This window comes from Citrobacter sp. RHB36-C18 (assembly GCF_013814485.1).
GTDB lineage: Bacteria > Pseudomonadota > Gammaproteobacteria > Enterobacterales > Enterobacteriaceae > Citrobacter > Citrobacter braakii.
The window spans coordinates 4,261,316-4,318,044 of sequence record NZ_CP057125.1 but is presented as its reverse complement, the minus strand read 5'-3'; the positions used below and the strand labels follow the sequence as shown (position 1 = coordinate 4,318,044).

At 53.1% G+C, this 56,729-nt stretch carries 56 protein-coding genes (2 of these 56 running past the window's edge); 38 read left to right on the top strand and 18 right to left on the bottom strand.

Annotated features, from left to right (window positions below):
• Positions 1-518, top strand: partial view of an L-ribulose-5-phosphate 4-epimerase gene (locus HVZ52_RS20480; RefSeq protein ID WP_047358892.1) — the 3' portion only. 169 nt of this gene lie to the left of the window's left edge; 518 of the gene's 687 nt are visible here — the last part of the coding sequence; the start codon falls outside the window, past its left edge; it ends in the stop codon at positions 516-518.
• Between the two features lie 130 nt (positions 519-648).
• On the opposite strand, the gene yjfY is transcribed toward HVZ52_RS20480, so the two are convergent.
• Positions 649-924: a DUF1471 family protein YjfY gene (gene yjfY / locus HVZ52_RS20475; protein ID WP_016155520.1), complete on the bottom strand. Its 276-nt coding sequence runs from the start codon at positions 922-924 to the stop codon at positions 649-651.
• Between the two features lie 298 nt (positions 925-1,222).
• Between yjfY and HVZ52_RS20470 the strand changes: the two genes are divergently transcribed.
• The 6 genes from HVZ52_RS20470 to HVZ52_RS20445 all read left to right on the top strand — a co-directional run bounded on the left by HVZ52_RS20470 (position 1,223) and on the right by HVZ52_RS20445 (position 4,644).
• Positions 1,223-1,987, top strand: a complete 765-nt coding sequence (locus HVZ52_RS20470) for a TSUP family transporter (protein WP_016151432.1) — start codon at positions 1,223-1,225, stop codon at positions 1,985-1,987.
• A 159-nt stretch (positions 1,988-2,146) separates the two neighbouring features.
• A complete protein-coding gene (gene rpsF / locus HVZ52_RS20465; RefSeq protein ID WP_016151433.1) occupies positions 2,147-2,542 on the top strand; it encodes a 30S ribosomal protein S6 in 396 nt (131 codons plus the stop codon).
• A gap of 6 nt (positions 2,543-2,548) precedes the next feature.
• Positions 2,549-2,863 carry a primosomal replication protein N gene (gene priB, locus HVZ52_RS20460; RefSeq protein ID WP_003025674.1) on the top strand — a complete coding sequence of 105 codons (315 nt, stop codon included), beginning with the start codon at positions 2,549-2,551 and terminating at the stop codon, positions 2,861-2,863.
• A 4-nt stretch (positions 2,864-2,867) separates the two neighbouring features.
• Positions 2,868-3,095: a 30S ribosomal protein S18 gene (gene rpsR / locus HVZ52_RS20455; protein ID WP_000135199.1), complete on the top strand. Its 228-nt coding sequence runs from the start codon at positions 2,868-2,870 to the stop codon at positions 3,093-3,095.
• 41 nt (positions 3,096-3,136) lie between these two features.
• Positions 3,137-3,586 carry a 50S ribosomal protein L9 gene (gene rplI, locus HVZ52_RS20450; RefSeq protein WP_003025676.1) on the top strand — a complete coding sequence of 150 codons (450 nt, stop codon included), beginning with the start codon at positions 3,137-3,139 and terminating at the stop codon, positions 3,584-3,586.
• Positions 3,587-3,729: 143 nt separating this feature from the next.
• Positions 3,730-4,644, top strand: coding sequence for a DMT family transporter (locus HVZ52_RS20445; RefSeq protein ID WP_181598641.1), 915 nt, complete (start codon positions 3,730-3,732; stop codon positions 4,642-4,644).
• 54 nt (positions 4,645-4,698) lie between these two features.
• On the opposite strand, the gene HVZ52_RS20440 is transcribed toward HVZ52_RS20445, so the two are convergent.
• The gene (locus tag HVZ52_RS20440) at positions 4,699-5,349 is read right to left on the bottom strand and encodes an OapA family protein (RefSeq protein WP_019078213.1); all 651 of its coding nucleotides are present in this window, start codon (positions 5,347-5,349) and stop codon (positions 4,699-4,701) included.
• A gap of 219 nt (positions 5,350-5,568) precedes the next feature.
• Between HVZ52_RS20440 and fklB the strand changes: the two genes are divergently transcribed.
• Positions 5,569-6,189 carry an FKBP-type peptidyl-prolyl cis-trans isomerase gene (fklB, locus tag HVZ52_RS20435; protein ID WP_003025685.1) on the top strand — a complete coding sequence of 207 codons (621 nt, stop codon included), beginning with the start codon at positions 5,569-5,571 and terminating at the stop codon, positions 6,187-6,189.
• Between the two features lie 309 nt (positions 6,190-6,498).
• Positions 6,499-7,908, top strand: coding sequence for a D-serine/D-alanine/glycine transporter (cycA, locus tag HVZ52_RS20430; protein ID WP_016151437.1), 1,410 nt, complete (start codon positions 6,499-6,501; stop codon positions 7,906-7,908).
• Positions 7,909-7,988: 80 nt separating this feature from the next.
• On the opposite strand, the gene ytfE is transcribed toward cycA, so the two are convergent.
• Positions 7,989-8,651 carry an iron-sulfur cluster repair protein YtfE gene (gene ytfE / locus HVZ52_RS20425; protein ID WP_003025690.1) on the bottom strand — a complete coding sequence of 221 codons (663 nt, stop codon included), beginning with the start codon at positions 8,649-8,651 and terminating at the stop codon, positions 7,989-7,991.
• A 244-nt stretch (positions 8,652-8,895) separates the two neighbouring features.
• Here ytfE and HVZ52_RS20420 point away from each other — a divergent pair, with 244 nt between their 5' ends.
• Positions 8,896-10,449 (top strand): methyl-accepting chemotaxis protein, encoded by a 1,554-nt coding sequence (locus HVZ52_RS20420; protein WP_181598640.1) that lies wholly within the window; start codon positions 8,896-8,898, stop codon positions 10,447-10,449.
• A gap of 63 nt (positions 10,450-10,512) precedes the next feature.
• Here the strand turns inward: HVZ52_RS20420 and HVZ52_RS20415 are convergent, their stop codons facing one another.
• The 3 genes from HVZ52_RS20415 to HVZ52_RS20405 all read right to left on the bottom strand — a co-directional run bounded on the left by HVZ52_RS20415 (position 10,513) and on the right by HVZ52_RS20405 (position 13,309).
• A complete protein-coding gene (locus tag HVZ52_RS20415) occupies positions 10,513-11,478 on the bottom strand; it encodes a DMT family transporter (RefSeq protein ID WP_016151440.1) in 966 nt (321 codons plus the stop codon).
• Positions 11,479-11,554: 76 nt separating this feature from the next.
• A complete protein-coding gene (locus HVZ52_RS20410) occupies positions 11,555-12,379 on the bottom strand; it encodes an AraC family transcriptional regulator (protein ID WP_181598639.1) in 825 nt (274 codons plus the stop codon).
• Positions 12,380-12,460: 81 nt separating this feature from the next.
• Positions 12,461-13,309 (bottom strand): SDR family oxidoreductase, encoded by an 849-nt coding sequence (locus tag HVZ52_RS20405; RefSeq protein ID WP_046275833.1) that lies wholly within the window; start codon positions 13,307-13,309, stop codon positions 12,461-12,463.
• Positions 13,310-13,394: 85 nt separating this feature from the next.
• On the opposite strand from HVZ52_RS20405, the gene HVZ52_RS20400 reads away from it, so the two are divergent.
• Complete coding sequence (locus HVZ52_RS20400; RefSeq protein ID WP_016151443.1) at positions 13,395-13,799, top strand: helix-turn-helix domain-containing protein; 405 nt, start codon at positions 13,395-13,397, stop codon at positions 13,797-13,799.
• 48 nt (positions 13,800-13,847) lie between these two features.
• Here HVZ52_RS20400 and cpdB read toward each other — a convergent pair whose 3' ends face one another.
• Positions 13,848-15,791, bottom strand: coding sequence for a 2',3'-cyclic-nucleotide 2'-phosphodiesterase (cpdB, locus tag HVZ52_RS20395; RefSeq protein WP_016155525.1), 1,944 nt, complete (start codon positions 15,789-15,791; stop codon positions 13,848-13,850).
• Positions 15,792-15,978: 187 nt separating this feature from the next.
• Here cpdB and cysQ point away from each other — a divergent pair, with 187 nt between their 5' ends.
• Complete coding sequence (cysQ, locus tag HVZ52_RS20390) at positions 15,979-16,719, top strand: 3'(2'),5'-bisphosphate nucleotidase CysQ (RefSeq protein ID WP_016151445.1); 741 nt, start codon at positions 15,979-15,981, stop codon at positions 16,717-16,719.
• Here the strand turns inward: cysQ and HVZ52_RS20385 are convergent.
• On the bottom strand, positions 16,709-17,266 hold the full coding sequence (locus HVZ52_RS20385) for a YtfJ family protein (protein WP_016155526.1): 558 nt from the start codon (positions 17,264-17,266) through the stop codon (positions 16,709-16,711). The two genes, cysQ and HVZ52_RS20385, sit on opposite strands and share 11 nt — an antisense overlap.
• Positions 17,267-17,593: 327 nt before the next feature.
• On the opposite strand from HVZ52_RS20385, the gene HVZ52_RS20380 reads away from it, so the two are divergent.
• Positions 17,594-17,800, top strand: a complete 207-nt coding sequence (locus HVZ52_RS20380; RefSeq protein ID WP_003025710.1) for a DUF1107 domain-containing protein — start codon at positions 17,594-17,596, stop codon at positions 17,798-17,800.
• 67 nt (positions 17,801-17,867) lie between these two features.
• On the opposite strand, the gene HVZ52_RS20375 is transcribed toward HVZ52_RS20380, so the two are convergent.
• Together HVZ52_RS20375 and msrA are read right to left on the bottom strand one after the other, a co-directional pair.
• A complete protein-coding gene (locus HVZ52_RS20375; protein ID WP_003830418.1) occupies positions 17,868-19,208 on the bottom strand; it encodes a hemolysin family protein in 1,341 nt (446 codons plus the stop codon).
• Positions 19,209-19,360: 152 nt separating this feature from the next.
• Positions 19,361-19,999 (bottom strand): peptide-methionine (S)-S-oxide reductase MsrA, encoded by a 639-nt coding sequence (gene msrA, locus HVZ52_RS20370; protein WP_016155527.1) that lies wholly within the window; start codon positions 19,997-19,999, stop codon positions 19,361-19,363.
• A gap of 212 nt (positions 20,000-20,211) precedes the next feature.
• Between msrA and tamA the strand changes: the two genes are divergently transcribed.
• Genes tamA through HVZ52_RS20355 form a run of 3 tightly spaced genes read left to right on the top strand, consistent with a single transcriptional unit; the run spans position 20,212 to position 26,065 of the window.
• On the top strand, positions 20,212-21,945 hold the full coding sequence (tamA, locus tag HVZ52_RS20365) for an autotransporter assembly complex protein TamA (RefSeq protein ID WP_016155528.1): 1,734 nt from the start codon (positions 20,212-20,214) through the stop codon (positions 21,943-21,945).
• Positions 21,942-25,718, top strand: a complete 3,777-nt coding sequence (gene tamB / locus HVZ52_RS20360) for an autotransporter assembly complex protein TamB (protein WP_103928857.1) — start codon at positions 21,942-21,944, stop codon at positions 25,716-25,718. The genes tamA and tamB overlap by 4 nt, the downstream gene beginning before the upstream one ends.
• A gap of 2 nt (positions 25,719-25,720) precedes the next feature.
• Positions 25,721-26,065, top strand: a complete 345-nt coding sequence (locus HVZ52_RS20355) for a gamma-glutamylcyclotransferase (RefSeq protein WP_016151451.1) — start codon at positions 25,721-25,723, stop codon at positions 26,063-26,065.
• 42 nt (positions 26,066-26,107) lie between these two features.
• Here HVZ52_RS20355 and HVZ52_RS20350 read toward each other — a convergent pair whose 3' ends face one another.
• The 3 genes from HVZ52_RS20350 to ppa form a co-directional block, all read right to left on the bottom strand.
• Entirely contained in the window at positions 26,108-28,117 is a 2,010-nt protein-coding gene (locus HVZ52_RS20350; RefSeq protein ID WP_016155530.1) for a TonB-dependent receptor, read from the bottom strand.
• A gap of 83 nt (positions 28,118-28,200) precedes the next feature.
• Positions 28,201-29,271: a YncE family protein gene (locus HVZ52_RS20345; protein WP_181598638.1), complete on the bottom strand. Its 1,071-nt coding sequence runs from the start codon at positions 29,269-29,271 to the stop codon at positions 28,201-28,203.
• A 199-nt stretch (positions 29,272-29,470) separates the two neighbouring features.
• The gene (gene ppa / locus HVZ52_RS20340; protein WP_003025726.1) at positions 29,471-29,998 is read right to left on the bottom strand and encodes an inorganic diphosphatase; all 528 of its coding nucleotides are present in this window, start codon (positions 29,996-29,998) and stop codon (positions 29,471-29,473) included.
• A gap of 309 nt (positions 29,999-30,307) precedes the next feature.
• Here ppa and ytfQ point away from each other — a divergent pair, with 309 nt between their 5' ends.
• From ytfQ to HVZ52_RS20315, 5 genes are all read left to right on the top strand, one after another.
• Positions 30,308-31,264: a galactofuranose ABC transporter substrate-binding protein YtfQ gene (ytfQ, locus tag HVZ52_RS20335; protein ID WP_016151454.1), complete on the top strand. Its 957-nt coding sequence runs from the start codon at positions 30,308-30,310 to the stop codon at positions 31,262-31,264.
• A gap of 85 nt (positions 31,265-31,349) precedes the next feature.
• On the top strand, positions 31,350-32,852 hold the full coding sequence (gene ytfR, locus HVZ52_RS20330; RefSeq protein ID WP_155574764.1) for a galactofuranose ABC transporter, ATP-binding protein YtfR: 1,503 nt from the start codon (positions 31,350-31,352) through the stop codon (positions 32,850-32,852).
• A gap of 13 nt (positions 32,853-32,865) precedes the next feature.
• Positions 32,866-33,888: a galactofuranose ABC transporter, ATP-binding protein YtfT gene (ytfT, locus tag HVZ52_RS20325; protein WP_016155534.1), complete on the top strand. Its 1,023-nt coding sequence runs from the start codon at positions 32,866-32,868 to the stop codon at positions 33,886-33,888.
• Complete coding sequence (gene yjfF / locus HVZ52_RS20320; protein ID WP_016151457.1) at positions 33,875-34,876, top strand: galactofuranose ABC transporter, permease protein YjfF; 1,002 nt, start codon at positions 33,875-33,877, stop codon at positions 34,874-34,876. Before ytfT ends, yjfF begins: the two co-directional genes overlap by 14 nt.
• Positions 34,877-34,979: 103 nt before the next feature.
• A complete protein-coding gene (locus HVZ52_RS20315) occupies positions 34,980-36,092 on the top strand; it encodes a methyl-accepting chemotaxis protein (protein ID WP_016155535.1) in 1,113 nt (370 codons plus the stop codon).
• Between the two features lie 52 nt (positions 36,093-36,144).
• On the opposite strand, the gene fbp is transcribed toward HVZ52_RS20315, so the two are convergent.
• Positions 36,145-37,143 (bottom strand): class 1 fructose-bisphosphatase, encoded by a 999-nt coding sequence (gene fbp, locus HVZ52_RS20310; protein WP_016155536.1) that lies wholly within the window; start codon positions 37,141-37,143, stop codon positions 36,145-36,147.
• 175 nt (positions 37,144-37,318) lie between these two features.
• Between fbp and mpl the strand changes: the two genes are divergently transcribed.
• The 6 genes from mpl (at position 37,319) to HVZ52_RS20285 (ending at position 43,009) form a co-directional block, all read left to right on the top strand.
• Entirely contained in the window at positions 37,319-38,695 is a 1,377-nt protein-coding gene (gene mpl, locus HVZ52_RS20305) for a UDP-N-acetylmuramate:L-alanyl-gamma-D-glutamyl-meso-diaminopimelate ligase (protein ID WP_047414759.1), read from the top strand.
• A gap of 286 nt (positions 38,696-38,981) precedes the next feature.
• Complete coding sequence (locus HVZ52_RS20300; RefSeq protein WP_181598637.1) at positions 38,982-39,734, top strand: MurR/RpiR family transcriptional regulator; 753 nt, start codon at positions 38,982-38,984, stop codon at positions 39,732-39,734.
• Positions 39,734-41,056 carry a 6-phospho-beta-glucosidase gene (locus HVZ52_RS20295; RefSeq protein WP_181598636.1) on the top strand — a complete coding sequence of 441 codons (1,323 nt, stop codon included), beginning with the start codon at positions 39,734-39,736 and terminating at the stop codon, positions 41,054-41,056. The genes HVZ52_RS20300 and HVZ52_RS20295 overlap by 1 nt, the downstream gene beginning before the upstream one ends.
• A 16-nt stretch (positions 41,057-41,072) precedes the next feature.
• Positions 41,073-41,216, top strand: a complete 144-nt coding sequence (locus HVZ52_RS23100; protein ID WP_249417946.1) for a hypothetical protein — start codon at positions 41,073-41,075, stop codon at positions 41,214-41,216.
• A 2-nt stretch (positions 41,217-41,218) separates the two neighbouring features.
• Positions 41,219-41,686, top strand: coding sequence for a 6-phosphogluconolactonase (locus tag HVZ52_RS20290; protein WP_249417945.1), 468 nt, complete (start codon positions 41,219-41,221; stop codon positions 41,684-41,686).
• 6 nt (positions 41,687-41,692) lie between these two features.
• A complete protein-coding gene (locus tag HVZ52_RS20285; protein ID WP_049270638.1) occupies positions 41,693-43,009 on the top strand; it encodes a PTS transporter subunit EIIC in 1,317 nt (438 codons plus the stop codon).
• A gap of 63 nt (positions 43,010-43,072) precedes the next feature.
• On the opposite strand, the gene yjgA is transcribed toward HVZ52_RS20285, so the two are convergent.
• The gene (gene yjgA, locus HVZ52_RS20280; RefSeq protein WP_016151465.1) at positions 43,073-43,624 is read right to left on the bottom strand and encodes a ribosome biogenesis factor YjgA; all 552 of its coding nucleotides are present in this window, start codon (positions 43,622-43,624) and stop codon (positions 43,073-43,075) included.
• A 95-nt stretch (positions 43,625-43,719) separates the two neighbouring features.
• Between yjgA and pmbA the strand changes: the two genes are divergently transcribed.
• The 11 genes from pmbA (at position 43,720) to HVZ52_RS20225 (ending at position 53,241) form a co-directional block, all read left to right on the top strand.
• Complete coding sequence (gene pmbA / locus HVZ52_RS20275; RefSeq protein ID WP_047358563.1) at positions 43,720-45,072, top strand: metalloprotease PmbA; 1,353 nt, start codon at positions 43,720-43,722, stop codon at positions 45,070-45,072.
• A gap of 47 nt (positions 45,073-45,119) precedes the next feature.
• Positions 45,120-45,506 (top strand): cytochrome b562, encoded by a 387-nt coding sequence (gene cybC / locus HVZ52_RS20270; RefSeq protein ID WP_016155540.1) that lies wholly within the window; start codon positions 45,120-45,122, stop codon positions 45,504-45,506.
• Positions 45,507-45,836: 330 nt separating this feature from the next.
• Positions 45,837-46,145, top strand: coding sequence for a PRD domain-containing protein (locus tag HVZ52_RS20265; RefSeq protein WP_016151467.1), 309 nt, complete (start codon positions 45,837-45,839; stop codon positions 46,143-46,145).
• 10 nt (positions 46,146-46,155) lie between these two features.
• Positions 46,156-46,518: an SFCGS family glycine-rich protein gene (locus HVZ52_RS20260; protein ID WP_003830384.1), complete on the top strand. Its 363-nt coding sequence runs from the start codon at positions 46,156-46,158 to the stop codon at positions 46,516-46,518.
• A 2-nt stretch (positions 46,519-46,520) separates the two neighbouring features.
• Positions 46,521-46,820 carry a DUF4312 family protein gene (locus HVZ52_RS20255; protein WP_016151468.1) on the top strand — a complete coding sequence of 100 codons (300 nt, stop codon included), beginning with the start codon at positions 46,521-46,523 and terminating at the stop codon, positions 46,818-46,820.
• Positions 46,821-46,842: 22 nt separating this feature from the next.
• Positions 46,843-47,619, top strand: coding sequence for a DUF4311 domain-containing protein (locus tag HVZ52_RS20250; RefSeq protein WP_005134210.1), 777 nt, complete (start codon positions 46,843-46,845; stop codon positions 47,617-47,619).
• An 11-nt stretch (positions 47,620-47,630) separates the two neighbouring features.
• Positions 47,631-48,275 (top strand): DUF4310 family protein, encoded by a 645-nt coding sequence (locus HVZ52_RS20245; protein WP_003830379.1) that lies wholly within the window; start codon positions 47,631-47,633, stop codon positions 48,273-48,275.
• A 58-nt stretch (positions 48,276-48,333) separates the two neighbouring features.
• Entirely contained in the window at positions 48,334-49,467 is a 1,134-nt protein-coding gene (locus HVZ52_RS20240; protein WP_016151469.1) for an amidohydrolase/deacetylase family metallohydrolase, read from the top strand.
• Positions 49,451-50,569: a DgaE family pyridoxal phosphate-dependent ammonia lyase gene (locus tag HVZ52_RS20235; RefSeq protein ID WP_053389029.1), complete on the top strand. Its 1,119-nt coding sequence runs from the start codon at positions 49,451-49,453 to the stop codon at positions 50,567-50,569. Before HVZ52_RS20240 ends, HVZ52_RS20235 begins: the two co-directional genes overlap by 17 nt.
• Entirely contained in the window at positions 50,566-51,306 is a 741-nt protein-coding gene (locus tag HVZ52_RS20230; RefSeq protein ID WP_016151471.1) for a KDGP aldolase family protein, read from the top strand. The genes HVZ52_RS20235 and HVZ52_RS20230 overlap by 4 nt, the downstream gene beginning before the upstream one ends.
• A gap of 21 nt (positions 51,307-51,327) precedes the next feature.
• Positions 51,328-53,241: a PRD domain-containing protein gene (locus HVZ52_RS20225; protein ID WP_181598635.1), complete on the top strand. Its 1,914-nt coding sequence runs from the start codon at positions 51,328-51,330 to the stop codon at positions 53,239-53,241.
• A gap of 32 nt (positions 53,242-53,273) precedes the next feature.
• Here the strand turns inward: HVZ52_RS20225 and nrdG are convergent, their stop codons facing one another.
• From nrdG to treC, 3 genes are all read right to left on the bottom strand, one after another.
• The gene (nrdG, locus tag HVZ52_RS20220; protein WP_016155562.1) at positions 53,274-53,738 is read right to left on the bottom strand and encodes an anaerobic ribonucleoside-triphosphate reductase-activating protein; all 465 of its coding nucleotides are present in this window, start codon (positions 53,736-53,738) and stop codon (positions 53,274-53,276) included.
• Positions 53,739-53,913: 175 nt separating this feature from the next.
• Positions 53,914-56,052 carry an anaerobic ribonucleoside-triphosphate reductase gene (nrdD, locus tag HVZ52_RS20215; RefSeq protein ID WP_016151477.1) on the bottom strand — a complete coding sequence of 713 codons (2,139 nt, stop codon included), beginning with the start codon at positions 56,050-56,052 and terminating at the stop codon, positions 53,914-53,916.
• 409 nt (positions 56,053-56,461) lie between these two features.
• On the bottom strand, positions 56,462-56,729 hold the final stretch of the coding sequence (treC, locus tag HVZ52_RS20210) for an alpha,alpha-phosphotrehalase (RefSeq protein ID WP_049043269.1). The gene runs 1,385 nt beyond the window's last position; 268 of the gene's 1,653 nt are visible here — the last part of the coding sequence; the start codon falls outside the window, past its right edge; its stop codon occupies positions 56,462-56,464.

The following is a 56,729-nucleotide window of genomic DNA, read 5'->3' as shown; positions in this document are numbered from 1 at the left end:
TTGTGGATCTGGCCGGCAACGTAGTGGAAGGACGCTATCGTCCTTCTTCTGATACCGCCACCCATCTGGTGCTGTATCGCCGCTATTCTTCTCTCGGCGGCGTGGTGCACACCCACTCAACCCACGCGACGGCATGGGCGCAGGCGGGTCTGGCAATTCCCTCGTTCGGCACGACGCATGCGGATTACTTCTTTGGCGATATTCCCTGCACCAGGGCGTTAACTGAAGCTGAAGTTCAGGGCGAGTATGAGCTAAATACCGGTAAGGTGATTGTCGAAACGCTGGGGGAGGTGGAACCTTTGCATACGCCTGGCGTAGTGGTGTACCAGCATGGCCCGTTTGCCTGGGGCAAGGATGCTCACGATGCGGTACATAACGCCGTGGTGATGGAGGAAGTGGCAAAAATGGCATGGATTGCGCGTGGCATTAATCCGGCGCTTAGCCCCATCGACAGTTATCTGATGAATAAGCATTTCATGCGTAAGCACGGTCCAAACGCCTATTACGGACAGAAGTAACGACTAAGTCCTGGAGCCCAATCATTCAGGGGATGTTATCGATCTGGTTTCGGGACTTTTTTGCAAAAAAAGCCCCCTGTGAAGGGGGCAAATTAAACTGTGGCAATGTTCTCGTTGGTTATTTCTGGTGCTAGCGGTAAATATCTGCACTGGCGTGCATATTTCCGTTACTACCGGGTTCCCTGGTGAGGATCACGTGGTAGTAGGTTGCGCCTTGCGCATCGGTCTCTTCATTCAGGGCCTGAGTGGCTTCACTTTCAGTGGCGAAGTTATGATTTATGTAAATGACGCCTAAGCTCTGCACATCATCCATATTCCTGGCCTGATGATTGTCAATTTTGATGGCTGCCGTTGCATTTGCACTAAGCAAAAGCATAGCCAGAAGGGTCAAAACACGGGCTCGCATATGTACCTCCTCGACTGCGGTCTCTGGTTGCCTCTCTCCTGTGAGTGATTAGCTTCTGATGTAATTTTAACCGTTACCGGCGCAGTCGATAGCGACCATTTCTGATGCAGTTGTTCAAAAAATTACCGCATAGCCATCTTTTCTTTTATTAACAGGCCGCTGGTGTGTACCGCTGCGGTGAAAAATACCTGTCTTTCGCGCATAAGCACTTACCAAATAGTCAATTTAATCGGGTGAGTACGCCGTTTATAGTGAGCCGGATAATTAATATAACTTTATGATAATAAGGCAAAAACTTATGGATACTTCATTCATGGATTTCAGCTACTTTGTGATTATGTTTATGGTCGCGCTGGTGGCAGGCTTTATTAACGTGGTGTCGGGCGGCGGTGGTTTTCTCTCGATTGGCGCACTGTTAATTTCTGGTTTACCCCCGGCGAATGCGCTGGCAACCAATAAGATTCAGGCACTGGGCAGCTCGCTGACCTCCGGGATTTATTTTTTACGCCGGGGGCATATCAACGTGCAGGAGCACAAGTATGTGTTTTTATCTGCCTTTATCGGTTCTGCGATGGGAACGACGCTTATCCAGTTCATTGAACCGGAGCTGCTGAAGAAACTGCTCCCGATCCTGATTATCGCGGTCGCTATCTACTTTATTTTTGCGCCAAATCTCAGCGAACCGAAAAGAAAGCAGCAGGTATCCCTGTTTCTCTTCTCGTTGATTGGCGGGGGATGCATTGGTTTTTATGACGGCTTTCTCGGTGCCGGGGCTGGCTCCTTTTATACCCTCAGCTATATCCTACTGTGGGGATACAGCATCGATAAGGCGCAAATTCACTCGAATTTTATTAACCTGGCGTCCAACATCGCCTCGATTTTGTTCTTCATTTTTGGCGGTAAAATGATCTGGTCACTGGGGCTGGTGATGTTTGCCGGGCAGTCCCTCGGCGCACGTCTTGGCGCGACGGTCGTACTAACGCGCGGCAAGAAAGTTATCCGACCCATGATTGTCATTGTCTCCATTTGCATCAGCGTCAAAATGCTGCTGGATATGTATTAATGGCGACATGATAAATAATCGTACAATTACCTTGAGTTTAGTGGCAGGCGCCAGTATTATGACGCGTCAATTTTTCAGCCGACCTTTAACACGTTCCTTGCCTCCCCGGGCCTCGGCTGACCCAGACAGGAGGCTGAATAATCCGTAAGGAGCAATTCGATGCGTCATTACGAAATCGTTTTTATGGTCCATCCTGACCAGAGCGAACAGGTTCCGGGTATGATCGAACGCTACACTGCTGCCATCACTGGTGCAGAAGGCACGATCCACCGTCTGGAAGACTGGGGCCGCCGTCAGCTGGCTTACCCGATCAACAAACTGCACAAAGCTCACTACGTTCTGCTGAACGTTGAAGCGCCGCAGGAAGTGATCGATGAGCTGGAAACTACCTTCCGCTTCAACGATGCCGTTATCCGCAGCATGGTTATGCGTACTAAACACGCTGTTACCGAAGCATCTCCGATGGTTAAAGCGAAAGACGAGCGTCGTGAACGTCGCGATGATTTCGCTAACGAAACCGCAGATGATGCTGAAGCTGGGGATTCTGAAGAGTAATTTCTGATGACCAACCGTCTGGCGTTGTCCGGCACCGTGTGCAGGGCTCCCCTTCGAAAGGTCAGTCCATCAGGAATTCCTCATTGCCAGTTCGTGCTTGAGCATCGTTCTGTGCAGGAGGAAGCCGGGTTTCACCGGCAGGCGTGGTGCCAAATGCCCGTTATTATTAGCGGACACGAAAACCAGGCCATTACTCACAGTATAACGGTCGGTAGCGCAGTGACCGTTCAGGGGTTCATCTCTTGCCACAAGGCAAAGAACGGCCTGAGCAAAATGGTTCTGCATGCCGAGCAGATTGAATTGATAGATTCTGGAGACTAGCCATATGGCACGTTATTTCCGTCGTCGCAAGTTCTGCCGTTTCACCGCGGAAGGCGTTCAAGAGATCGACTATAAAGATATCGCTACGCTGAAAAACTACATCACCGAAAGCGGTAAGATTGTCCCAAGCCGTATCACCGGTACCCGTGCAAAATACCAGCGTCAGCTGGCTCGCGCTATCAAACGCGCTCGCTACCTGTCCCTGCTGCCGTACACTGATCGTCATCAGTAATCGGTCACGGTCCATTAATACGACTTTGAGAGGATAAGGTAATGCAAGTTATTCTGCTTGATAAAGTAGCAAACCTGGGTAGCCTGGGTGATCAGGTTAACGTTAAAGCGGGCTATGCTCGTAACTTCCTGGTACCACAGGGTAAAGCTGTTCCTGCTACCAAGAAAAACGTTGAATTTTTCGAAGCGCGTCGCGCTGAGCTGGAAGCTAAACTGGCTGACGTTCTGTCCGCTGCTGAAGCTCGTGCTGAGAAAATCAACGCACTGGAAACCGTAACCATCGCGTCTAAAGCTGGCGACGAAGGTAAACTGTTCGGTTCCATCGGTACTCGCGACATCGCTGACGCTGTAACTGCAGCTGGCGTTGAAGTAGCTAAGAGCGAAGTTCGTCTGCCGAACGGCGTTCTGCGTACCACTGGTGAGCACGAAGTGAGCTTCCAGGTTCACAGCGAAGTGTTTGCTAAGCTGACTGTAAACGTAGTTGCAGAATAAGTTTTTATTCTGATTACCGCGTAAAAGCGCCGGCCTTGTGTCGGCGTTTTGCTTTTCTGTTCCCTCCGCTTTTCGCTCTGGCTATTCTTTATCCTTTTCGGGATAATCATAAAAATAAAACATTATTTCAAAGTGGTGATGGAATGGAACCAACGCACCAACCTCTGTTTGCGCGTAAAAATGTTGTCTACCTGAGCGCAGCGTTCTGCTGTCTGCTGTGGGGGAGCGCCTATCCGGCGATCAAAAGCGGATATGAGATCTTCCAGATTGCCACGGATGACATTCCTTCAAAAATTGTCTTTGCCGGCTATCGCTTCCTGTTTGCTGGATTATTGCTGGCGGTGGCGCAGCGTAAACCGATTGGCCGGTTAAGCCCGCGTCAGTACGGTCAGCTCACGCTGTTGGGACTGACGCAAACCTCGCTGCAATACATCTTCTTCTATATTGGCCTGGCGTTCACGACGGGGGTGAAGGGGTCGATCATGAACGCGACCGGCACCTTCTTCAGCGTGCTGCTGGCCCATTTTATCTATCAGAACGACAAGCTGAGCTACAACAAAGTGCTGGGCTGTATCCTGGGCTTTACCGGTGTAATGGTGGTGAACTTTAGCAGCGGACTGGATTTTAACTTCAGCCTGTTAGGGGACGGTTCAGTGGTGATGGCGGCCTTTATTCTTTCTGCCGCCACGTTATACGGTAAACGCATTTCTCAGACGGTAGACCCGACGGTAATGACAGGATATCAGTTGGGCGGCGGCGGTCTGGCGCTGGTTATCGGCGGCTACGCTTTTGGTGGCACGCTAACCGTACACGGCGCGTCTTCAGTGGCGATTCTGGGCTACCTGACGTTACTCTCTTCGGTCGCTTTTGCGTTATGGAGTATTCTGCTCAAGCATAACCGCGTGGGGATGATTGCGCCGTTTAACTTCCTGATCCCGGTTTCGGGGGCGGTTCTGTCGGCGATATTCCTCGGCGAAAACATTCTCGAATGGAAATATGCACTGGCGCTGGTGCTGGTCTGTTCCGGGATCTGGTGGGTGAACAAGGTGAAGCGCTGACGCTTCACCTTGATGTCTGATGCGCTGTGTTTATCAGGTCTACAGGTGTGCCGGTTAACGGGCGCGAATAAAACTGCCGTTAGGTTGTCGAGTAAACAGTACCTGCTGACCATTACCGGTATCAATGGTTAATCCCGTTACCACGCCGTTGGCATTCTGCCTGATTTGTATCATCTGGCCGTCTTTCAGGTTGCTCAGCGGTTTTCCGGCACCTTCAACCTGCGCCATTGCGTATACATCGGTTGGCGGGAGGTTATGGTCACGGAATACCTGCGCCAGCGTTTTGCCCGAGTCTACGCGATAGGAGCGCCACTGCTGCTCAATTCCACTATCCTGTTGGAAAGGTTGCGTCTGCGGCTGAGATTGCTGAGCCTGCGGCTGCGCGTCTGGTTCTCCTTCCTGGATTGGCTCTGGGGCAAGCGGAGCGACCTGGCCCGGATCGTTTTGCGGGGCGACCAACTGTGCCTGCAGTTGAGCTTCGGTCGGTGGCTGCGACTGTGACTGTAAATCCAGCTGGGCAGTACGCGTAACCACAGGGGCATCGCTGGTGTCACTGGAGGGCAGCAGGAAGCCTATCACCAGCACGATAGCAGCAATTATAATGCCGCGTCGGTGCATAGGCGGTAGCGGATCCATAATGCGAAAATTGTCCGGTGCATGCCAGATTTTCGCCAGGGTTGGTTTTAATTCAAAGCGCCCGGGCATGGCTTTCCTCCTGCTCCGCGTCTCGTTCCTCGATCATAGAGTATAGATGGCTAATGCTATGATGTTCGTCATATTACCCGCTTTCGTGACGTCAACGCGGGGTATTCCTATTGTTTATGTTTCCTCGCGATTTGTCATCTGTTCCCGAGACAAAGTTTTACCGGATGCGGCATGGCTGATATGCTGCCCGCTACTTTACATCCGATGAAAGGAAATATGATGGCTAACCCGACTTTTGACACTATCGAAGCGCAAGCAAGCTACGGCATTGGTTTGCAGGTAGGACAACAGCTGAGTGAATCCGGACTGGAAGGACTGTTGCCTGAAGCGCTGGTAGCGGGTATCGCTGACGCGCTGGAAGGTAAGCACCCGGCAGTGCCGGTTGATGTTGTGCATCGCGCACTGCGTGAAATCCACGAACGCGCTGATGCAGTTCGTCGCGAGCGTTTCCAGGCTATGGCGGCTGATGGCGTCAAATATCTGGAAGAAAACCGTGAGAAAGAGGGTGTGAACAGCACTGAATCCGGTTTGCAGTTCCGTGTTCTGACTCAGGGCGAAGGTGCTATTCCAGCGCGTACTGACCGCGTTCGCGTGCACTACACCGGTAAACTGATCGACGGTACCGTGTTTGACAGCTCTGTCGCACGCGGCGAACCGGCTGAATTCCCGGTTAACGGCGTGATCCCTGGCTGGATTGAAGCGCTGACCCTGATGCCGGTAGGTTCCAAATGGGAACTGACTATTCCTCAGGAACTGGCTTACGGCGAGCGTGGCGCTGGCGCGTCCATTCCTCCGTTCAGCACGCTGGTGTTCGACGTTGAGCTGCTTGAGATCCTGTAAGCAGTGACTTCTGTTCCCTCCGAGGCCGGGGGGAACAAAAAAATAGCGTGAAAAGCTATAGTTACGTGGTTGTCGATATTTTATTTTGCAAATGCCTCGTTAGCGTGTATTTTTGTGAGCTGATTCGCGCTATCAGAGTGATATGACACTCACTTTAAACATTAAATTAACATTATATCTAAATCTTAGTATTCATCCCGCCAATTCTTACCTAATATCGATGAGTCCTGATAATCAGGAACGTCGTATCATAGACACACTAAAGGCCGTAGAGCCTGAACAACACAGACAGGTACAGGAAGAAAAAACATGGTAGATCAGGTAAAAGTCGACGCCGCTGAAGAGGCTTCGTCTGAACAGTCGCTACGGCGCAATCTCACAAACCGTCATATTCAACTTATTGCTATTGGTGGTGCTATTGGTACCGGCCTGTTTATGGGCTCTGGTAAAACCATCAGCCTCGCCGGACCGTCGATCATCTTTGTGTATATGATTATCGGTTTTATGCTGTTTTTCGTGATGCGTGCAATGGGTGAATTGCTGCTCTCGAATCTGGAGTACAAATCTTTTAGTGATTTCGCCTCTGATCTGCTCGGGCCATGGGCCGGGTATTTTACCGGCTGGACTTACTGGTTCTGCTGGGTTGTTACCGGGATGGCAGACGTTGTCGCCATTACGGCGTATGCGCAATTCTGGTTCCCCGAACTTTCAGACTGGGTCGCCTCGCTGGCGGTGATCGTGCTGCTGCTGAGCCTCAACCTTGCCACTGTAAAAATGTTCGGTGAGATGGAGTTCTGGTTTGCGATGATCAAAATCGTCGCCATCATCGGCCTGATTGTCGTTGGTCTGGTGATGGTGTTGACGCACTTCCAGTCGCCAACCGGCGTTCAGGCATCGTTCACGCATCTGTGGAATGACGGTGGCTGGTTCCCGAAAGGTCTGAGCGGCTTCTTTGCTGGCTTCCAGATAGCCGTGTTCGCGTTTGTGGGTATTGAGCTGGTGGGAACGACCGCTGCAGAAACCAAGGACCCGGAGAAATCTCTGCCGCGCGCCATTAACTCGATTCCGATCCGTATCATCATGTTCTACGTTTTTGCGCTGATCGTGATTATGTCCGTAACACCGTGGAGCTCGGTAGTGCCAACCAAGAGCCCATTCGTTGAACTGTTTGTGCTGGTCGGGCTGCCTGCCGCGGCGAGCCTGATCAACTTTGTGGTGCTGACTTCAGCTGCCTCTTCCGCAAACAGTGGCGTGTTCTCTACCAGCCGTATGCTGTTCGGCCTGGCACAGGAAGGCGTAGCGCCTAAAGCATTTGCCAAACTGTCTAAACGCGCAGTTCCGGCGAAAGGTTTAACCTTCTCCTGTATCTGTCTGCTGGGCGGCGTGGTGATGCTTTACGTGAACCCGAGCGTGATTGGCGCGTTCACCATGATCACCACCGTGTCGGCGATTCTGTTCATGTTCGTCTGGACCATCATTCTTTGCTCGTACCTGGTGTACCGCAAGCAGCGTCCGCACCTGCATGAAAAATCAATCTACAAGATGCCGCTAGGCAAGCTGATGTGCTGGGTATGTATGGCGTTCTTCGTCTTCGTACTGGTACTGCTGACGCTGGAAGATGATACCCGCCAGGCGCTGATCGTGACGCCGCTGTGGTTCATCGCGCTGGGTCTGGGATGGTTGTTTATCGGTAAGAAACGTATGGCAGGTATGCGTTAATTTTAGTGCCCGGTAGCGCGATGCTTACCGGGCCTGAATTCCGTAGGCCGGATTCGCGTTAGCGCTATCCGGCGATATCTTTACTCCCCGGCGAGAGCTCGCGGGAACAACACATTATTTTCCAGACTGATGTGTTCCATCAAGTCGTCGATCATCTCGTTAATGCCGTTATACATGGCTTTCCAGGTGGTGCAGGCTTCTGGCGGCGGCGTCACGTTATGGGTGATGTGTTTGATCACTTCGACCAGTTCACCGGCATCGTCATGTTCGCTTTCCATCACGCTGATTGGTCCCATCGCCTGGCTACCCATGCCCTGTTTGATCATCGGGAACAGGATCTGCTCTTCTTTCATCATGTGGCTGGACAGCTCTTCATGCAGCATGGTCAGGTTTTTCGCCAGACCGCGTGGTACGTTCGGTTTATCGGCGTGAACGCGTTCAACTTTCGTGGCCTGCAGAATCAGTTCCGGCAGCTGTTCGCGGTGTCTGTCGTGATAACGCACGATGATATGATCGATGATTTCTGCCAGTGCCACGGTACGCCAGTCTTTCTCCAGCGGCTGTTCAGCCAACTGCGCGAGCTGTGCCTCAATAACGTCTAAATCCAGCTCTTTACGCGCAGCAGCGCGTGCCAGCGTTTGCTTACCGCCGCAGCAGTAATCCATATCGTATTTACGAAACAGGGCCGAAGCGCGAGGAATAGAGAGCGCCAGTTCACCTAAAGGTTGATCGCGATAAGACATTGCCGTTACCTCATTCTTAATAATATAAGATGTATTTTAAATGCAACTTATGGCGAAGGATATAACCCTTTCGGGGTGGGGTGTTTTGTGAGGAATGTCACGAAAATTTCTTGTTTCGTTAAGGTGCTGAATCTTATTAGAAAGGAGAGGGATGGCGAAAAAAGCCGCGCGACAGGATTAAATAAGCGCACGCCGCTGCCGATAGTTAGACCTCAGACAATACCTGCATAATAAAAGGCTACAGATGTTTAAACGAATCAAAGTGATAACCCTACTTATCACCGTGTTACTCGCCCTGGGCGCGATGCAGCTCATCTCCGCGGGCGTCTTTATTGGCGCGCTCAATAACGATAAGCAAAACTTTAACGTCTCTCAGCTTTCCAGCCAGAACGTGGCCGAGTTTACCGATGCGTGGATTAGCCTGAACCAGGCTCGCGTCACGCTCAACCGGGGCATGTTGCGTTTACAGGGAACGATGGCCAGCGAGATTAACGGCGGTCAGTTGAAGGAACTGGTGAACACGGCAAATCACCTGTTGGCCGAATCGAAAGAGCATTACGATAAATACTACGCCCTGCCGGAAACGCCGGGGCTTGATGAACATCTGGCCGATCGACTGGAAGAGCAGTACGGCATCTATTCTGCGACGCTGGCTAAAATGAACGCGCTGTTGGCTGAAGGTAAGCTGGAAGAGATGTTCAAGCAGAATGCCGAGCAAAAGCAAACGGCCATGCAGGAAGTTTATCGGGAATGGCGTAGCGCGCAAACGGCGCTGGCCACTGCCGGGGTGCAGGACAATGAGAGTGATTACCAGAAGATAATCTGGCTGCTGTCTGCCGTGATGCTGATTGTCGTCACCGTGATTATCGCCAGCTGGCTGGCGATGCAGCGAGTGCTGCTCAAGCCTCTCCACGAAGTGATGGGGCATATTCGCCACATTGCTGCGGGTGATTTGACGCACAGCATCAACGCCGATGGCAGCAATGAGATGGCGCTGCTGGCAGTCAACGTTCGCGACATGCAGCAGGCACTGGCGAACACAGTCAGCGTGGTGCGTGACGGGGCTGACACCATCTATACCGGCGCAGGTGAAATTGCCGCCGGCAGTAACGATCTCTCTTCACGTACCGAGCAGCAGGCCGCCTCTCTGGAAGAGACTGCTGCCAGCATGGAACAACTCACCGCTACCGTGAAACAGAACGCGGATAACGCGCGTCAGGCGACCAGTCTGGCAAAAAATGCCTCACAGACGGCGCAGAAAGGCGGAACCGTGGTTGATGGCGTGGTGCGTACGATGGATGAAATCGCCACCAGTTCCAGCAAAATCGCGCAAATTACCAATGTTATCGACGGCATTGCCTTCCAGACCAATATTCTGGCACTGAACGCGGCAGTAGAAGCGGCGCGTGCGGGCGAGCAGGGGCGCGGGTTTGCCGTGGTCGCTGGCGAGGTCCGTACACTGGCACAGCGTAGCGCTCAGGCGGCGAAAGAGATTAAGGCGCTGATTGATGACTCGGGGAATCGGGTAAATGCTGGTACGGCGCTGGTGCATGAAGCGGGTGAAACGATGGCGGAAATTGTGAGCGCCGTGACCCGTGTGACCGACATCATGGGCGAGATAGCCTCGGCCTCTGATGAACAGAGCCGGGGTATCGATCAGGTAGGTCAGGCGGTTGCCGAGATGGATCGCGTGACGCAGCAAAACGCCTCGCTGGTGGAGGAGTCCGCTTCCGCCGCCGCTGCGCTCGAAGAGCAGGCAGCACGACTGAATCAGACCGTAGCGGTGTTTAAAGTTTAACGTCTACTCCGGCCTACAAAATAATACCTTGTAGGTCGGATTAGCGCAGCGCCGTTCGGGCCATTATGATTGTGGAACCACGACGACGCTTGGTTTCTGTGGTTTGGCTCTGACGGCTATCACCACCCCAACAATCAGCAGCGCAATGCCGCTTACCGTCAGCAGCGGCGGGAATTCCTGGCGCAGGATAAAGGTGTACACCAGGCCAGCCAGCGTTTCGAAGACAATCAGCGGGCCGAGGATCACCGTCGGCAATTTTTGGCTGGCGACGTTCCAGCACAGTGCGCCAACCCACGAACACAATACCGCAATCGCTATCATCAGGCCGATAAACACGCCCGGACGCGGGCCGAAGGGCAGGGCAAAGTCCGGCGTTTGTCCGTTCAGCCACAGGCAGGCTGCAATATAACCGAGCAGAGAAACAGGCAACGTTACCAGTGCCTGGGCCGTCGCCCACATCATCGGGTGCTTATCTGGATTCTCGCGCAGCCAGCGGGCATTACGCAGCGCATACCACGCCCAACACACTACCGAGATCAGCGCCAGCGCGATTCCAGAACCATAACGCCAGCCGCTAAAGTCGGGTAAGCCTTGATTCAGCTCCGAGATATTCACGCACAGCAGACCGATACCAATCAGCACCAGCGCAGGCGACAGACGCCACCATGATAATTTGCCGTCGCGCTGGCTGTAGAGCAGGTTAGCGAAGACCGGGATCACAACCGGCAATGTACCAATAATCATCGTTGAAACCGGCGCGCCAGTGCGCTGGATGGCGCTTGCCAGGCAAACGTAATAAATCAGATTACCCATCATCGTTAGCGCCAGCGCAGTGACCCAGTCTTTGCGCGTCAACTGACGCAAGCGCACACGCCCCAGCCAGGCAATCGGCAACGCTATTAGCCCCAGCGCCAGATAGCGCCCCATCGACTGCAATACCGCCGGATATTCCGGTACGATCAGCGGCCCAACAAAAATTAATCCCCACATCAGCCCAGCCAGCAGGGCATACAACACGCCGCTAATCATTTTTGACATCCACATCGCTTAACAATAAGTCGAGTGTAGGCAGGAAAAATGCAGCCGTATTGTATGAGATTGCTGTTCAACGCCGGACGACTTGTTTCTGATAACGTACCGGTGTAATACCGTAGCGATGGGTAAACGCGCGGGTGAGATGCGACTGGTCGGTGAGGCCGGTTGCGGCAGCGACCTCCGCGGCGGGCATTCCGTGAGTGAGAAAACCTTTGGCTCGCCACAGGCGGATCGCCATCAGCATCTGGTGCGGCGTGACGTGGAAATGAGATTTAAACTGGCGCTGAAAATGCCAGGGACTCAGCGCTGCAACCCGCGCCAGTTCGTCGAGCGTGACCGGGTGCATATAATTATCGTGCAAATACTCGCGTACCTGTTCAAAGCGATGCGCTCCCTCCGGTAATACCGGCGCATGGCGGGCCAGCGGCTGGAACGTGTCGATCAGATCGAGTAATAGCCCTTTTTGCGCCAGCGGATCCTCAGTGTTCCACAGGCCATGGATCAGCGAGCAGATCTGGCGCGAGCGTAGCGGATCGTGACGCGTTACGTCATGAAACCACCAGTGGCGGATCCCGGTGACTTCTTCCAGAAGCTCGGGCTCAAGATAGATCATCCGATAGCGCCAGCCGTCGGCGGTTTCCGCTTCGCCGGTATGTAGCTCATCGGGATTCATGGTGACGACGGAATGGGCGGGGGCCACGTACTGCGTGCCGCGATAGCGAAAACGTTCGGCTCCGGCTTCTATCGCGCCAATACCAAACGCTTCATGGGTGTGGGGTTCAAAGGCGTAACGCGAGATGTGCGCATGATACAGCTCAACGCCCGGCACCTGTGCCAGATGGCGAAAGCGGGCGCTGTCTTTCTCATCAATAAACTGCTCAGGTACACCTTGCACGTATTCTCTCCCCACGCATCATCATGTCATTATCAGAGAGGATGCGCGGGGATGCCACCACAATTAACTAATTTTTAACACTTACACGATGCCTTTGACGCTGTCTGCCAGCGACGTGGTTGGGCGACCAATCAGTTTGCTCAGCGTATGGCTGTCGTCGAAGAGGCCACCTTTAGAGGCACCAACGTCTGAGTCAGCCAGCATGTCCGCCAGTCCGGCAGGCAGACCAACACCTTTCAGCGCGGCCGCAAAATCAGCTTCGCTCAGGTTTTGATACACCACTTTTTTACCGCTCTGTTTTGCCAGTTCGGCCGCCAGCTGGCTCAGGGTCCAGCCTGCGTCGCCCGCCAGTTCATAGATTTTACCGGCATGACCGTCTTCACTGATGACGCGCGCAGCGGCAGCGGCATAGTCGGCACGGGTCGCCGAGGCGATTTTGCCTTCTCCCGCCGCCCCAATAAACACGCCGTGTTCCAGCGCGGCTGGTGCGCTGGCGAGATAGTTTTCGGTGTACCAACCGTTACGCAGCAGCGCGTACGCGATACCGGATTCAGCCAGCATCTTCTCGGTTGCGACATGCTCATCAGCCAGCCCCAGCGGGGAGCGATCGGCGTGCAGCAGGCTGGTGTAGGCGATAAATTTCACGTGGGCCGCTTTCGCCGCGTTAATCACGTTGCGATGCTGCGGGGCACGTTGTCCCACTTCGCTGGAGGAGATTAGCAGTAACTTGTCTATCCCCTGTAAGGCCGTGGTAAAGGCAGCTTCATCACTGTAATCCGCCTGACGAACGGTAATGCCCTGCTGGCTAAGCGCCGTCGCTTTAGCAGGATTACGCACAATAGCCACAATCTGGCTGGCAGGAACGGTTTTCAGTAGCGTTTCAATAACGTGTTGGCCCAGTTGGCCAGTGGCACCAGTAATCGCGATCATAGGATAACTCCTTTGGTATTGGTCTTGTGTTTAATCACATTAACACCTAAACTTACTTTTAGTAAGTACGTACAAAAAGGTTAGTATGAAAATGACAGCTTTGACGCTCTCCCAGCAATTACGTGATGGCAACTTGTTTGCCGAGCAGTGTCCCTCCCGCGAGGTGTTAAAACACGTCACCAGCCGCTGGGGTGTATTGATTCTGGTGGCGCTGCGCGACGGTACGCACCGTTTCAGCGATTTGCGCCGTAAGATGGGCGGCGTCAGTGAAAAAATGCTGGCGCAATCCCTGCAGGCGTTAGAACAGGACGGGTTTATCAATCGGGTGTCATATCCGGTGGTACCGCCGCATGTGGAGTATAGCCTGACACCGTTGGGTGAGCAGGTGAGCGAAAAAGTCGCAGCGCTGGCGGACTGGATAGAGGTGAATTTGCCGCAGGTTTTGGCAAATCATACCGTTAAGAACGAAGACGTCCCGGCATCAGCGTAAACGACCCGGTCGGGCTTGCCGGATGGCGCAGTGCCACCCGGCGTGGTCTTACTTACTCAAATCCAACTGATAAATGGCGAAGCCGATGTCATCGGTAGCGACTTTCTTCAGTGGATACTGGCCTTTCTCTTTGATAAACGCAGCGGCTTTATCAGACGGTGATGTTTCAAAGCGAATATCCAGTTGTGTCTCGCTGTGAATCGGCGCCAAACGCCAGTTGTTATCTGCCGCCGGATGAATTTCGCCTGCGCTCTTTGTCTGGGAACCTATCCATGCTGCCAGCACCGAGCGGTTTTCATCTGGTGATGCAAACGCGATGTGGCTGTCGCCGGTCCCGGCAAACTTACCGCCGTAGGCGCGGTAGTTGTTGGTCGCGACGAGGAAGGTTGCGTTCGGATCGATCGGTTTGCCGTTAAAGGTCAGATTTTTAATACGCTCCGCTTGCGGGTTAATCGTCTGGCATTCACCGTCATAGCGAGCGGGTTGTGAAACATCAATCTGATAATTCACGCCGTCAATCACGTCGAAGTTATAGGTACGGAAGCCATCCCAGTTAATTAACGACTGTGGTTTGCTGCTGTGGATATCAATCTGATTAAACTGCCCGGCAGAACATTCCAGCCACTCTTTCACCTCTTTACCGCTGGCTTTCACCACGACCAGGGTATTGGGATAGAGATACAAATCAGCGGCGTTACGGAAGGTAAGCTGACCTTTTTCGACTTCGACAAAGCTGGCCGGATCGTTCTTGCGTCCACCGACTTTAAACGGCGCAGCGGCGGAAAGTACCGGTAGTTTTGCCAGGTCCGGATCGCCCTGGATAAAATGTTCCACATAGGCTTTCTGCGCGTTATTCACCACCTGCACGGTCGGGTCGTCCTGAACCAGCGCCAGATAGCTGTACATGTTGTCGGCAGATTTACCGATTGGTTTGCTGACAAATTCACGCGTGGCATCGTGATCGGCTTTTAGGATCTCAACGATTTTTTGGTCTTCGCCAGCCAGTGATTTTTTGGCCGCGGCGTCATAAATCGGGCGCGCCTGCGCTTTCCCCTGCGTAACCTGCCATTTACCGCTGTCGTTATTCAGCACTAAATCCACCACGCCCAGGTGATCGCCCCACATGCCCGGCATCACCGCAGGAACGCCATTGAGCGTACCTGTTGTGATATCTGCGCCTTTGATGTTGGCAAAGTCTTTCCCCGGGAAAACGGCGTGAGCGTGACCAAACATAATGGCATCCACGCCCGGAACTTCACTGAGGTAGTAAACGGAGTTTTCCGCCATCGCCTGGTATGGGTCGGCAGAAAGCCCGGAGTGAGCAACCACCACCACGACATCGGCACCTTTGGCTCGCATTTCCGGCACGTATTTACGTGCGGTTTCCGTAATGTCATTCACAGTCACTTTGCCGCTGAGGTTGGCTTTATCCCAGGTCATGATCTGCGGCGGCACAAAACCGATATAGCCAATTTTCAGCGTCTGCTTGTTTCCTTCCTGATCGACAACCTCAGTCTCTTTGATCAGATAAGGAGTGAACAGCGGCTTTTTGGTCTTAACGTCGATGATATTGGCGTTAACGTAAGGGAACTTCGCCCCGGCTAGCGCGTTGTGCAGATACTCAAGACCGTAGTTAAATTCATGGTTGCCAAGGTTACCCACTGCGTAATCCAGCGTATTCAGTGCCTTATATACCGGATGCGTTTCGCCCGCTTTCAGCCCCTTGGCCGCCATATAATCCCCGAGCGGGCTGCCCTGAATCAGATCACCGTTATCAACCAGCACGCTGTTTTTGACTTCACCACGTGCTGCGTTGATCAGGCTTGCCGTACGAACCAGGCCAAATTTTTCAGTCGGCGTATCTTTGTAATAATCGAAATCCATCATATTGCTATGTAAATCAGTGGTTTCCATTATACGCAGATCGACGGTCGCGGCATTGACGCTGGCTGCAATCAGCGTGGCCAGAAACGTTGCACTAAACTTAATCATCAGGGGCATCCTTTTAAGATCTAAGCCACAAAAGAAAATGTATATAAATCTTCTTGCTTACTGAACTGTGAATCATGACATGAATATAGCGTTTAAAACCGCAGACGCTATCACAGTTGGCGGATCCTTTGGCGATCGGGTATAAGTAAAACAACGAGTTAACACCACGACAGAAACGAGGTGGAGAATGTTAGAACATGTATGCCAGCTTGCACGGAATGCGGGCGATGCCATTATGCAGGTCTACGATGGAATCAAACCGATGGAGATTACCAGCAAGCAGGACGATTCTCCGGTCACGGCGGCGGATATCGCCGCGCATACGGTGATCCTCGAAGGATTACTGGCGCTGACGCCGGATATTCCGGTCCTGTCTGAAGAAGCGCCTCCTGGCTGGGATGTTCGCCAGCACTGGCAGCGCTACTGGCTGGTAGACCCGCTGGACGGTACCAAAGAGTTCATTAAGCGTAACGGTGAATTCACCGTCAATATTGCGCTTATCGAGCAAGGAAAGCCGGTACTGGGCGTGGTTTACGCGCCGGTGATGAAAGTGATGTACAGCGCGGCAGAAGGTAAAGCGTGGAAAGAAGAGTGCGGCGTGCGCAAACAAATCCATGTTCGTGACGCGCGTCCGCCGTTGGTGGTGATTAGCCGCTCGCATGCTGACAATGAGTTAAAAGAGTATCTGCAACAGTTAGGTGAGCACCAGACCACGTCGATTGGCTCATCGCTGAAGTTCTGCCTGGTGGCGGAAGGGCAGGCACAGCTGTACCCACGTTTTGGGCCAACTAACGTATGGGACACTGCCGCTGGCCACGCCGTTGCCGCCGCAGCCGGGGCGCACGTTCACGACTGGCAGGGGAAATCTCTGGATTACACCCCACGTGAATCATTCCTCAACCCCGGCTTCCGCGTCGCTATTTACTGAGTAATTTGTGCAGCAGGGCAATAACCTGCTGCACCTCTTCCTGCGTCAACGCACCATCTTTTGCCCACTGAACGCGTCCGTCCTTATCAAGTACGGCGATAGCGGAGCTCTCTTCATCCAGTTGCCAGGCTTTACGCGCAATGCCATTGCTGTCGACAATAAATTGTGACCACGGGTAGAGCTTCTTATTGCTCTCCAGACTGCTGCGCACAAACATACCGGAGCCAGGAATGGCGTCATCGGTGTTGACGATCGTGGTGGTCTGGTATTTGTCGTGCGGCAGGCTGGCCGCTTTGATTGCCTCGATCAGCGTAGCATTTTTCTCTTTGGCGGAGGTGCGTCCGGCAATGTGTTGCACAATTCGCACTTTCCCTGGCAGCTGCGCGCTATTCCAGCTTTTGTAGCTAAACTTATCGTTATCGAGAATCAGTTCGCCGCGATCGGCGATCCCCACCGGCGGTACGCGCTGGTTGGTCTCAAACGAATGCGCACCGGCAATCATCGGCAGCAGCAGGCACGACAGCGCCAGCAGTTTTTGTAAGGTCATAGGTTTTCCTTCTTTCTTTATTTTGCAGGTGATCCGACCACTTGGGTCTGGAATTTAATCATATGTGCGATTGATGCTTTTTCCCGCAAGCGCGATGCCAGTTTGCGGACGGGCGCACAAATCCTGCGAAAAATGAAGGCTTATACTGAAGACAGCGAAGCGTTGAAAAGATAATTCTGAATATTTGTAACCTGAAGGTAAATAAACTTATACACGCTGGAAACATGAGCGAGATAGTCTATAGTCATAGGGCATTAAAATTTGCGCCTGAGGATTGTCGGACCGATTGTGGTACCGCAAAGGCGTAATGCTCAGCAGGAGACAACAATGAAAATTTTCCAACGATACAACCCGCTGCAGGTGGCGAAGTACGTGAAGATCCTGTTTCGTGGACGGTTATATATCAAGGATGTAGGCGCTTTTGAATTTGATAAGGGTAAGATTCTTATCCCAAAAGTGAAGGACAAACTGCATTTTTCCGTGATGTCCGAAGTTAACCGTCAGGTCTTGCGTCTGCAAACTGAGATGGCTTGATCAAAGTGCTATGCGGTAGTTAAAAAAACGGCTCCTGGATGGGAGCCGTTGATGTTTCTGCAGGACGTTAAGACGCCTTTGCCTCTTCTTTTGCATCCGGCAGTTTCGGTACCAGTACGGTAGGTTTACTGTCCAGACGCGTCACCAGCAGCTGATCGATCTTGTAGTTATCGATATCCACCACTTCAAATTTGTAGCCTGAATACTTCACCGAGTCGGTGCGTTTCGGGATTTTACGCAGCATGAACATCATAAAGCCGCCGATGGTTTCATAGTTGCCGGACTGCGGGAACTCATCGATATCCAGGACGCGCATAACGTCATCAATCGGCGTACCGCCATCGACTAACCATGAGTTTTCATCGCGCGCCACGATCTGCTCTTCCAGACCCTGACCGACTAAATCGCCCATCAGCGTAGTCATAACGTCGTTGAGCGTGATAATCCCCACCACCAGCGCGTATTCGTTCATGATGACGGCAAAGTCTTCGCCTGCGGTTTTGAAGCTTTCCAGCGCTTCAGAGAGCGTCAGCGTATCCGGCACAATCAGCGTATTGCGGATCTGTACGCCACTGTTCAGCGCCATGCTTTGGTTCGCCAGTACGCGGTTGAGGAGATCCTTTGAATCGACATAGCCAATGATGTGGTCGATATCTTCGTTACACACCAGGAATTTGGAGTGTGGGTGTTCCGCCACCTTGTTCTTCAGGCTTTGCTCATCTTCGTGGAGATCGAACCAGATAATATTCTCGCGCGAGGTCATGGAAGACGGTACGGTACGGGATTCCAGTTCGAACACATTTTCAATCAGCTCATGTTCCTGCTTACGCAGAACCCCTGCCAACGCACCCGCTTCGACCACGGCGTAAATATCGTCCGAGGTGATGTCGTCTTTACGCACCATCGGGATCTTAAACAGACGGAAGATGTTATTTGCCAGACCGTTAAAGAACCACACCAGCGGGCGGAAGACGAGCAGGCAGAAGCGCATCGGGTTGATGATACGCAAAGCCACAGCTTCTGGCGCAATCATACCGATGCGTTTCGGAGTTAAATCCGCGAACAGGATGAACAGGCCAGTAACCAGCGAGAACGACAGAATAAAGCTTAACTGTTCGGACAGCTCTGGAGTGAAGTACTTCGAGAAAAGGCTGTAAAACGCCGGGGAGAATGCCGCATCACCGACAATACCACCGAGAATAGCGACCGCGTTAAGGCCTATTTGCACAACGGTAAAAAACATGCCGGGGTTTTCCTGCATCTTCAAAACACGTTGTGCGTTTACGTTGCCTTCATCGGCAAGCAGTTTAAGTTTTATTTTGCGTGATGCAGCAAGCGAGATCTCGGATATCGAGAAAAACGCACTCACGGCGATCAGGCAGAGAATGACTAAAATACTGTTTAACATATCTTATCCGACCGTTAAGGCCAGATCCTCGGAAGGGATAAATTGATAAATCCGTGTGAAATACACATTGAAAACCGGTCCGAAGGGAGTGGACCGGCAATTTCAGGAGCTAGTATAGCGTAAGGTACTGTAAAGCCGCCAGAGGGTGGCGATTATCCTTGTGGCGGCAGACAAACGCCAATCCCGCCAATGCCACAGTACCCATAAGGATTTTTATGCAGATACTGCTGGTGGTCGTCCTCGGCATAGTAAAACGGAGTTGCGGTAGTGATTTCCGTTGTAATGGTGCGCTCGTCGCCAGCGGCGGTCATTGCTGCCTGAAAACGCTCAAGGCTTGCCCGTGCCGCGACGGTTTGCTCCGGCGTTAACGGGTAAATGGCGGAGCGATATTGCGTCCCCTGGTCGTTCCCCTGACGCATGCCCTGCGCCGGGTCGTGATTTTCCCAGAACACCTGCAGCAGTTGCTCGTAGCTGATAACATGCGGATCATAGACGACACGTACCGCTTCGGCGTGTCCGGTATCGCCGGAACACACTTCCCGATAGGTTGGGTTAGGGGTGTAGCCGCCGGTATATCCGGCCGCTGTGCTGTATACCCCGGGTAATGACCAGAATAAACGTTCAACGCCCCAGAAACATCCCATGGCGAAAAAGGCGATCTCCATACCGTCGGGCACGTTGGTCATCGAATGTTGGTTAACCGCATGCAGCGTTGCCACTGGCATCGGGGTGTTGCGTCCAGGTAGGGCATCTGCTTGAGTAACAAGATGCTTTCTATCAAATAAACTCATGGCCGTTCTCCCGAAATCAGTCATTTGGGTTAAGGTTGTAACGAGACGCGTCTTTGCCCACAATAAACGGCGTGAATACGTCTAGAGTTAAACATAAGAAATATTTGGGTTGTCGTCTGTTTTTCAACTCTTATTGTTGATTTTTTGTTAAGCCGAGGAACGGCATAGTATTTTTTTCCAGGGGTGGGAAAAAAGGATATTCAGGAGAAAATGTGCCACATATCCGTCAGTTATGTTGGGTGGGATTACTGTGCTTAAGTGGCTCCGCCGCCGCAGCGAATGTTCGCTTACAGGTCGAGGGATTATCAGGACCGCTGGAGAAAAACGTCCGTGCGCAGCTATCCACGATTCAAAGTGATGAAGTCACTCCAGACCGACGCTTTCGTGCGCGCGTTGATGATGCCATCCGCGAAGGGCTAAAAGCGCTGGGCTACTTTGAGCCCACCATTGATTTTGAGCTGCGTCCGCCGCCGGCGAAAGGACGCCAGGTGCTGATTGCCAAAGTGACCCCTGGTGAGCCGGTGCTGATTGGCGGCACCGAAGTGATTCTGCGCGGTGGCGCACGTACGGATAAAGATTACCTGGATCTGCTGAAAACGCGACCGGCAATCGGCACCGTGCTGAATCAGGGAGACTATGATAACTTCAAAAAATCACTCACCAGCGTGGCGCTGCGCAAAGGCTATTTCGACAGTGAATTTAATAAAAGCCAGCTTGGGATAGCGCTCGAACGCCGCCAGGCATTCTGGGATATCGATTACAACAGCGGTGAACGCTATCGCTTTGGCCATGTCACTTTTGAAGGCTCGCAAATTCGCGATGAGTACCTGCAAAATCTGGTGCCCTTTAAAGAGGGTGAAGAGTACGAGTCGAAAGATTTGGGCGAACTGAATCGTCGTCTGTCGGCGACCGGATGGTTTAATTCCGTGGTCGTCGCACCGGAATTTGATAAAGCCCGTGAAACCAAAGTGCTGCCGCTGAAAGGCGTGGTGTCGCCGCGAACTGAAAATACCATCGAAACCGGGGTCGGTTACTCAACTGACGTCGGTCCACGGGTGAAGACCTCGTGGAAAAAGCCGTGGATGAACTCCTATGGCCACAGCCTGACCACCAGCGCCAGCATCTCTGCGCCAGAGCAGGTTCTTGATTTCAGTTATAAAATGCCGCTATTAAAGAACCCGCTGGAGCAGTATTACCTGGTGCAGGGGGGCTTTAAGCGTACCGATTTAAACGATACCGAGCAGGACTCCACTACGCTTGCGGTTTCCCGCTACTGGGATCTCTCCAGCGGCTGGCAGCGCGCGATTAACCTGCGCTGGAGCCTCGACCACTTTACCCAGGGTAACGTCACTAACACCACCATGCTGCTCTATCCGGGCGTGATGATCAGCCGGACGCGCTCGCGCGGCGGTCTGATGCCAGTCTGGGGCGACTCCCAACGTTATTCTATCGATTACTCCAACACGGCCTGGGGTTCAGACGTTGATTTCTCCGTCTTCCAGGCGCAAAACGTCTGGATCCGCACGCTGTACGATCGTCATCGCTTTGTGATGCGCGGCAACCTCGGCTGGATCGAAACCGGGGACTTCGACAAAGTACCGCCGGATCTGCGTTTCTTCGCCGGGGGCGATCGCAGCATTCGCGGCTACAAATACAAATCTATTTCGCCTGAAGGCAGCGACGGCAAGCTGAAAGGGGCCTCGAAGCTGGCGACCGGCTCGCTGGAATATCAGTACAACGTGACCGGAAAATGGTGGGGCGCGATGTTTGTCGATAGCGGCGAAGCGGTCAGCGATATCCGCAGAAGCGATTTCAAAACCGGTGCCGGGGTCGGCGTACGCTGGCAATCGCCAGTGGGACCCATCAAGCTCGACTTTGCTGTCCCTGTGGGCGACAAAGATGAACATGGTTTACAGTTTTACATCGGTCTGGGGCCTGAATTATGAGTTTATGGAAGAAGATAAGCCTCGGCGTGCTGATTTTTATCCTGCTGTTGTTAGGCACGGTGGCGTTCCTCGTCGGCACCACTTCGGGCCTGCATCTGATCTTCAAAGCGGCGAATCGTTGGGTTCCGGGGCTGGAGATTGGTCAGGTCACCGGCGGCTGGCGGGATTTATCGCTCAAAAATATTCGTTATGACCAACCTGGCGTGGCGGTGAATGCTGGCGAAGTGCATCTGGCCGTGGGGCTTAACTGCCTGTGGGACAGCAGCCTGTGCGTCAACGATCTGTCGCTGAAAAATATCAACGTGGCGATCGACAGCAAAAAGATGCCGCCATCAGCGCCGGTTGAAGAGGAAGAGAGCGGTCCGCTTAACCTTTCCACACCTTACCCAATCACGCTTTCGCGCGTGGCGCTGAACAACATCAATATCAAAATCGATGACACCACGGTTTCGGTGCTGGAATTTACCTCCGGCCTGAACTGGCAGGAAAAAACGCTAACCCTGAAGCCAACGTCATTACAGGGGCTGCTGATTGCCCTGCCTAAAGTGGCGGAAGTGGCGCAGGAAGAGGTTGTCGAACCAAAGATTCAAAATCCGCAACCGGATGAAAAACCGCTCGGCGAAACGCTAAAAGATCTGTTCTCAAAGCCGGTGCTGCCGGAAATGACCGATGTCCATCTGCCGCTCAATCTCAACATTGAAGCGTTTCGCGGCGAGCAGTTGCGCGTGACCGGGGATACGGATTTAACGGTACATAACATGCTGCTGAAAGTGAGCAGCATTGACGGCAACATGAAACTCGATGCACTGGATATCGACTCGAATCAGGGGACGGTAAAAGCCAGCGGCACGGCGCAACTGACCGACACGTGGCCGGTCGATATTACGTTAAACAGCACGCTCAACGTCGACCCGTTAAAAGGCGAAAAGGTGAAGCTGAAGGTCGGCGGCGCGCTGCGTGAACAGCTGGAAGTCGGCGTAAATCTGTCTGGTCCGGTGGATATGGATCTGCGGGCGCAGGCGCGTCTGGCGGAAGCCGGATTGCCGCTCAACCTTGAGGTGGTGAGTAAGCAGGTTTACTGGCCGTTTACTGGCGACAAGCAGTTCCAGGCTGATGACATCAAGCTCAAACTGACCGGTAAGATGACCGACTATACGCTGTCGATGCGTACCGCTGTGAAAGGTCAGGATATTCCTCCGGCTACCATCACGCTGGACGCCAAAGGCAACGAACAGCAGATCAATCTCGACAAACTCAGCGTTGCGGCGCTGGAAGGGAAAACTGAGCTGAAAGCGCTGGTGGACTGGCAGCAGGCGATCAGCTGGCGCGGGGAGCTAACGCTGGATGGCATCAACACGGCGAAAGCGATCCCGGAGTGGCCATCAAAACTGAATGGCCTTGTGAAAACTCGCGGCAGCCTGTACGGCGGAAGCTGGCAGATGGAGGTGCCCGAGCTGAAGCTGACCGGCAACGTGAAGCAGAACAAGGTTAATGTGCACGGCTCGCTGAAGGGTAACAGCTACCTGCAGTGGACGATCCCGGGCCTGCATCTGGAGCTGGGACGCAACAGCGCGGATGTGAAAGGGGAACTGGGGGTCAAAGACCTCAATCTCGACGCGACGATTGATGCCCCGAGCCTGGATAACGCGCTGCCGGGACTGGGCGGTACGGCGAAAGGGCTGGTAAAAGTTCGCGGTACGGTTGAAGCGCCACAACTGCTGGCGGATATCACCGCCCGGGGTCTGCGCTGGCAGGAGCTGTCCGTCGCTCAGGTGCGCGTCGAAGGCGACGTGAAATCGGCAGAGCAAATCGCTGGTAATCTCAACGTTCGCGTAGAGCGGATTGTACAGCCTGACGTGAATATTGGCCTGGTGACGCTCAATGCCAAAGGTAGCGAAAAGCAGCATGAGCTGCAGTTGCGCATTCAGGGGGAACCGGTCTCCGGGCAGCTCTCCCTGGCAGGTAGCTTTGATCGCCAAGAGCAGCGCTGGAAAGGTGCGTTAAGCGATACCCGCTTCCAGACGCCGGTCGGTCCGTGGTCGCTTAACCGTCCTGTCGCGCTGGATTATCGCAATCAGGAACAGAAAATCAGCATTGGGCCGCACTGCTGGAACAACCCGAATGCGGAACTGTGCGTACCGCAAACTATTGATGCCGGTGCACAAGGACGCGCGGTGGTGAACCTTAACCGCTTTGACCTGGCGATGCTAAAACCGTTTATGCCGGATACAACCCAGGCCAGCGGTGTTTTCACTGGCAAAGCAGATGTGAGCTGGGACACCACCAAAGAGGGGCTGCCGCAGGGGCAGGTTACGCTGAGCGGACGTAACGTGAAGGTCACGCAAAGCGTGAACGATGCGCCGCTCCCTGTGGCGTTTGAAACGCTGAATCTGACCGCCGACCTGCACAATAACCGTGCCGAGCTGGGCTGGCTGATTCGCCTGACCAACAACGGGCAGTTTGACGGCCAGGTGCAGGTAACGGATCCGCAAGGACGCCGCAGTCTCGGCGGCAACGTCAACATCCGCAACTTCAATCTGGCGATGGTGAACCCCATTTTCTCGCGCGGTGAAAAAGCGGCTGGGGTGATCAACGCCAACCTACGTCTGGGCGGTGATGTGCAAAGCCCGCAACTGCTCGGACAGCTGCAGCTGAGCGGTCTGGATATCGACGGCAACTTTATGCCGTTTGACATGCAGCCAAGCCAGTTAGCCGTTAACTTCACCGGAACACGCTCAACGCTGGCGGGCGTGGTACGTACGCAGCAGGGCGAAATTAACCTGAGCGGCGATGCCGACTGGAGTCAGATAGACAACTGGCGGGCGCGCGTTGCGGCTAAAGGCAGCAGGGTTCGTATTACCGTGCCGCCGATGGTCCGCCTGGACGTATCGCCGGACGTGGTCTTTGAAGCCACGCCGAGCCTGTTTACCCTCGATGGCAACGTGGATGTGCCGTGGGCGCGTATCGTTGTACACGACCTGCCGGAGAGCGCGGTAGGGGTTTCCAGCGATATGGTCATGCTTAACAACAATCTGCAACCGGAGAAACCGCAGACAGCAGGTATTCCGATCAACAGCAACCTGAACATCCACGTCGGTAACAACGTGCGTATTGACGCCTTTGGTCTGAAAGCGCGTCTGACGGGCGATCTGAAAGTGGTGCAGGATAAGCAGGGGCTGGGGCTGAACGGACAAATTAATATTCCGAGCGGACGTTTCCATGCCTATGGTCAGGATCTGATTGTGCGTAAGGGCGAGCTGTTGTTCTCCGGTCCGCCGGATCAGCCGTTACTCAACATCGAAGCAATTCGTAACCCGGAAGCCACCGAAGACGACGTGATCGCCGGGGTTCGCGTCACGGGCACCGCCGATGAACCGAAGGCGGAGATCTTCTCCGACCCGGCGATGTCGCAGCAAATGGCGCTTTCCTACCTGCTACGCGGACAAGGACTGGATAGCGAACAGAGCGATAGCGCGGCAATGACTTCAATGCTTATTGGTCTGGGGGTTGCACAAAGTGGTCAGGTTGTGGGTAAAATCGGGGAGACATTTGGCGTAAGCAATCTGGCACTGGACACACAAGGGGTGGGTGATTCATCTCAGGTGGTTGTCAGCGGATACGTACTGCCAGGTCTGCAGGTGAAATATGGTGTGGGTATATTTGACTCCTTAGCGACACTCACGCTACGTTATCGTCTGATGCCTAAGCTATATCTGGAAGCAGTGTCTGGCGTAGATCAGGCACTTGATTTGCTCTATCAGTTCGAGTTTTAGCAATGCGAATATTTGTCTACGGCAGTTTACGAACCAAACAAGGCAACAGCCACTGGATGACCAATGCCCTGTTGCTGGGAAATTTCAGTATCGACAACTACCAGTTGTATAGCCTGGGCCACTATCCAGGCGCCGTTCCAGGAGAGGGAACAGTACACGGGGAAGTTTATCGTATTGATAACGCCACGCTGGCAGAGCTTGACGCTCTGCGTACCCGTGGCGGTGAATACGCACGCCAGTTAATTCAAACGCCGTACGGAAGTGCATGGATGTACGTGTACCAACGTCCGGTTGATGGCTTAACGCTGATTGAAAGCGGTAACTGGTTAGACCGAGACCAGTACTGATATGAACACGCCACCCTCGGGTGGCGTTGTTTTATTCTGGATTTAAAACTCCACGCGCGCGCCGAGGTTATAGCGGCGTCCTTCCACCTGTGCGGATTCGTTCCACGCGGTTGTCAGTTTCGGATCCTCATCCAGCACGTTGTAGACCCCAGCCATCAGTTGCGTGTGCTTATTGAGCTGATAACGTACGCCTACGTCCACCATCGTGTAGTCATCATATTTATAGTTATTGCCGCTGTTGCGGTTACTGCTGCGATAATTCACCGTACTCCATACGTCCAGGCTTTGCGTTGCCGCCCAGTTCAGCGACAGATTCGCCATATGGCGCGGATAATCGTTGAGCGCGTAGCCTTTGTTAACGCCGCTTTTTTGTTCGCTGTGGTTCCAGGTGTAGTTAGCGTTGGCTTTTACATCGGCGGTAATCTGCCAGTCGGCATTCAGTTCTATACCGTATACATCCGCCTCGCTGACGTTGAAGTATTTACTGACGGAATCCGCGTTGTAGCCGTTGACGGAGCACTGGTTCGTCGACGTGGTTTCACAAATAGTTTGTTCAGCAATTTTGTCTTTGAACTGCGTATAGAAGACGGTGCTGTCGAGCGATAGCGCATCTCCCGTCCAGTAGAGGCCCAGTTCAGAGTTAACGCTTTGTTCAGGTTTCAGGTCGTCGTTACCAACGGTGAGGAAGGGATAAGGTACGGTTGAGCCGTAAGGGGTTACGAAGTTGCTGGACGTCGCGCGCAGCTCCGGTTTTTTATAGCCTGCGGAAACGCCGCCTTTCAGCGCCCAGTCATTGCTAAAGGCCCAGTTACCGTACATTTTCGGCGTAATATGTGTGCCAAAATTGTCATCCTGGTCCATCCTCGCTGACGTGGTTAGGATGAAATCGCCAATGCTCCAGCCGTCTTCAGCAAACAATGCCCAACCGTTACGGCTGATTTTGGTCACCGGGTCAGATCCGGGCAGCGTTTTGTTGGCCACATCAAAGCGGTCATTCAGCTCTTCGCGCGTGAAATTCGCCCCAACGGTCAGTTTATGGGTGTCGAGCGTGAAAGTGGTTTGCGAATTGGCGACGTAGTTCTCCATCTGCACATACTGCGGGGACTGTCCGTCATAAACGTACTTCGAACGGCCTTTTTCATAGTTTATGTAGTTGGTCGTCGCGATGGTGTCGTCTGCATACCAGCCGGTATGCGTCAGGGTGGCGGCGTTACGATCGAACAGCCATGACCACGGCGCACCGCGTTTCTGGGTACGGTTTTTTTCCTGCTCACCGGTGACCACGTTGAGATCGAACAGGTTATTCTCGCTGGCGGCCAGGCCCAATGTCATATCAACGGATTTACGATTGTGTTTGCCAAAATAGTTATTGCGATCGTCATCGCGACGGTCAAGCCAGTCGGCCGCCACGCTAAGGCCGAGAACATCGGGCACAATCGGCCCCATGGTAAACAAATTCATCTGGCTGGTATTACCTAAATACTGGTGTTCCTGCAGCCAGGTATTGGCAGCAATTGCCGTGGTCCACTCTTTTGCGCCGTACGGTTTTTTGGTAATGACGTTAACCACACCGCCGATGGCGTCTGAACCGTACAGCGAGGACATCGGCCCACGGATAACTTCAATACGCTCAATGGCCTCCATTGGCGGTAAGAAGTTGGCTTCAGTACCAATATCATGTCCGTAAGGGCGAGATTCACCGGTATTTTGTTTGACGCTGTTGACCATAAAAGCGGTATAGGACGGGTCCATGCCGCGGATCATAATGCTGCCGGCGTTCATACCGCTGCTGTTGGTGACCGAGACGCCGGGAAGGTTTTTAATGGCTTCACCGATGCTACGGTCCGGCTGAATATCCAGCGTGTTACGATCGATAACTGAAATAGTGGCCGGCGCTTCGCGTTTTTGCTGCGAGAATCCGGATGCGGTGATCACCATTTCATCTTCGCTAGTGCGTGAGGTCTCGGTGAGTTCTTCTGCCTGGGTGGGGAAAATAACACCGCCTGAGAATGCAACGATCCCTGTCAGCGTAATAAGTTGACGCGTTTTCATAATATAGACACCTGAAAAGTAAAAAATAAAAACATCACCTTGCAGCTCAAAAAAGCTGCAAGGTGCAGATAGTTTTTTAATTATTAATATTTAGAGAGATCGATTTTCAGCACGTAGTCGGGCTTCACACCTGTCATTTTTTCCGACTGTTTGACGCTGACGTACAGGGTGTTAGCATCTGCCGAGAGCGCCAGACTGTTAGGTAAGGCATTGGTTTCAATGCTTTGTTTTACCTGATAGGTCTTGCTGTTCACAATGCTGATGCGTTTAGCATTACGGTGGGTGATATAAACTTCCTGGCGTTTTTCGTTATATATCACTGCCAGCGAGTTAATAACCTTAATTGGTGCAATAACTTTACCGGTATTAAGATCAACAACCAGTACGTCCGCTAAATCCGGATCGGTCAGGAATGCGCGGTTATTTTTTGCATCCAGGGCAATATTCAGGAAAAAATGTTTTTTATCTGGCTCAATGGTAAAGCGATTAATAATTTGATGGTTGGTGGTATCCAGCGTAATAAGTTCGTTTCGGCCATTCACAACATACAGGCGGTTCTTATTTGCATCCACGGCCATGCCGGTCGGGTACTGGCCCATGTTCTCGAGGGTGGCGATTTTCTCGCGCTTTTGTGTGTCCACCACCCAGACTATGCCCTTTTCAGCCACGCCGGAAACGTACAGACGGTGGTGCTGTTTATCGAGCACCATTTCACGCGTATGAACAATATCTTTCGGGTTTTTGGCTTCGCTCAGTTGCAGTATCGCCAGCTCTTTACCGCTACGGGTATCGACTAGCGTTACTGAACCTTCCAGCGTGTTGCCGACATACAGCACCTGGTTTTCTTCATCCAGCGCGGTGGCAAAGGCACGACGACTGGTGTCGATGACTTCAGTCGTCGTGAGTTTCTCCAGATCGAGTTTGTAGATAAGCCCGCTGGTTTTATCTTTATCAAACGACGGCGACGAGGCGACAAAAAGCGCATTCTGCTTGCTATCAACCGCCAGCTCATACACGCCGTTACCGACATCGCGAGTCAGAAAATCTTTCTCAGGTAGCGTCTGCGCCACGCTGGACAGGCTGGTAAATAACAGCGCTGCGGCGAGTGCCACGCAGGAATAGCGTTTCAGGGACTTCACATTGTGGAGGTTCATTGACTTTTATTCACATTTATTTACATGCTGAGAATGATAATGAGATCTAATATCATTCGCAATTAAGATAAATGAAATGTGACTACCCATTCTGGTAGGTCAAAAAGAAAACAGCGAAGGGGAGAGGTGGTAGAACGTAGAAATTTAAAAACCCTTACTAACCAGAGACTGGCGTTCAGGGTTTTAAGCTAACGCGAACTTACTTCTTCGCGCGCTCGAAAGAAGCAACGATTTCAGCTTTAGCGGCTTCAGCGTTGTCCCAACCGTCAACTTTCACCCATTTGCCCGCTTCGAGATCTTTGTAGTGTTCGAAGAAGTGGGTGATCTGCGCTTTCAGCAGTTCCGGCAGGTCGGTCACATCTTTGATGTGATCGTATTCTTTGCTCAGCTTAGTGTGCGGAACCGCAACCAGTTTCGCATCTTCACCGGATTCGTCAGTCATTTTCAGCACGCCAACCGGACGGCAGCGGATCACTGAACCTGGCTCCAGCGGGTACGGAGTCGGGACAAGAACGTCTACCGGGTCACCGTCCAGAGACAGGGTGTGGTTGATGTAACCGTAGTTGCACGGATAGAACATCGCGGTGGACATGAAGCGGTCAACGAACAGGGCGCCGCTCTCTTTGTCAACTTCGTATTTGATCGGATCTGCGTTGGCAGGGATCTCGATAACAACGTAGATATCTTCCGGCAGATCTTTACCGGCAGGGACGTTGAGTAAGCTCATGTCTGTTTCCTTTAAATAAGCTATGGCAAACAAGTGGCGGGTATTATAGCCAACTCGCGCTGAATGTCTCCGCTTGTTTTCGCTTTCTCTGCGCTCATTTTCTTCTTTTTACCCCTCTCTCGTGACAGAAAAATCCATATCTTCAGCCGCATTTTTCATAGCGGGATGAAAGCGATTACAAAGTTGTGATTAACGTTTTATTTACTTTTTTGAAGTGTGATGTAACGCAATTCGTTACATGCTCAATTGTCTATAGTTTTTTCGCGACGGTTTATTAACCAACAATAATCACCCTACGAGGACGCACTTATGTGGAAGCGCTTACTTTTAGTCACAGCAGTTTCGGCAGCCATGTCGTCTATGGCAATGGCAGCCCCTTTAACCGTAGGATTTTCGCAAGTTGGCTCTGAATCCGGCTGGCGCGCCGCAGAAACCAACGTTGCGAAAAGCGAGGCTGAAAAGCGTGGTATTACGCTGAAAATCGCTGACGGCCAGCAAAAGCAGGAAAACCAGATTAAAGCAGTTCGCTCATTTGTTGCGCAGGGCGTTGACGCCATCTTTATTGCGCCGGTCGTGGCAACGGGTTGGGAACCGGTTTTAAAAGAAGCTAAAGATGCCGACATTCCGGTCTTTTTGCTCGATCGTTCCATCGATGTAAAAGACAAATCTCTCTATATGACCACAGTCACCGCCGACAACGTGCTGGAAGGTAAATTGATCGGCGACTGGTTGATTAAACAGGTGAACGGCAAGCCGTGTAACGTCGTTGAGCTGCAAGGGACCGTCGGGGCCAGCGTGGCCATCGATCGTAAAAAAGGGTTTGCTGAAGCCATCGCCAACGCGCCAAACATTAAGATTATCCGCTCACAGTCCGGCGACTTCACCCGCAGTAAAGGGAAAGAAGTGATGGAGAGCTTTATCAAAGCGGAAAACAATGGCAAGAACATCTGCATGGTTTACGCCCACAACGATGACATGGTGATCGGGGCAATCCAGGCGATTAAAGAAGCAGGCCTGAAACCCGGCAAAGATATTCTGACCGGTTCCATCGACGGCGTACCGGATATCTACAAAGCAATGATTGACGGTGAAGCCAACGCCAGCGTCGAGCTGACGCCGAATATGGCAGGCCCGGCATTCGACGCGCTGGAGAAATTCAAAAAAGACGGCACGATGCCTGAGAAGCTGACCATTACCAAGTCGATCCTCTATCTGCCGGATACGGCGAAAGAAGAGTTAGAGAAGAAGAAAAACATGGGCTACTAGTTTTGCTGCCGGTCTTCCGTAGGCCTGATGGCGTTGCGCTTATCAGGCCTACGAAAAGGCCGTGATTTCGTACCGGAGGAATGCCATGACAACCGACCCCCATCAGGAAATCCTCCGCACCGAAGGATTAAGCAAATTCTTTCCCGGCGTCAAAGCGCTGGATAACGTGGATTTCAGCTTGCGTCGCGGTGAGATTATGGCGCTGCTGGGAGAAAACGGAGCCGGTAAATCGACGCTGATCAAAGCGCTGACCGGCGTTTACCATGCAGATCGCGGCACGATCTGGCTCGAAGGCCAGCCTATCTCCCCCAAAAATACTGCCCATGCCCAGCAGTTGGGGATCGGTACCGTGTATCAGGAAGTGAACCTGCTGCCCAATATGTCGGTAGCGGATAACTTGTTTATTGGCCGTGAACCGCGGCGTTTTGGCCTGCTGCTGCGCAAGCAGATGGAAAAACGCGCGACGGAGTTGATGGCGTCATACGGTTTTTCCCTCGACGTGCGCGAGCCGCTGAACCGCTTTTCCGTGGCGATGCAGCAGATCGTCGCCATCTGTCGGGCGATCGATCTCTCCGCGAAAGTGCTGATCCTCGATGAGCCCACCGCCAGTCTTGATACCCAGGAGGTAGAAATGCTGTTCGGCCTGATGCGGCATCTGCGCGATCGGGGCGTCAGTCTGATCTTCGTTACCCATTTCCTCGATCAGGTCTATCAGGTCAGCGATCGCATTACCGTTCTGCGTAACGGCGGCTTCGTTGGCTGCCGTGAAACCCGCGAACTACCACAGATCGAACTGGTCAAAATGATGCTGGGTCGCGAACTGGATACCCATGCGCTACAGCGTGCGGGCCGTACGTTGCTGAGTGATAAACCAGTGGCGGCCTTTAGCGACTTTGGCAAGAAAGGCACCATCGCGCCGTTTGATCTTCAGGTGCGTCCTGGTGAGATCGTCGGTCTCGCTGGACTGCTGGGATCCGGGCGAACGGAAACGGCGGAGGTGATCTTCGGTATTAAACCCGCCGACAGCGGCAGTGCGCTGATCAAAGGCAAAGCGCAGACCTTGCGATCGCCGCATCAGGCTTCGTGTCTGGGGATCGGCTTCTGTCCGGAGGATCGCAAAACGGATGGTATTATCGCCGCTGCCTCGGTGCGGGAAAACATCATTCTGGCATTACAGGCGCAGCGTGGCTGGCTGCGGCCTATTTCGCGGAAAGAACAAAATGAGATTGCCGAGCGTTTTATCCGCCAGCTCGGAATTCGCACCCCCAACGCTGAACAGCCGATCGAATTCCTCTCCGGCGGCAATCAGCAAAAAGTATTGCTCTCGCGCTGGTTACTGACCAAACCGCAGTTCCTGATCCTCGATGAACCTACGCGTGGGATCGACGTCGGCGCGCATGCCGAGATCATCCGCCTGATCGAAACGCTGTGCGCGGATGGTCTGGCGCTGCTGGTGATTTCATCCGAACTGGAAGAGTTAGTGGGCTATGCCGATCGGGTCATTATTATGCGCGATCGCAAACAGGTTGCCGAGATCCCGCTGGCTGAATTGTCCGTACCGGCGATCATGAACGCCATTGCGGCCTAAGGAGACTATGGTGATGCCTCAATCTCTCCCTCAATCCACTCCGCCGCAACGGCGATTCCGCTGGCCAAAGGGCATGCCACAACTGGTGGCGCTACTGCTGGTGCTGCTGGTGGATAGCCTGGTCGCGCCGCACTTTTATCAGGTGATTTTGCAAGATGGTCGGCTGTTCGGTAGCCCGATTGATATTCTCAACCGTGCCGCCCCCGTGGCGCTGTTAGCGATTGGCATGACGCTGGTGATTGCCACCGGCGGCATCGACCTTTCCGTGGGCGCCGTCATGGCCATTGCCGGTGCCACCACCGCGGCGATGACGGTGGCCGGGCACAGTTTGCCGGTGGTGCTGCTTGCCGCCTTAGGCTCCGGCATTCTGGCAGGGTTATGGAACGGGATTCTGGTGGCAATCCTCAAGATCCAACCGTTCGTTGCCACGCTAATCCTGATGGTGGCCGGGCGCGGAGTGGCGCAGCTTATCACCTCCGGGCAGATCGTCACCTTCAACTCGCCCGAACTGTCGTGGTTTGGCAGCGGCTCGCTCTTACTGTTCCCCACGCCAGTGATCATTGCACTGTTAACGCTGGTGGTGTTCTGGCTACTGACGCGTAAAACGGCGCTGGGGATGTTTATTGAAGCGGTAGGCATCAACATTCGTGCGGCAAAAAACGCCGGGGTGAACACGCGCATTATCGTGATGCTCACCTATGTGCTGAGCGGTCTGTGTGCGGCTATCGCCGGCATTATCGTCACGGCGGATATCCGCGGGGCAGATGCCAATAACGCCGGATTGTGGCTGGAACTGGATGCCATCCTGGCGGTAGTCATCGGCGGCGGCTCGCTGATGGGCGGGCGCTTTAATCTGCTGCTGTCGGTGGTCGGGGCATTGATTATTCAGGGCATGAACACCGGGATTTTACTGTCGGGCTTCCCGCCAGAACTAAATCAAGTGGTCAAAGCCGTGGTGGTGTTGTGTGTGCTGGTCGTGCAATCACAACGCTTTATCAGCCTGATAAAAGGAGTGCGTGGTCATGATAAAACGTAATTTACCGCTGATGATCACCCTCGGCGTATTTGTACTGGGTTACCTCTACTGCCTGACACAGTTTCCGGCTTTTGCTTCAACCAGAGTTATCTGCAATATCCTGACCGATAACGCTTTTCTGGGCATCATCGCCGTGGGCATGACCTTCGTGATTCTCTCTGGCGGGATCGACCTGTCCGTTGGCTCGGTGATCGCGTTTACCGGCGTATTTCTGGCGAAGGCCATTGGCTACTGGGGTATATCTCCGCTGTTGGCGTTTCCCCTGATTCTGCTGATGGGCTGCGCGTTTGGCGCGTTTATGGGGTTACTGATTGATGCGCTGAAGATCCCAGCATTCATTATTACCCTGGCGGGAATGTTCTTCCTGCGCGGCGTCAGCTATCTGGTGTCTGAAGAGTCGATCCCAATTAACCATCCGGTTTATGACATGCTCTCAAGCCTGGCATGGAAAATTCCCGGCGGCGGTCGCCTGAGTGCAATGGGATTGCTGATGCTGGCGGTAGTCGTCATTGGCATATTCCTGGCGCACCGTACGCGCTTTGGTAATCAGGTTTACGCGATTGGCGGCAACGCCACCTCTGCCAACCTGATGGGGATCTCAACCCGCAGCACGACCATCCGTATCTATATGCTGTCGACCGGGCTTGCGACGCTTGCCGGCATTGTCTTTTCAATTTACACCCAGGCGGGTTATGCGCTGGCGGGCGTCGGCGTTGAGCTGGATGCGATTGCCTCAGTCGTGATTGGCGGAACCCTGTTGAGCGGTGGGGTCGGTACGGTGTTAGGAACGTTGTTTGGTGTCGCCATTCAGGGGTTGATCCAGACCTACATTAATTTTGACGGCACATTAAGTTCCTGGTGGACGAAGATCGCGATTGGCATTTTATTGTTTATTTTTATTGCCTTACAGCGCGGCCTGACGGTACTTTGGGAAAATCGTCAAAGCTCGCCAGTAACCAGAGTGGGGACGGCGGCAACACCAAAGTAACATCCTGATTTTTCACTAAACATTTAAATACCTAAACTTTTTCCGGTTGTAGTCGATAGGTTCTGTACAGGTCTGTTTTAACCCTACAACCGGAAATATAACGATGCCAAAATCCCTTTCAATTCGATCAAGTTTGTTGGTGTTATTGTCTCTGCTGACGTTCCTTCTGTTGCTGACCGGCGGTATGGGGCTATATGCCTCTACCCGTATCATTACTTCGTTGATTTACCACGGTATTATGAGCGCCTCGATGTTAGCTGCCCTCGCATTGCTGGCGGTGATTTGGTTCATGCTGCGAAATAAGTTTCTCAAGCCGCTGGATAATATGGTTGAGCAACTGGAACGCCTGGCGACGGGGGATTTGTCGCCGGTTACCGCGCTGTCGGCCAGCGCCGAATTCAACCGTCTGAACGCGGCAATGGATGAAATGCGCCATGCGTTGGGCGACTCGGTACAGCGTGTCCGCGATGCCAGTTTACAAATTGATATTGGTAGCCGTGAGCTGACGGCCGGGAACCAGCATCTGGCGCAACGTACTGAATCGACAGCCACTTCGCTGGAGCAGACCGCAGCCAGTATGGAAGAGCTCACGGCGACCGTGAAACAGAATGCGCAGAACGCGGAACAGGCACACCAGTTGGCAAAATCGGTGTCGGATACCGCCGATCGCGGCAGTGAGATGGTGTGCTATGTGATTGAGAAAATGCGCGATATTTCCGGCAGTTCCAGCCGAATCGCCGACATCCTCAGCGTAATCGACGGTATTGCTTTCCAGACCAATATCCTTGCGCTAAATGCTTCTGTTGAAGCGGCGCGTGCCGGTGAGCAAGGGCGGGGCTTTGCGGTCGTTGCAGGTGAAGTGCGTAATCTGGCCAGCCGCAGCGCCGAGGCGGCAAAAGAGATCCGCACGTTAATCAGCGATTCACACACCCACGTGGGAGAAGGCAGCGAGCTGGCGCAGCAGGCGGGCGAAACCATGGATGAGATTGCCAATGAAGTGATGCGCATGACCAAACTGATGCGTGAAATTGCCAGCGCGTCGCAGGAACAGAGTCGCGGCATTGAGCAGGTGAATATCGCGGTGATTCAGATGGATGAAACGGCGCAGCAAAATGCGGCGCTGGTACAGCAATCTTCAGCGGCTACCCGCTCGCTGGAAGAGCAGTCACATGCGCTGCTCGAAGCAATGGCGGCGTTTAAAGTACAAACGGCGTAGGGGATAAATTTGCCGGATGATGGCGTTAACACGTCTCATCCGGCAAAGCGTATTACGCGTCCGGGAATTCGCGGATAAAGCGTTCTACATCTTCAACCATATGGTCGTTACCTACGAAGAAGGAGCGACGCTGGTGCAGGCTTTCCGGGGTGATATCCAGAATGCGTTCTTTACCATCGCTCGCTTTGCCGCCCGCCTGCTCGGCCAGGAAGGCCATCGGATTGCATTCGTACAGCAGACGCAGCTTCCCTTGCGGGTGGCTGGCGGTGCTTGGGTACAGGTAGATCCCGCCTTTGAGCAGATTACGATGGAAATCCGCAACCAGAGAGCCAATGTAGCGCGAGGTGTACGGGCGCTGAGTTGACTTATCTTCTTCCTGGCAGAATTTAATGTACTTCTTCACGCCGTTCGGGAATTTAATGTAGTTGCCTTCGTTAATGGAGTACGTGCTGCCTTTCGCCGGGAAGCGCATACGTTCCTGGCTGAGGCAGAATACGCCCAGAGAAGGATCGTAGGTGAAGGCGTGTACGCCACAGCCGGTGGTATACACCAGCATGGTGGAAGAACCATAAACAACGTAGCCCGCAGCAACCTGCTTGTTGCCTGGTTGCAGGAAATCCTCTTCCGTGACCGGCGTGCCGACTGGGGTTACGCGGCGATAAATAGAGAAAATCGTACCGACAGAGACGTTAACATCGATGTTGGATGAGCCATCCAGAGGATCCATCAGCACAACATATTTTGCGTGTTCACAGCCTTCAAAGACGACGATTTCATCTTCTTCTTCCGAGGCAATGCCCGCCACAATGTCGCGCGCCTTCAGTGCAGCTTTCAGTTTTTCGTTCGCGAACAGATCGAGTTTTTGCTGAACCTCTCCCTGCACGTTCTCAGCACCGCTGGCACCCAGGATATCGACCAGACCGGCCTTGTTGATATCGCGGTGGATGATCTTGGCGCCCAGCTTTATTGCCGACAACAAAGCAGTGAGTTCACCGGTAGCATGAGAAAACTCGTGCTGCTTTTCGACAATAAATTCACCTAACGTTTTCATAACACTTTCCCTGCAATTTATGTGGAGTAAAGCGACCGCAACAATATTAACAAATATTTCCATTGCCGCGCTTAGGTGAATCGCGCCAGCAAACTACGGAATATCCTGAAATGCGTTTCTCACTTGCCGGACATGTGCGTAAAATGGCCCCCAGATTAAAAAAGGATAGTGACGTATGCGCATTCATATTTTGGGAATTTGTGGCACTTTTATGGGCGGTCTGGCGATGCTGGCGCGCTCACTCGGTCATGAAGTAACCGGTTCGGACGCCAATGTGTATCCGCCGATGAGTACCTTACTTGAGAAGCAAGGCATTGATCTGATTCAGGGTTACGATGCCAGCCAGCTCGATCCGCAGCCGGACCTGGTGATCATCGGCAATGCCATGACCCGGGGTAATCCATGTGTGGAAGCGGTGCTGGAAAAGAACATTCCGTACATGTCCGGCCCGCAGTGGCTGCATGACTTTGTACTGCGCGATCGTTGGGTACTGGCGGTTGCGGGGACGCACGGCAAAACCACCACCGCCGGAATGGCGACCTGGATCCTCGAAGCCTGCGGCTATAAGCCTGGCTTTGTGATCGGCGGCGTACCGGGGAACTTTGAGGTTTCCGCGCGTCTGGGTGAGAGCGACTTCTTCGTGATAGAAGCGGATGAGTACGATTGCGCCTTCTTCGATAAGCGTTCTAAATTCGTACATTACTGCCCGCGTACGCTGATCCTCAACAACCTTGAGTTCGATCACGCTGATATCTTTGACGATCTGAAAGCGATCCAGAAACAGTTCCACCACCTGGTGCGTATCGTGCCGGGCCAGGGACGCATTATCTACCCGGAAAACGACATCAATCTGAAACAGACGATGGCGATGGGCTGCTGGAGCGAACAAGAGCTGGTTGGTGAACAAGGTCACTGGCAGGCGAAAAAGCTGACCACTGATGCATCCGAATGGGAAGTGTGGCTGGACGGTGAAAATGTTGGCGTGGTGAAGTGGGGCCTGGTAGGCGAGCACAACATGCACAACGGTCTGATGGCGATTGCTGCCGCGCGCCATGTTGGCGTCGTGCCTGCGGATGCAGCCAATGCGCTGGGCTCGTTTATCAACGCCCGTCGTCGTCTTGAGCTGCGCGGCGAAGCCAATGGCGTGACGGTGTATGACGATTTCGCCCATCACCCAACGGCCATTCTGGCAACGCTTGCGGCGCTGCGCGGTAAAGTGGGTGGCACGGCGCGCATCATCGCGGTGCTGGAACCACGCTCGAACACCATGAAAATGGGCCTGTGCAAAGATGACCTGGCGCCGTCGTTAGGGCGTGCGGACGAAGTGTTCCTGCTGCAACCCCCGCATATTCCGTGGCAGGTAGCAGAAGTCGCTGAAGCCTGCATTCAGCCTGCGCACTGGAGCGGCGATGTGGATGCACTGGCAGATATGGTGGTGAAAACCGCACAGCCTGGCGATCACATCCTGGTGATGAGTAACGGCGGGTTTGGTGGCATCCATCAAAAACTGCTGGATGGCCTGGCGAAGAAAGCCCAGGCAGAAGAAGAGTAAAAAATGCCCGGTGGCGCTACGCTTACCGGGCTTACGATCCGTTGTGGGCCGGATAAGGTGTTTACACCGTTATCCGGCACTTTCTCAGGAGCACGATCTCCGTTGCCATCCGGCCTTCTGGTTACGCCATACTTCTCAACGGAATGGGAAGCCTCCATATGGAAATTTAAAACTCAGATCGCAGAAATTAATTTCTAAATCATAAAATCTATTTCCGCTTTTCCCTTGCTAATATCCCCTCGAGAGCCAATGTGGCGTAAGTGCCACATAATAAAAGGTGCGCTCCATGCGAAAAAATTTAACCAATAATGAACTGCGAGTTTATAAATTCTGTCAGGAGAACCCTGCTGATGTTTATAAAATGAAAATTCATGAACTGGCAGATCGCGTTTATACTACCGCGCCATCTATTTCTAAGTTGGTAAAGAAATTAGGCTTTAATAATTTCCAGGAGTTTAAGGTCAACATTCGGGACGTATTCTCCAGAACGCAAAACTCGCAGCACCATAACGCGTTTGTTAGCGAATATATACAAGAAATGCAGGATGCTTTAGCCAGAGTGTCTGAGAATAAAGTCAAAGTCTTTTGTGATTTTTTGTCCGACTGCAATACGATTATCACCTGGGGATACGGTACATCAGATAGCGTGGCGAACTATGTTAGCTATAATCTGATGGTGCTGGGCTTTAATATCCTCAATGAAACAGACTACACCAACTGTAATGTCCGCAGCCGCTTTCTGGCCGCTAACGATTGTATGCTGATTGTTTCCAACAGCGGTGAGTCAGAAATGCTGGAAGAGATAATTTTTAATGCCAGAAAAAACGGCATCAAGGTGGCCGCGATTACCAGCCGGGAAAACTCTACGCTGGCGCTTAAGGCCGATGCAGTCTTGATCTACAAAAACGCCATTATTAAAGATACTGCTTTCGAAAATATAAGCTATCCGATCCAGATAGCCATCGTAGATATTATGCTTTTCCATTTATCCAATGTCAGAAAAGTGTCGTTGAAATTTAATTCAAAAGTAGAAGACTAATGAAAAAACTAAAACTCGTGGTGATTGGCGCGGGTAGCAGCTATACGCCAGAACTGATTGAAGGGGTAATTAAAAACTACCACCAGCTTCCCATCTCTCACATCGCTTTTGTCGACGTTGAAATGGGTAAAGAGAAAATGAACATCATTTTCGATCTCACCAAAAGAATGCTTGCCAAAGCAAATTTACCAATTGATGTCATCCAAACTTTTGACCGCAAAACAGCGCTGCTGGGTGCCGACTTCGTGGTGACTCAACTGCGCGTCGGTGGTATCGATGCCCGAATCGTTGATGAAAAACTGCCGAAGTCATACGGTTTTATTGGCCAGGAAACCAACGGCGCGGGCGGGATGTTCAAAGCTCTGCGCACCATTCCGGTCATCATTGAAATAGCGAATGAAATGAAGGCGATTTGTCCAAACGCCTGGCTGATTAACTTCACCAATCCAGCTTCCATGGTGACAGAAGCGGTACTCAAATACAGCCACAACAATCGGGTCATCGGCCTGTGCAATGGTCCTGTCAATATGACCCATCAGGTGGCCGGGCTGCTGAATGCTAACGTAGAGGATTTATACGTCGAGTTCAAAGGCTCCAACCATATGAACTTTATTACCAAAATTTTGCATAACGGCGTCGACCGTACCCGCGAAACCATCGAGATTATCAACGCCGCCGACGTCGATGCACTGAGCTTTAAAAACATCAGCAATGAGCAGTTTAATAAAGAGCTGCTGGCCGCCACCAATCTGATCCCCTCTTCCTATTTAAAATACTACCTCAAGACGACTGAAATGCTGGCCGAGCAGGAAGCAGCCGAGCAATCACGGGGTGAGATCGTCAAAAATATCGAAGCCGAACTGTTTAAAAAATACAGCGACGTTACGCTTCAGGATAAGCCTAAAGAGCTGGAAGCCCGCGGCGGTGCGCTTTATTCCACCGCCGCGCTGAACGTTATTCGCGCTATTTACCTCGACGATAAGAGCATTCAAACCGTCAACGTTCGTAACGGCGGTGCTATCACTAATTTACCGGAAGAGGCGGTAGTTGAAGTGAACTGTGTGATTACCCGTAATGGTCCGATTCCAATTTGTACTGGTGAGATCCCATCTCCTGCGAAAGGGATTGTTTCCATGATGAAAGACTATGAAGCGCAGATCGTTAAAGCCGCCGCCACCGGCGATTATCAAGCGCTTATTTCTGGCTTTATTTTCAACCCATTATGCTCAAGCGACACTTCGGGCGTGGCGTTAGTCAAAGAGATGCTGCTGGCCAATAAAAAGTATCTTCCTTTATTCGCCAAAAAGATTGAATCACTTTAATAGCGAGAAGAAACGGATGAAATGTACAACGTTTGATACCAATGCCGCGCTGGCTGAACAGGTCGTTAGTGAGCTATCCGCGCTCAAACCACATTCTCGCGTGCTGATCCCCTCCGGTAGCACGCCTCACTGGATTTACGAAGCATTGGCAGCTGCCTGAACATGATTAATCAGGACTTTGTGCACAAATGTGCCTATCCGGTGCGGTTAGTCCATTTCAATCCGTTTGCCTCTACGGCACAAAATATTGCCCATTACCAAACCGCGCTCAACGGTGAAGAGTTTGACTATGTAATTCTGGGCGTGGGAATGAACGGGCATATCGGCTTAAACGAGCCGGGCGTGCCGTTTGATGAGGATTATCTACAAACTCAACTGGATGACGTAACAATTAACGTCGCCAGCCATAAATACTTCTCCGGAGATGTCACCCTCACCGAGGGTATTACCGTCGGGCTGAATAAAATCATCAAGGCTGGAAAAGTGATTGTCATCATCAACCACGATACGAAAAAAGATATTTATCAGGAGATTGTTAACGGCGATGCGCTCCACACTCAGGTTCCTGCCATCTATATCAAGCAGTTCCCGCAGGTTAATTATTACGTGACAAAAAACCTTATAGGGTAAGCGGGCATGAGCATAACCTCTCTACTCGAACAAAAGATGTTGCCACTGGCCGAGAAAATCTCGTCAAACATCTACCTGACCGCACTAAAAAATGCGTTTATTGCCCTGATTCCCTTTTTGATTGTCGGTTCATTTTTCGTATTGTTAACCAACTTTCCTGTTAACGGCTATCACGAGTTTATGAGTTCGCTGTTAGGGGAAGGCGTGCTGGATAAGCTCAATTACGGGATTAACGCCAGCTACGGATTAATGACGCTGCTGGTGATTATCACCTTCTCAAAGGAGTTAGTTGAAAAGCTTAATCTCAGCCAAAGTTCCGCTATTTTACCGGTGGCGATCTTCTTCTTAATGTCGCCTGGTCATATTACGACAGGATCGGGAGAAATCGTCGTCGATGCTTACGCGCTGATCGACTTTAGCTCTGAATCGATGTTCTTAGGGATTATCGTCACTGTGGTCACCATCAAGGTGGTTCAGTTTCTGGAAAACAGGGCTTTTACCATCAAGATGCCTGCGAGTGTCCCGCCAGAGATTGCCAGGTCGTTTAAATCGCTGGTACCTATCTTCTTAGTGCTACTGTTCTGGATTATCGTCAAGGTGCTGTTTGAGAACACGCCTTTTGGTACGCCGGGGAAATTTATCAGCGTCATGCTGCAACAGCCGTTGCTGTATCTGGGGAATTCCCTCTTATCGCAACTGATTGCTGAGATGATGATCAGTTTCTTCTGGTTCTTTGGGATCCATGGCGACTCTATCATGACATCCGTAATGGGGCCTATCTGGCAAACGCTCAGTGCGCAGAACCTGGCGCAAACTCAGGCCGGGCTGGTAGCGACCAACATCATTACTCAGCAGTTCAGGGATGTCTATTTGATTGCCGGCGGTACGGGTTTTACCGGGGCACTGTTGATTAGCATCTTTATGGTTGCCAAAAGTACGCGATTAAAGCAGCTCTCACGGCTGGCGGCACCGGCGGCAATTTTTAACATTAATGAGCCGGTTATTTTTGGTTTGCCAATCGTGCTTAATCCGCTGATGCTTATCCCGTTTATCATTACCCCAATGGTGCTGTGTACGGTTACTTATGTGGTTATCGCATTCGGCTGGGTTCCCCCCACCTCTGGTATCTCCATTCCATGGACAACGCCGATCTTTATTTCTGGTTTCCTCACCACCGGGATTTCAGGCATTGTTTTACAGGCCGTGAATCTGGTTATCGCCACCGCGATTTATACACCGTTCGTGAAGATTTTAGATAAGCAGTATCTGCATGAAGAGAGCCAGTCAGAGAACGCTATGGGCGAAATGCAGCCCCAGCAGTAAGGGCACAGAATCCAGGCCGGATGAAGTATTTACATCATCCGGCACTTTCTGCAGACGAAGAGATTAGATTTCGTTTTCCGCCAGTTCACGCAGATACTGGAAAATCTGACGTGCTGATTTCGGCGGCTTGTTGCCTTCTTGCTCTTTCTTCGCATTGCGAACCAGAGAACGAAGCTGCTGGCGATCGGCGTTTGGCCACAGATTCAGCACTTCCGCTACCGCATCATCACCTTCGGCGATCAGGCGATCGCGCAGTTGCTCAAGCTTGTGAAACAGTACAACCTGTTGGTTGTGACGGTTTTTCAGCTTGTCCAGCGCCTGACGGATAGGATCAACATCGCGCTGGCGCAACATTTTGCCAATCAGCTGCAGCTGGCGGCGGCGACCTTCCATCTTAATACGCTGGGCCAACTCAATCGCGGCACGTAAATCCGCGTCGAGCGGGATTTTATCCAGCGCGTTTTTCCCCAGTTTTACCAGTTCCACACCCAGGTGTTTTAACTCCTCGGCGTCACGTTTTATTTCACTTTTACTAACCCAGATAATTTCATCGTCTTCGTCTTCGATGTCATCACCGGGAACGTCGTCGAGCCAGTCTTCGGGCTGCTTAGTCATGTCAGGCTCCTTAAAAAAAGAGGCTAATGTTACCAGTTAAGATGCGCACTGAAAAACGGTTCTCTGTTAGACTTCAGAGAAACTCTCTCTACATTATGGCATTTGCGATGAAAGTAATCTCACAAGTTGAAGCGCAGCGTAAGATTCTGGAAGAAGCGGTCTCGACGGCACTGGAATTAGCGTCAGGTAAGTCGGATGGCGCGGAAGTCGCTGTGAGCAAGACCACGGGTATTAGCGTCAGCACCCGTTATGGTGAAGTGGAGAACGTAGAATTCAATAGCGATGGCGCGCTGGGGATTACGGTTTATCACCAAAACCGTAAGGGCAGCGCATCGTCCACCGATTTAAGCCCGCAGGCGATTGCACGTACCGTGCAGGCCGCGCTGGATATTGCACGTTATACCTCACCGGACCCGTGCGCGGGCGTGGCAGATAAAGAACTGCTGGCCTTTGATGCGCCCGATTTGGATCTGTTCCACCCGGCGGAAGTTTCCCCTGACGAAGCTATCGAACTGGCAGCCCGCGCTGAACAGGCGGCGCTACAGGCCGATAAGCGTATCACCAATACCGAAGGCGGCAGTTTTAACAGCCACTACGGCATCAAAGTGTTTGGTAACAGTCACGGGATGCTGCAGGGCTACTGCTCCACGCGTCATTCTCTTTCCAGCTGCGTCATCGCGGAAGAAAATGGCGATATGGAGCGTGATTACGCCTACACCATTGGCCGGGCGATGGGCGATCTGCAAACGCCGGAATGGGTGGGGGCAGACTGTGCTCGCCGCACCTTATCTCGCCTCTCTCCGCGTAAACTTTCCACCATGAAAGCGCCGGTGATTTTTGCCAACGAAGTAGCGACTGGGCTGTTCGGACATCTGGTCGGCGCGATTGCCGGTGGTTCGGTGTACCGTAAATCCACCTTCCTGCTCGACTCGCTGGGCAAACAAATTCTGCCGGAATGGCTGACTATTGAAGAACATCCGCACCTGCTGAAAGGGCTGGCATCGTCGCCGTTCGACAGCGAAGGCGTACGGACCGAACGCCGTGACATTGTTAAAGACGGTGTGCTGACCCAATGGCTGCTGACCAACTATTCCGCACGTAAGCTGGGACTGAAGAGCACCGGTCATGCGGGTGGGATCCACAACTGGCGAATTCCAGGACAGGGTCTAAGCTTCGAGCAGTTGCTCAAAGAGATGGGCACAGGTCTTGTGGTTACCGAGCTGATGGGGCAGGGCGTTAGCGGCATTACCGGCGATTACTCTCGCGGCGCGGCGGGTTTTTGGGTCGAAAACGGCGAAATTCAGTATCCGGTGAGTGAAATTACCATCGCCGGGAACTTAAAAGAGATGTGGCGCAATATTGTGACCGTAGGCAACGATATTGAAACGCGCAGTAATATTCAGTGTGGTTCGGTATTGTTACCGGAGATGAAAATCGCCGGGCAATGATACTCGTTAAGGCGTTAATTTTTTAATAATAAAAAAGGAAGTGAGCAATGCGTAAACACCTGTTAGCGATCGTCGCGGCTTCAACGCTGGTTCTTGGTTCTTCTGCGTTTGCAGCCGATCTCGAAGATGACATGGGGATCCTCAACGACAACCTGAAGATCGTCGAAAAAACGGACAATGCGACTGAACTAAAAGACGCGTTGACCAAAATGCGTGCAGCCGCGCTGGATGCTCAAAAGGGAACGCCACCGAAGCTGGAGAGCAAATCCCCGGACAGTGCGGAGATGAAAGATTTCCGCCACGGCTTTGACACGCTGATCGGTCAGATTGACGGCGCGCTTAAACTGGCGAACGAAGGTAAAGTCAAAGAGGCGAAAGCCGTTGCGGAAGACCTGAAAAAAACGCGCAACGAAAACCACAAGAAGTTCCGCTAATCTACTCTATCCGGCCTGCATAACCGTAGGCCGGATAAGACGCTGCGCCCCTGCATCCCATAAGTAAACGCTATCCCCATCACATTTTTTCATTTTTATCGTCCATTCATTGTTCGCATTTCCTTCCATTTTGCTGCTCACTCTTGCGATCTCAATCACATTCTTCCAGTGATTAATCGTGGTCCCGGCCCTTTTTGCGGCACAGATCACTATCGCTGCGCCCCTTTCCACTTCGAAGTGGAAAACAACTCGCTACAAACTTTTAACCCCCGCCGCTAAGTTACCCTCAGAGCCACTAGTGGGGTAAGACGAGTGAATAACGGAGCTGTAATGAATGACATGGGGGAATCGGTGGAACTGGCCGACCGCATGCTGGCGCAGGTGTATGCCTTGCTGCGTGAACGCCACATTATTCCCAACGCTGTACAGGAACAGATGCTGACGTCGCATGTTCGCGCCATGGCGCACCGCTCGGTAACGGGTGAACCCTTACCAGAAGTCGATGCCAGCTTGTTTGATGAAATTTCTGCCGAATCAATGGCGCTTGCCCGTGACGTGGTCGCTGAGTTTGGCAATCTTCCTGAGGAAGAGGCCTGGCTGCTGTCGGTGCACTTCGAAGTCGCGAAAGACAACCTTTAAGGAGCAAAAGATGGAACAGATTACCGTAGTGATTGGCGATCGTCTGGGTAAAGGCCAGAAAGTGGCGGCAGGCGTTGAGAAAGCGGGCGGCCGTGCGGTTGTGGTGCCGGGCGTTGCGGCTGATATGAAGCTGGGTGACGTGATGAAAGCGGAAAACGCCACCTTTGGCATCTCGTTTTGCGGCAGTGGCGGCGCGGGTGCGATTACCGCGCAGACCAAATACGGCTACAAGGCGAAATACGGCATGCGCTCGGTTGATGAAGGGGTCACTGCCATCAACGAAGGTTGCAACGTGCTGGGGTTCGGTTTTATGGACAAAGAAGAACTCGGTGAGCGCCTGGTACAGGCGTGGCAAAAGAAACACGGCGCTTAAGCATGAAAGAACAATTCACCACCACGGTGAGAGTCACTGGCAAGGGCGAGGCCAAAGCGCGCGCCTTTGCCGATGCCCTGAACCACGTTCAGGCTGCGGTGATGAAAGCGTCGCCGCATATCTTACTGCGTATTGAGCCACAGGATGTGCAGGTTGTTCAAGCGCGTGAATCGGTGCGCAAAGAGGCATTTTTATTCCTCTTTTTGCGCCGGGAAAGACGCACCTTCAGCGTGGAGCTGGACGTGACCGTCAACGTAACTGCCATCAATCTCGACAAGGTGGATTTCGTTACGCAACGCTGATTCTTTATTAAAAGGCATAATTATGTTCCTGATAATATTAATAAAATCGCTCATCATCGGCGGCCTGGTTGGCGTCGGTGTCGGCGCTGGGGCTGCACGCATGTTTCATGCGCCTACCACTCAAGGGATGGGCGCGTTTCGTACTCTGGGAGAACTGAATTCCTGCGAAGGGGATCCGGCTTCTCACTTCTCGTTCGGCCTGGGCTTCTTCTTTAACGCCTGGGCTTCCTCCGTTGCGGCGGGGGCGTTCACTCAGGACGTCGACCATCGCATCATCCCCAACTGGGGCGCTGCTGCGCTGATGGTTAAAAACCGCAACGTCGGTGAAACGCTGCACGATCCCAAGCGCATGGCGATTGCCTGCGGCGTTATCGGGATGATCGTCGTGACCTTCCTGAACCTCACGGCGTCATCCGTACCGGAAGCGTTGCAGGTGACTGCCGTCAAGGTGCTGGTGCCTGCGGCTAACCTGCTGGTTAACACCGTGATGCCAGTGATCTTCTGGCTGGCGGCGATCGATGCCGGTAAAAAATCAGGCTTCTGGGCCACCGTCTTTGGCGGCGCGGCGCAGTTGATTATGGGCAACGCCGTTCCGGGTCTGGTCCTTGGCATTCTGATCGGTAAAGGCGTGGAAGAGAGCGGCTGGAACCACGTCACTAAAGTGATGATGGTGGCTATCGTCGCGCTGTTTGTCCTGAGCGGCTTCTTCCGCGGCTTCGACATGAAGATGATCGAATCCTTCCATCTGACCGTGCCTAACTGGCTCGAACTGATCCACAACTCGCTCAGCGGCAAATAACGGAGGCCATCATGGAACAGAATAAAGGTTTTTGGTTCGCTGACTGGTCGTTCCCGATCTTCGTTGGTCTGCTCTCCTCTGGCGTATTTGCCGGAACGCACATGTACTACCTGTACGGTATTGGCGCATTTAACGAAGTCGCTTTTGTGGCGATGCTGAAGGCGGGAATGGACACTGGCTCCTACGGGGCGGTGGCGGCATTTGGTGCAAGCTTCCTGTTTGCCCGCATCATTGAAGGTTCGCTGGTGGGGATTCTGGATATTGGCGGGGCGATTCAGACCGGGGTCGGGTTAGGTGTTCCGGCGCTGCTGTTGGGCGCAGGTATTATCTTCCCGGTTGCCAACTTCGCAGCGTCGCTGGTCACCGGTCTGGTGATTGGTCTGGCGATTGGCTACATCATTATTCTGGCGCGTAAGTTCACCATCAATCAGAGCGACTCGACCTACGGTGCGGATGTCATGATGGGGGCCGGTAACGCCTCCGGCCGCTTCCTCGGGCCATTGATTATCCTCAGCGCGATGACGGCGTCTATCCCTATCGGCATCGGTTCACTGGCGGGCGCGCTGCTGTTTTACCTGTGGCAGAAACCGATCACTGGCGGGGCGATCCTTGGGGCGATGATCCTCGGGTCCATCTTCCCGATTGCCATTAGCTAACTGTTGATTTGTAGGCCGGATGAGGCAGTTGCGCCGCCATCCGGCAAAGGAGAGAGCGATGTTTGATTTACTCCTGCGCCGTGCGCGCCTCGTTGACGATACGGTGAGCGATATTGCGCTCAAAGACGGCAAAATTGCGGCGTTGGGCGACGTTGATGGCCCGGCGCTGAAAACCATCGAACTGGGCGGCGAGTACTACGTCAGCGCAGGTTGGATTGATTCCCACGTTCACTGCTATCCGAAATCCCCGATTTATCACGACCAGCCGGACAGCGTCGGTATAGCTACCGGCGTTACCACGGTGGTGGATGCGGGTAGTACCGGGGCGGATGATATCGATGATTTTTATACCCTGACCCGGGAAGCGGCCACCGAAGTGTATGCGCTGCTGAATATCTCCCGCGTTGGGCTTATCGCCCAGAACGAGCTGGCTAATATGGCCAACATTGATGCCGATGCGGTGCGACAGGCGGTGAAGCGCCATCCTGATTTTATCGTCGGCCTGAAGGCGCGCATGAGCAGCAGCGTGGTCGGTGAAAACGGCATTACGCCGCTGGAGCGCGCCAAAGCGATGCAAGCGCAGAACGGTGACCTGCCGCTGATGGTGCACATCGGCAACAATCCGCCGGATCTGGATGAGATCGCCGAACGCCTAACCGCGGGCGACATCATTACCCACTGCTACAACGGTAAGCCGAATCGCATTCTGACGCCGCAAGGCGAGCTGCGGGCGTCAGTGACGCGGGCGATTTCACGCGGCGTGCGTCTGGACGTTGGGCATGGCACTGCCAGCCTGAGCTTTGCGGTGGCAAAACGCGCTATCGGTCTGGGCATTTTGCCGCACACCATCAGCTCCGATATTTATTGTCGCAACCGTATCAGCGGCCCGGTGTATTCCCTGGCGAATGTGATGTCGAAATTTCTCGCCATTGGGATGTCGCTACCGCAGGTCATTGAGTGCGTTACTGCCAATGCCGCCGATGGTCTGCGCCTGAAACAGAAAGGGCGACTGCAGGTTGGTCTGGATGCCGATTTAACCCTCTTTACGCTTAAGCGCCAGCCAACCGTGCTGGTAGATGCAGAAAACGACAGCCTGCAGGCTGAACAACTGCTGGTGCCGCTTGCCGCAATACGTGCGGGCAAGGGCTATATGACCGAACAAGGGAGCGCGGAACATGCCTTCGATTTTTGAGAAATACAATCTAAAACAGGTGATTAACACCTCAGGCCGCATGACGGCGCTCGGCGTTTCTACGCCACGACCAGAAGTGGTTGAGGCCGCAATGGCGGGGATGAATCAATATTTTGAGATGAAAGACCTGGTCAATAAGACCGGTGACTACATTGCGAAATTGCTGGAGGTGGAAGGGGCAACCGTCGTCTCCTGCGCTTCGGCCGGAATCGCCCTGTCAGTGGCTGGAGTGCTGGTTAAGGACAGCGACTGGCTGCTGGAGAACCTGCACGTCGCGCCGATCGAGAACAACGAAATCGTGCTGCCCAGAGGCCACAACGTCAACTTTGGCGCTCCGGTTGGCACCATGGTGGCGCTCGGCGGCGGCAAGCTAGTTGAAGCGGGTTATGCCAACGAATGTTCCGCCGCTCAGTTGGCGGCGGCCATTACGCCACGCACGGCGGCCATTCTGTATATCAAATCTCACCACTGTGTCCAGAAAAGTATGCTCAGCGTGGAACAGGCTGCGGTGGTGGCGCGTACGCATAATCTGCCGCTAATCGTGGATGCGGCAGCGGAAGAGGATTTGCAGTGCTACTACCGGGTTGGTGCGGATCTGGTGATTTATAGCGGTGCGAAGGCGATTGAAGGGCCAACCAGCGGCCTGGTGATTGGCAAAACCCAATACGTTGAGTGGGTGAAGCGCCAGACCGCGGGGATTGGCCGGGCGATGAAGGTGGGTAAAGAGGGAATTCTTGGCCTGACCTGCGCCATCGAACTGTATCTGAACGCGCAGAAAGAGAGCGGCGCGGAGATGGTCGAGAAAATGACGCCGTTCATTAATGCGTTAAACCAGCTTCACGGCGTAAGCGCCCGCGTGGTGTGGGACAGCGCAGGGCGCGACATCGCGCGCACGGAAATTAAGTTTGACGAAGCGGCAACTGGCATCGCCACAGGTGAACTGGTCGACGCGCTCAAGCAGGGAGAGTACGCGATTTACTTCCGTGGTTACAAAGCTAACGAAGGCATTATCGAAGCCGATGTGCGCAGCGTGGATCGCGCGCAACTGGAGATTGTGGCCCGTCGAATTGGTGAAGTGATTTCGCAGGAGAAAAAAGCATGAAACTGACCCCTAACTTTTATCGCGACCGCGTCTGCCTGAACGTGCTGGCGGGCTCCAAAGAAAATGCCCGGGATATTTACGCGGCGGCGGAAGGACACGTGCTGGTCGGTGTGTTGTCAAAAAATTACCCGGATGTCGCAAGCGCGGTCGCGGATATGCGTGAATACGCAGCGCTTATCGACAATGCCCTCTCCGTGGGGCTGGGGGCGGGCGATCCAAACCAGTCGGCGATGGTCAGTGAAATCTCCCGTCAGGTGCAGCCACAGCATGTTAATCAGGTCTTTACCGGCGTGGCGACCAGCCGCGCGCTGCTGGGTCAGCAGGAGACGGTGGTCAACGGTCTGGTCTCGCCAACTGGCACACCGGGCAGGGTGAAAATCTCCACCGGTCCGCTGAGCAGCCAGACGCCGGACGGCATTGTGCCGGTAGAAACCGCGATTGCGTTGCTCAAAGACATGGGGGGGAGCTCGATTAAATACTTCCCAATGGGTGGCCTGAAGTGCCGTGAGGAATACATTGCAGTTGCCCAGGCCTGCGCCCGCCATGACTTCTGGCTGGAGCCAACTGGCGGTATCGATCTGGATAATTTCACTGAAATTTTGCAGATCGCCCTGGATGCCGGAGTGAGCAAAATCATTCCTCACATCTATAGTTCGATTATTGATAAGGTGAGTGGTAACACCCGCCCGGACGACGTGCGCCAGCTGATGGCGATGACCCGGGCCTGCGTAGGCTAACTGACTGATGAGGAAACTGACGTGCGATTCCCCAACCAACGTTTAGCGCAGCTGTTTGGCATGCTGCAAAACGAAGCGCTTCCACAGGACGAGCTGGCGCAGCGGTTGTCGGTTTCCACACGCACCGTACGGGCGGATATCACTGCGCTAAACGCGCTGCTCACCCAGTACGGCGCGCAGTTTGTCCTCAGCCGGGGTAACGGTTATCAACTCAAAATTGACGACCCGGCACGTTATCATGCCCTGCAAACGCAGCGGCCCGACGCGTTGCTACGCATCCCTCGCACCAGCCAGGAGCGGGTGCACTGGCTGGTGGTTCGTTTTCTGACGTCGGCCTTTTCGCTGAAGCTGGAGGATTTGGCTGATGAATGGTTTATCAGCCGCGCGACGCTGCAAAACGATATGGCTGAGGTGCGCGAGCATCTGCAACGTTATCATCTGACGCTGGAAACGCGCCCCCGTCACGGTATGAAGCTGTTTGGCAGCGAGATGGCGATCCGCGCCTGTTTGACCGATCTGCTATGGACGCTGGCACAGCAGGATCCACAGCACCCGCTAGTGACGCAAGAGGCACTAAATGCCGGGATCCCTGAACAGCTACAACCTGTTTTGCAGGATATTTTTGCCCGTTTTCACATTCGCCTGACCGATGAGGGTGAGCTGTTTTTGCGGTTGTACTGCGCGGTGGCGGTACGGCGGATTAGCGAAGGGTATCCCCTCCCGGAGTTTGCCGCAGAAGAAGCCGAGCAATCGGTGTGCCTGGCCACGCGGGAAATCGCAGCGGTATTACACCGACTGGCGGATAAACCGCTTACCGTTTCCGAAGAGAACTGGCTGCAGGTGCATATCGCCGCCCGCCAGGTACAAGAGATCGCCCCCAGCGCCATCAATGCGGATGATGACGAAGCGCTGGTCAATTACATCCTGCGGTTTATCAACAGCCAGTACAACTACAACCTGTTGAATGACAAACAGTTACATGCTGACCTTCTGACGCATATTAAGACGATGATCACCCGGGTGCGTTACCAGATAATGATCCCCAATCCGCTACTGGAAAATATTAAACAGCACTACCCGATGGCGTGGGACATGACGCTGGCCGCCGTCTCGGGATGGGGAAAATATACGCCGTACACCATCAGTGAAAATGAGATTGGCTTCCTTGTGCTGCATATTGGCGTCGGGCTGGAGCGTAGTTACAACATCGGTTACCAGAGGCAGCCGAAAGTTCTGCTGGTATGCGATGCTGGAAATGCGATGGCGCGGATGATTGAAGCGGTGCTGGCGCGTAAGTATCCGCAGATAGAAATCGTCGATACTGTGACGCTACGCGACTACGAACAGCGGGAAAGCATCAGCGAAGATTTCGTCATCTCTACCGCGCGGGTTGGTGAAAAAGATAAGCCTGTGGTGATGATTGCACCGTTCCCTACCGATTATCAACTGGAGCAAATTGGCAAACTGGTGCTGGTCGACAGAACCCGTCCGTGGATGTTGAACAAATTCTTCGATGCCGCCCATTTTCGTGTGATCGACGAGCCAATGGATCAACAAACGTTGTTCAACGTTTTATGTCGCCAGTTGCAGGATGAAGGCTTTGTCGATGCGGAGTTTCTTGATTCGGTGGTTGAACGTGAGGCCATCGTCAGCACCATGCTGGGTGACAGCATTGCCCTGCCGCACGCCCTCGGTCTGCTGGCAAAGAAAACGGTGGTCTACACCATCCTCGCCCCGCGGGGTATCGCCTGGGGGGATGAAACGGCGCATGTGATCTTCCTGCTCGCCATCAGCAAAAGCGAATACGAAGAAGCGATGGCGATCTACGATATTTTCGTCACCTTCCTGCGCGAGCGCGCGATGACGCGACTCTGCGCATGCCGGAATTTCAGCGAGTTCAAAACGGTTGCAATGGAGTGTGTGAGCCGTTTTTGAGGGGCGGAAAACAGAACCTCTACTGCTGGAAATTAACGCAAGTGATGTACAACCTGATTACTGCTCCCGCGCCAGATTAGCGCCGGGTCTTTGAGATCCTGCACATATTTACCGTCAACCAGCACGTTGATGAGATCGACAACCTGCATTTGCGCGGCGTTGAGTTCATCGAGCTTGTAGCCGGTCCACACCCAGATGTCTTTTCCCGGACACTCAGCGCGAATGCGCTGCACCAGTTGCAGAATATCCGGCACGTTTTGTGGATGCAGCGGATCGCCGCCGGAGAGCGAGATCCCCTGACGGTGAATACGCGTGTCGTTCAGATCGGCAATGATCTTGTCTTCCATCTCTTTGCTAAACGGCTGGCCGGAATTGAGCCGCCAGGTGCTTTTGTTATAGCAACCGGGGCATTCATGCACGCATCCTGAAACAAACAGGGTACAGCGAGTACCGGGACCATTAACGATGTCGACAGGGTAATACTGATGGTAATTCATTTTCGCTTCTCATCCGTTTATCAATTCGCGCCATAGCTGCGTTCGTGCGCCCGAGTCACTTACTTATGTAAGCTCCCCGGGACTTACTCATTTGCTGCCTTGCTATGACGTGAATTGCGTTGCGGAAATAATGGCCCGAAAAGCGTCGCATCGCCGGGCAATAAAATCGTCTAAATTAACCGATCTGCCCGTTCCCTAAATGCTTAACGCGGCGCTTCACTTCTTCCTGCTTACCGGCGTTAAACGGACGTGCGTCCGGGCTGCCTAAATAACCGCAGACGCGGCGGGTGACCGATACGCGGGCGGCGTCGTGGTTACCACATTTCGGGCAGGTAAAACCTTTGCTGGTGCACTCAAATTCACCGGTAAAGCCGCACTCGTAGCATTCATCGATTGGCGTGTTGGTCCCGTAATAGGGCACGTGCTGATAGCTGTAATCCCAGACGTCTTCCAGCGCTTTCAGGTTGTGCTGAATATTCGGGTATTCGCCGTAGCAAATGAAGCCCCCGCTTGCCAGCGGCGGGTACGGCGCTTCGAAATCGATCTTGTCGTACGGGTTAACCTTCTTCTCCACGTCGAGGTGGAAGCTGTTGGTGTAGTAGCCTTTGTCGGTCACGCCCGGGACCACGCCAAATTCGGCGGTATCCAGACGGCAGAAACGGTCGCACAGGTTTTCACTTGGCGTGCTGTACAGGCTAAAGCCGTAGCCAGTCTCGTCTTTCCACTGATCGACCGCCTGACGCAGGCGTTCCACAATGGCGATACCTTTGGCGCGCAGCTGCTCGCTGTCATACACATGCTTGTCGCCAAACAGCGCATTGATGGTTTCGTGAATACCGATGTAGCCCAGAGAGATGGATGCACGACCATTTTTAAAGATTTCTGACACATCATCGTCCGCTTTCAGACGCACGCCGCAGGCCCCTTCCATATACAGAATGGGCGCCACGCGGGCCTTCACGCCTTCCAGGCGTGCAATGCGGGTCATCAGCGCTTTACGCGCCAGTACCAGACGATCGTCGAGCAGTTTCCAGAAGGTGGCTTCATCGCCATGCGCTTCCAGGGCGATACGCGGCAGGTTGAGGCTGATAACGCCGAGGTTGTTACGTCCGTCGTGAATCTGTTCGCCGTTCTCGTTTTCCCACACGCCGAGGAAGCTGCGACAGCCCATTGGCGTTTTGAACGAGCCGGTCACTTTGACCACCTGATCGTAGTTCAGGATGTCCGGATACATACGCTTGCTCGCGCACTCCAGTGCCAGCTGTTTGATGTCGTAGTTCGGATCGCCAAACTTGTGGTTCAGACCGTCACGAATCGCGAACACCAGTTTCGGGAACACCGCGGTTTTACGGTTTTTACCCAGGCCGGCAATACGGTTACGCAGAATGGACTGCTGGATCAAACGCGATTCCCAGCTGGTTCCCAGGCCAAAACCAAAGGTCACGAACGGCGTCTGACCGTTGGCGGTATGCAGGGTGTTCACTTCATACTCGAGAGACTGGAATGCGTCGTAGCACTCTTTCTCGGTACGGGAATGGGCATAACCGTCGGCATCCGGGATCTGCCACTCTTCAGCGGTTTTACGATGTTTATTAAAGCTCTCGGTAACGAACGGCGCGAGAACTTCATCAATACGGTTAATGGTGGTGCCGCCATAAATATGGCTGGCGACCTGCGCGATAATTTGCGCGGTGACGGCGGTCGCGGTAGAGATGGATTTTGGCGGTTCAATCTCCGCGTTACCCATCTTAAAGCCCTGCGTCAGCATGCCTTTCAGGTCGATCAGCATGCAGTTAAACATTGGGAAGAACGGAGAGTAGTCGAGATCGTGATAGTGAATATCACCACGCTCGTGCGCCTGGACGACATCACGCGGCAGCAGGTGCTGACGCGCATAGTGTTTGGCAACGATACCGGCCAGCAGGTCGCGCTGGGTCGGGATCACTTTGCTGTCTTTGTTGGCATTTTCATTCAGCAGAGCAGAGTTGGTTTGCTCAACCAGACCACGAATTTCCTGGTTCAGACGGCCACGTTTTTCACGCTGGATATCACGGTCGTGGCGATATTCGATGTACGCACGGGCGAGTTGTTTGTACGGGCCAGACATTAGCTGGTTTTCTACCGCTGTCTGGATCTCGTTGATATCGACCTTGCTGCGCTCATTCATCTGGCTACTAACGACTTCTGCGACGGTGGCACAGTAATCTGCGTCATCGACTCCCGCTGCTTTAGCTGCACGCAGAATGGCTTCTTTGATGCGCTCTGATTTAAACGGCACTTTACAGCCATCTCGTTTCATCACATGCGGTGTCATGATCACTCCATATTTATAAGAACAGGTTATCCACAGAGGTTGGGGAGGCCATCAGGGCTTTATTCATCTCTATTGCCAATGACTTCCCGCAATCCTGACCCACTTTATCCACAATTCCAACGTGAAGCGGTGCACTGTAGTTGTAGCAATTGTAGTCGATTAATACAACATATTGGGTCGGCGTGCATTTTAAGTTCTATATGTAGTGATTTGCATCAAGGATGTTTACGATTTATTTGATGTAGCGCAAAGTAAAAATCGGAGCGTACAGATGACGGGCACTACAGCCGATTGTAAATTGTGGGCAGAAAATTCTGATTAATTATTCAACAAAAACAGAAAGGTAAGCTGAGCGTAGGCATCAAAGCCCGGCAGCGTTATGCGTACCGGGCCTGAACATAATTGCAAGCTATTTTTGCAACCACCAGACGGCTTCAAAAGGACGCAGCGTCATGTCTGCGGGTTGGCTGGCGACCTCGGCATAGTTGTGCATCAGCACCTGCCAGTTGCCGTCGGTCTGGGTCGGCTGCCAGCTCTGGAAGGTATCGCTCAGATTAGCAATGACCAGCAACCGCTGTCCTTGCCATTCACGTTGATAGCACCACAGATGCGGGCTGTCCGGTAGCAGATCCTGATAGTCGCCCCAGGTAATAACCGGCTCTGCTTTACGCAATGCG

Excerpts from the sequence above, each read along its gene's own strand:
- HVZ52_RS20315 (WP_016155535.1), top strand. The coding sequence starts at position 34,980 with ATGCCAAAATCCCTTTCAATTCGATCAAGTTTGTTGGTGTTATTGTCT.
- HVZ52_RS20235 (WP_053389029.1), top strand. The coding sequence starts at position 49,451 with ATGCCTTCGATTTTTGAGAAATACAATCTAAAACAGGTGATTAACACC.
- HVZ52_RS20290 (WP_249417945.1), top strand. The coding sequence starts at position 41,219 with ATGATTAATCAGGACTTTGTGCACAAATGTGCCTATCCGGTGCGGTTA.
- ytfT (WP_016155534.1), top strand. The coding sequence starts at position 32,866 with ATGCCTCAATCTCTCCCTCAATCCACTCCGCCGCAACGGCGATTCCGC.
- cycA (WP_016151437.1), top strand. The coding sequence starts at position 6,499 with ATGGTAGATCAGGTAAAAGTCGACGCCGCTGAAGAGGCTTCGTCTGAA.
- msrA (WP_016155527.1), bottom strand. The coding sequence starts at position 19,999 with ATGAGTTTATTTGATAGAAAGCATCTTGTTACTCAAGCAGATGCCCTA.
- HVZ52_RS20445 (WP_181598641.1), top strand. The coding sequence starts at position 3,730 with ATGGAACCAACGCACCAACCTCTGTTTGCGCGTAAAAATGTTGTCTAC.
- HVZ52_RS20295 (WP_181598636.1), top strand. The coding sequence starts at position 39,734 with ATGAAAAAACTAAAACTCGTGGTGATTGGCGCGGGTAGCAGCTATACG.
- mpl (WP_047414759.1), top strand. The coding sequence starts at position 37,319 with ATGCGCATTCATATTTTGGGAATTTGTGGCACTTTTATGGGCGGTCTG.
- tamB (WP_103928857.1), top strand. The coding sequence starts at position 21,942 with ATGAGTTTATGGAAGAAGATAAGCCTCGGCGTGCTGATTTTTATCCTG.
- fbp (WP_016155536.1), bottom strand. The coding sequence starts at position 37,143 with ATGAAAACGTTAGGTGAATTTATTGTCGAAAAGCAGCACGAGTTTTCT.
- ytfQ (WP_016151454.1), top strand. The coding sequence starts at position 30,308 with ATGTGGAAGCGCTTACTTTTAGTCACAGCAGTTTCGGCAGCCATGTCG.
- HVZ52_RS20385 (WP_016155526.1), bottom strand. The coding sequence starts at position 17,266 with ATGACCTTACAAAAACTGCTGGCGCTGTCGTGCCTGCTGCTGCCGATG.
- cybC (WP_016155540.1), top strand. The coding sequence starts at position 45,120 with ATGCGTAAACACCTGTTAGCGATCGTCGCGGCTTCAACGCTGGTTCTT.
- pmbA (WP_047358563.1), top strand. The coding sequence starts at position 43,720 with ATGGCATTTGCGATGAAAGTAATCTCACAAGTTGAAGCGCAGCGTAAG.
- ytfR (WP_155574764.1), top strand. The coding sequence starts at position 31,350 with ATGACAACCGACCCCCATCAGGAAATCCTCCGCACCGAAGGATTAAGC.
- cysQ (WP_016151445.1), top strand. The coding sequence starts at position 15,979 with ATGTTAGAACATGTATGCCAGCTTGCACGGAATGCGGGCGATGCCATT.
- fklB (WP_003025685.1), top strand. The coding sequence starts at position 5,569 with ATGGCTAACCCGACTTTTGACACTATCGAAGCGCAAGCAAGCTACGGC.
- nrdG (WP_016155562.1), bottom strand. The coding sequence starts at position 53,738 with ATGAATTACCATCAGTATTACCCTGTCGACATCGTTAATGGTCCCGGT.
- HVZ52_RS20230 (WP_016151471.1), top strand. The coding sequence starts at position 50,566 with ATGAAACTGACCCCTAACTTTTATCGCGACCGCGTCTGCCTGAACGTG.
- HVZ52_RS20400 (WP_016151443.1), top strand. The coding sequence starts at position 13,395 with ATGAAAATGACAGCTTTGACGCTCTCCCAGCAATTACGTGATGGCAAC.
- HVZ52_RS20380 (WP_003025710.1), top strand. The coding sequence starts at position 17,594 with ATGAAAATTTTCCAACGATACAACCCGCTGCAGGTGGCGAAGTACGTG.
- HVZ52_RS20300 (WP_181598637.1), top strand. The coding sequence starts at position 38,982 with ATGCGAAAAAATTTAACCAATAATGAACTGCGAGTTTATAAATTCTGT.
- priB (WP_003025674.1), top strand. The coding sequence starts at position 2,549 with ATGACCAACCGTCTGGCGTTGTCCGGCACCGTGTGCAGGGCTCCCCTT.
- yjfF (WP_016151457.1), top strand. The coding sequence starts at position 33,875 with ATGATAAAACGTAATTTACCGCTGATGATCACCCTCGGCGTATTTGTA.
- HVZ52_RS20355 (WP_016151451.1), top strand. The coding sequence starts at position 25,721 with ATGCGAATATTTGTCTACGGCAGTTTACGAACCAAACAAGGCAACAGC.
- yjfY (WP_016155520.1), bottom strand. The coding sequence starts at position 924 with ATGCGAGCCCGTGTTTTGACCCTTCTGGCTATGCTTTTGCTTAGTGCA.
- HVZ52_RS20345 (WP_181598638.1), bottom strand. The coding sequence starts at position 29,271 with ATGAACCTCCACAATGTGAAGTCCCTGAAACGCTATTCCTGCGTGGCA.
- rpsR (WP_000135199.1), top strand. The coding sequence starts at position 2,868 with ATGGCACGTTATTTCCGTCGTCGCAAGTTCTGCCGTTTCACCGCGGAA.
- HVZ52_RS23100 (WP_249417946.1), top strand. The coding sequence starts at position 41,073 with ATGAAATGTACAACGTTTGATACCAATGCCGCGCTGGCTGAACAGGTC.
- HVZ52_RS20350 (WP_016155530.1), bottom strand. The coding sequence starts at position 28,117 with ATGAAAACGCGTCAACTTATTACGCTGACAGGGATCGTTGCATTCTCA.
- HVZ52_RS20285 (WP_049270638.1), top strand. The coding sequence starts at position 41,693 with ATGAGCATAACCTCTCTACTCGAACAAAAGATGTTGCCACTGGCCGAG.
- HVZ52_RS20265 (WP_016151467.1), top strand. The coding sequence starts at position 45,837 with ATGAATGACATGGGGGAATCGGTGGAACTGGCCGACCGCATGCTGGCG.
- rplI (WP_003025676.1), top strand. The coding sequence starts at position 3,137 with ATGCAAGTTATTCTGCTTGATAAAGTAGCAAACCTGGGTAGCCTGGGT.
- HVZ52_RS20420 (WP_181598640.1), top strand. The coding sequence starts at position 8,896 with ATGTTTAAACGAATCAAAGTGATAACCCTACTTATCACCGTGTTACTC.
- HVZ52_RS20250 (WP_005134210.1), top strand. The coding sequence starts at position 46,843 with ATGTTCCTGATAATATTAATAAAATCGCTCATCATCGGCGGCCTGGTT.
- HVZ52_RS20240 (WP_016151469.1), top strand. The coding sequence starts at position 48,334 with ATGTTTGATTTACTCCTGCGCCGTGCGCGCCTCGTTGACGATACGGTG.
- nrdD (WP_016151477.1), bottom strand. The coding sequence starts at position 56,052 with ATGACACCGCATGTGATGAAACGAGATGGCTGTAAAGTGCCGTTTAAA.
- HVZ52_RS20470 (WP_016151432.1), top strand. The coding sequence starts at position 1,223 with ATGGATACTTCATTCATGGATTTCAGCTACTTTGTGATTATGTTTATG.
- HVZ52_RS20375 (WP_003830418.1), bottom strand. The coding sequence starts at position 19,208 with ATGTTAAACAGTATTTTAGTCATTCTCTGCCTGATCGCCGTGAGTGCG.
- HVZ52_RS20260 (WP_003830384.1), top strand. The coding sequence starts at position 46,156 with ATGGAACAGATTACCGTAGTGATTGGCGATCGTCTGGGTAAAGGCCAG.
- ytfE (WP_003025690.1), bottom strand. The coding sequence starts at position 8,651 with ATGTCTTATCGCGATCAACCTTTAGGTGAACTGGCGCTCTCTATTCCT.
- HVZ52_RS20405 (WP_046275833.1), bottom strand. The coding sequence starts at position 13,309 with ATGATCGCGATTACTGGTGCCACTGGCCAACTGGGCCAACACGTTATT.
- HVZ52_RS20255 (WP_016151468.1), top strand. The coding sequence starts at position 46,521 with ATGAAAGAACAATTCACCACCACGGTGAGAGTCACTGGCAAGGGCGAG.
- HVZ52_RS20245 (WP_003830379.1), top strand. The coding sequence starts at position 47,631 with ATGGAACAGAATAAAGGTTTTTGGTTCGCTGACTGGTCGTTCCCGATC.
- rpsF (WP_016151433.1), top strand. The coding sequence starts at position 2,147 with ATGCGTCATTACGAAATCGTTTTTATGGTCCATCCTGACCAGAGCGAA.
- yjgA (WP_016151465.1), bottom strand. The coding sequence starts at position 43,624 with ATGACTAAGCAGCCCGAAGACTGGCTCGACGACGTTCCCGGTGATGAC.
- HVZ52_RS20440 (WP_019078213.1), bottom strand. The coding sequence starts at position 5,349 with ATGCCCGGGCGCTTTGAATTAAAACCAACCCTGGCGAAAATCTGGCAT.
- cpdB (WP_016155525.1), bottom strand. The coding sequence starts at position 15,791 with ATGATTAAGTTTAGTGCAACGTTTCTGGCCACGCTGATTGCAGCCAGC.
- HVZ52_RS20415 (WP_016151440.1), bottom strand. The coding sequence starts at position 11,478 with ATGATTAGCGGCGTGTTGTATGCCCTGCTGGCTGGGCTGATGTGGGGA.
- ppa (WP_003025726.1), bottom strand. The coding sequence starts at position 29,998 with ATGAGCTTACTCAACGTCCCTGCCGGTAAAGATCTGCCGGAAGATATC.